General features: G+C 71.8%; 39 protein-coding genes and 2 pseudogenes (1 of these 41 running past the window's edge). 19 read left to right on the top strand and 22 right to left on the bottom strand.

Features of this window, described 5'->3' with window-relative positions; all coding sequences use genetic code 11:
* Positions 1-236, bottom strand: partial view of an SAM-dependent methyltransferase gene (locus tag ACFY4A_RS12790; protein ID WP_390829441.1) — the beginning only. It extends 580 nt beyond the left edge of the window; 236 of the gene's 816 nt are visible here — the first part of the coding sequence; it begins with the start codon at positions 234-236; its stop codon lies beyond the left edge, outside the window.
* Between the two features lie 131 nt (positions 237-367).
* The gene (locus tag ACFY4A_RS12785; protein ID WP_390829440.1) at positions 368-1,831 is read right to left on the bottom strand and encodes a PucR family transcriptional regulator; all 1,464 of its coding nucleotides are present in this window, start codon (positions 1,829-1,831) and stop codon (positions 368-370) included.
* Between the two features lie 139 nt (positions 1,832-1,970).
* Here ACFY4A_RS12785 and ACFY4A_RS12780 point away from each other — a divergent pair, with 139 nt between their 5' ends.
* The 4 genes and pseudogenes from ACFY4A_RS12780 to ACFY4A_RS12765 all read left to right on the top strand — a co-directional run bounded on the left by ACFY4A_RS12780 (position 1,971) and on the right by ACFY4A_RS12765 (position 6,320).
* A complete protein-coding gene (locus ACFY4A_RS12780) occupies positions 1,971-3,131 on the top strand; it encodes a CaiB/BaiF CoA transferase family protein (protein ID WP_390829439.1) in 1,161 nt (386 codons plus the stop codon).
* 21 nt (positions 3,132-3,152) lie between these two features.
* Positions 3,153-4,343, top strand: a complete 1,191-nt coding sequence (locus ACFY4A_RS12775; RefSeq protein WP_390829438.1) for an acyl-CoA dehydrogenase family protein — start codon at positions 3,153-3,155, stop codon at positions 4,341-4,343.
* 231 nt (positions 4,344-4,574) lie between these two features.
* Positions 4,575-4,810, top strand: a pseudogene (locus ACFY4A_RS12770) (urease accessory protein UreD); the annotation flags it as partial.
* Positions 4,811-5,057: 247 nt separating this feature from the next.
* Complete coding sequence (locus ACFY4A_RS12765; RefSeq protein ID WP_390829437.1) at positions 5,058-6,320, top strand: MalY/PatB family protein; 1,263 nt, start codon at positions 5,058-5,060, stop codon at positions 6,318-6,320.
* 70 nt (positions 6,321-6,390) lie between these two features.
* Here ACFY4A_RS12765 and ACFY4A_RS12760 read toward each other — a convergent pair whose 3' ends face one another.
* From ACFY4A_RS12760 to ACFY4A_RS12740, 5 genes are all read right to left on the bottom strand, one after another.
* The gene (locus tag ACFY4A_RS12760; protein ID WP_390829436.1) at positions 6,391-6,585 is read right to left on the bottom strand and encodes a hypothetical protein; all 195 of its coding nucleotides are present in this window, start codon (positions 6,583-6,585) and stop codon (positions 6,391-6,393) included.
* Between the two features lie 270 nt (positions 6,586-6,855).
* The gene (locus tag ACFY4A_RS12755; RefSeq protein WP_390829435.1) at positions 6,856-9,129 is read right to left on the bottom strand and encodes a heavy metal translocating P-type ATPase; all 2,274 of its coding nucleotides are present in this window, start codon (positions 9,127-9,129) and stop codon (positions 6,856-6,858) included.
* A gap of 91 nt (positions 9,130-9,220) precedes the next feature.
* Complete coding sequence (locus tag ACFY4A_RS12750; RefSeq protein ID WP_390829434.1) at positions 9,221-9,493, bottom strand: heavy-metal-associated domain-containing protein; 273 nt, start codon at positions 9,491-9,493, stop codon at positions 9,221-9,223.
* Positions 9,494-9,741: 248 nt separating this feature from the next.
* Complete coding sequence (locus ACFY4A_RS12745) at positions 9,742-10,107, bottom strand: hypothetical protein (protein ID WP_390829433.1); 366 nt, start codon at positions 10,105-10,107, stop codon at positions 9,742-9,744.
* Positions 10,108-10,175: 68 nt separating this feature from the next.
* A complete protein-coding gene (locus tag ACFY4A_RS12740; protein ID WP_390829432.1) occupies positions 10,176-11,249 on the bottom strand; it encodes a PP2C family protein-serine/threonine phosphatase in 1,074 nt (357 codons plus the stop codon).
* 374 nt (positions 11,250-11,623) lie between these two features.
* On the opposite strand from ACFY4A_RS12740, the gene ACFY4A_RS12735 reads away from it, so the two are divergent.
* The 5 genes from ACFY4A_RS12735 to ACFY4A_RS12715 are packed head-to-tail and all read left to right on the top strand — an operon-like array spanning position 11,624 to position 16,738.
* Positions 11,624-13,207 carry an ABC transporter substrate-binding protein gene (locus ACFY4A_RS12735; RefSeq protein WP_390829431.1) on the top strand — a complete coding sequence of 528 codons (1,584 nt, stop codon included), beginning with the start codon at positions 11,624-11,626 and terminating at the stop codon, positions 13,205-13,207.
* A 20-nt stretch (positions 13,208-13,227) separates the two neighbouring features.
* Positions 13,228-14,196 carry an ABC transporter permease gene (locus ACFY4A_RS12730; RefSeq protein WP_390829575.1) on the top strand — a complete coding sequence of 323 codons (969 nt, stop codon included), beginning with the start codon at positions 13,228-13,230 and terminating at the stop codon, positions 14,194-14,196.
* Positions 14,186-15,073, top strand: coding sequence for an ABC transporter permease (locus ACFY4A_RS12725; RefSeq protein ID WP_390829430.1), 888 nt, complete (start codon positions 14,186-14,188; stop codon positions 15,071-15,073). The genes ACFY4A_RS12730 and ACFY4A_RS12725 overlap by 11 nt, the downstream gene beginning before the upstream one ends.
* Complete coding sequence (locus ACFY4A_RS12720; protein ID WP_390829429.1) at positions 15,070-16,089, top strand: ABC transporter ATP-binding protein; 1,020 nt, start codon at positions 15,070-15,072, stop codon at positions 16,087-16,089. The genes ACFY4A_RS12725 and ACFY4A_RS12720 overlap by 4 nt, the downstream gene beginning before the upstream one ends.
* Entirely contained in the window at positions 16,082-16,738 is a 657-nt protein-coding gene (locus ACFY4A_RS12715) for an ABC transporter ATP-binding protein (protein ID WP_390829428.1), read from the top strand. Before ACFY4A_RS12720 ends, ACFY4A_RS12715 begins: the two co-directional genes overlap by 8 nt.
* Positions 16,739-17,002: 264 nt before the next feature.
* On the opposite strand, the gene ACFY4A_RS12710 is transcribed toward ACFY4A_RS12715, so the two are convergent.
* Positions 17,003-18,910: a hypothetical protein gene (locus ACFY4A_RS12710; RefSeq protein ID WP_390829427.1), complete on the bottom strand. Its 1,908-nt coding sequence runs from the start codon at positions 18,908-18,910 to the stop codon at positions 17,003-17,005.
* A gap of 152 nt (positions 18,911-19,062) precedes the next feature.
* Entirely contained in the window at positions 19,063-19,509 is a 447-nt protein-coding gene (locus ACFY4A_RS12705; protein WP_390829425.1) for a hypothetical protein, read from the bottom strand.
* 545 nt (positions 19,510-20,054) lie between these two features.
* On the opposite strand from ACFY4A_RS12705, the gene ACFY4A_RS12700 reads away from it, so the two are divergent.
* Positions 20,055-20,645 (top strand): hypothetical protein, encoded by a 591-nt coding sequence (locus tag ACFY4A_RS12700; RefSeq protein WP_390829424.1) that lies wholly within the window; start codon positions 20,055-20,057, stop codon positions 20,643-20,645.
* Positions 20,646-21,289: 644 nt separating this feature from the next.
* Complete coding sequence (locus ACFY4A_RS12695; RefSeq protein WP_390829423.1) at positions 21,290-21,415, top strand: hypothetical protein; 126 nt, start codon at positions 21,290-21,292, stop codon at positions 21,413-21,415.
* A 267-nt stretch (positions 21,416-21,682) separates the two neighbouring features.
* Here the strand turns inward: ACFY4A_RS12695 and ACFY4A_RS12690 are convergent, their stop codons facing one another.
* On the bottom strand, positions 21,683-22,693 hold the full coding sequence (locus ACFY4A_RS12690) for a helix-turn-helix domain-containing protein (RefSeq protein ID WP_390829422.1): 1,011 nt from the start codon (positions 22,691-22,693) through the stop codon (positions 21,683-21,685).
* Positions 22,694-23,019: 326 nt separating this feature from the next.
* On the opposite strand from ACFY4A_RS12690, the gene ACFY4A_RS12685 reads away from it, so the two are divergent.
* On the top strand, positions 23,020-27,432 hold the full coding sequence (locus ACFY4A_RS12685) for a S8 family serine peptidase (RefSeq protein ID WP_390829421.1): 4,413 nt from the start codon (positions 23,020-23,022) through the stop codon (positions 27,430-27,432).
* A gap of 170 nt (positions 27,433-27,602) precedes the next feature.
* Here ACFY4A_RS12685 and ACFY4A_RS12680 read toward each other — a convergent pair whose 3' ends face one another.
* Positions 27,603-27,968, bottom strand: coding sequence for a hypothetical protein (locus ACFY4A_RS12680; protein WP_390829420.1), 366 nt, complete (start codon positions 27,966-27,968; stop codon positions 27,603-27,605).
* Complete coding sequence (locus ACFY4A_RS12675; protein WP_390829419.1) at positions 27,965-28,969, bottom strand: DUF1259 domain-containing protein; 1,005 nt, start codon at positions 28,967-28,969, stop codon at positions 27,965-27,967. The genes ACFY4A_RS12680 and ACFY4A_RS12675 overlap by 4 nt, the downstream gene beginning before the upstream one ends.
* A 171-nt stretch (positions 28,970-29,140) precedes the next feature.
* Here ACFY4A_RS12675 and ACFY4A_RS12670 point away from each other — a divergent pair, with 171 nt between their 5' ends.
* The 4 genes and pseudogenes from ACFY4A_RS12670 to ACFY4A_RS12655 all read left to right on the top strand — a co-directional run.
* A complete protein-coding gene (locus ACFY4A_RS12670; protein WP_390829418.1) occupies positions 29,141-29,839 on the top strand; it encodes a response regulator transcription factor in 699 nt (232 codons plus the stop codon).
* Positions 29,836-30,906, top strand: a complete 1,071-nt coding sequence (locus ACFY4A_RS12665; protein ID WP_390829417.1) for a sensor histidine kinase — start codon at positions 29,836-29,838, stop codon at positions 30,904-30,906. The genes ACFY4A_RS12670 and ACFY4A_RS12665 overlap by 4 nt, the downstream gene beginning before the upstream one ends.
* Positions 30,907-31,438: 532 nt before the next feature.
* On the top strand, positions 31,439-33,487 hold the full coding sequence (locus ACFY4A_RS12660) for a spermidine synthase (protein WP_390829416.1): 2,049 nt from the start codon (positions 31,439-31,441) through the stop codon (positions 33,485-33,487).
* Between the two features lie 315 nt (positions 33,488-33,802).
* A pseudogene (locus ACFY4A_RS12655) lies at positions 33,803-34,132 on the top strand (ABC transporter ATP-binding protein); the annotation flags it as partial.
* Between the two features lie 26 nt (positions 34,133-34,158).
* On the opposite strand, the gene dpgD reads toward ACFY4A_RS12655, so the two are convergent.
* The 9 genes from dpgD to ACFY4A_RS12610 all read right to left on the bottom strand — a co-directional run bounded on the left by dpgD (position 34,159) and on the right by ACFY4A_RS12610 (position 44,672).
* Positions 34,159-34,968, bottom strand: coding sequence for an enoyl-CoA-hydratase DpgD (dpgD, locus tag ACFY4A_RS12650; protein ID WP_390829415.1), 810 nt, complete (start codon positions 34,966-34,968; stop codon positions 34,159-34,161).
* On the bottom strand, positions 34,965-36,227 hold the full coding sequence (dpgC, locus tag ACFY4A_RS12645; protein ID WP_390829574.1) for a (3,5-dihydroxyphenyl)acetyl-CoA 1,2-dioxygenase DpgC: 1,263 nt from the start codon (positions 36,225-36,227) through the stop codon (positions 34,965-34,967). The genes dpgD and dpgC overlap by 4 nt, the downstream gene beginning before the upstream one ends.
* 61 nt (positions 36,228-36,288) lie before the next feature.
* Entirely contained in the window at positions 36,289-36,936 is a 648-nt protein-coding gene (gene dpgB, locus ACFY4A_RS12640) for an enoyl-CoA-hydratase DpgB (RefSeq protein ID WP_390829414.1), read from the bottom strand.
* A gap of 17 nt (positions 36,937-36,953) precedes the next feature.
* Complete coding sequence (dpgA, locus tag ACFY4A_RS12635; protein WP_390829413.1) at positions 36,954-38,069, bottom strand: 3,5-dihydroxyphenylacetyl-CoA synthase DpgA; 1,116 nt, start codon at positions 38,067-38,069, stop codon at positions 36,954-36,956.
* A gap of 123 nt (positions 38,070-38,192) precedes the next feature.
* Positions 38,193-40,415: an aminotransferase class I/II-fold pyridoxal phosphate-dependent enzyme gene (locus ACFY4A_RS12630; RefSeq protein WP_390829412.1), complete on the bottom strand. Its 2,223-nt coding sequence runs from the start codon at positions 40,413-40,415 to the stop codon at positions 38,193-38,195.
* Positions 40,416-40,664: 249 nt separating this feature from the next.
* Positions 40,665-41,609, bottom strand: a complete 945-nt coding sequence (locus ACFY4A_RS12625) for an alpha-hydroxy-acid oxidizing protein (protein WP_390829411.1) — start codon at positions 41,607-41,609, stop codon at positions 40,665-40,667.
* The gene (locus ACFY4A_RS12620) at positions 41,606-42,349 is read right to left on the bottom strand and encodes a hypothetical protein (RefSeq protein ID WP_390829410.1); all 744 of its coding nucleotides are present in this window, start codon (positions 42,347-42,349) and stop codon (positions 41,606-41,608) included. Before ACFY4A_RS12620 ends, ACFY4A_RS12625 begins: the two co-directional genes overlap by 4 nt.
* A gap of 38 nt (positions 42,350-42,387) precedes the next feature.
* Positions 42,388-43,971 (bottom strand): MBL fold metallo-hydrolase, encoded by a 1,584-nt coding sequence (locus ACFY4A_RS12615; RefSeq protein ID WP_390829409.1) that lies wholly within the window; start codon positions 43,969-43,971, stop codon positions 42,388-42,390.
* Between the two features lie 248 nt (positions 43,972-44,219).
* Complete coding sequence (locus ACFY4A_RS12610) at positions 44,220-44,672, bottom strand: cold-shock protein (RefSeq protein WP_390829408.1); 453 nt, start codon at positions 44,670-44,672, stop codon at positions 44,220-44,222.
* Between the two features lie 185 nt (positions 44,673-44,857).
* Here ACFY4A_RS12610 and ACFY4A_RS12605 point away from each other — a divergent pair, with 185 nt between their 5' ends.
* The 3 genes from ACFY4A_RS12605 (at position 44,858) to ACFY4A_RS12595 (ending at position 49,019) form a co-directional block, all read left to right on the top strand.
* Positions 44,858-45,565, top strand: coding sequence for an ABC transporter ATP-binding protein (locus tag ACFY4A_RS12605; RefSeq protein ID WP_390829407.1), 708 nt, complete (start codon positions 44,858-44,860; stop codon positions 45,563-45,565).
* Entirely contained in the window at positions 45,562-47,907 is a 2,346-nt protein-coding gene (locus tag ACFY4A_RS12600; RefSeq protein ID WP_390829406.1) for an FtsX-like permease family protein, read from the top strand. The genes ACFY4A_RS12605 and ACFY4A_RS12600 overlap by 4 nt, the downstream gene beginning before the upstream one ends.
* A gap of 155 nt (positions 47,908-48,062) precedes the next feature.
* Positions 48,063-49,019 (top strand): threonine/serine dehydratase, encoded by a 957-nt coding sequence (locus ACFY4A_RS12595; RefSeq protein WP_390829405.1) that lies wholly within the window; start codon positions 48,063-48,065, stop codon positions 49,017-49,019.
* A gap of 33 nt (positions 49,020-49,052) precedes the next feature.
* On the opposite strand, the gene ACFY4A_RS12590 is transcribed toward ACFY4A_RS12595, so the two are convergent.
* Positions 49,053-57,641, bottom strand: coding sequence for an amino acid adenylation domain-containing protein (locus tag ACFY4A_RS12590; RefSeq protein WP_390829573.1), 8,589 nt, complete (start codon positions 57,639-57,641; stop codon positions 49,053-49,055).
* Positions 57,642-57,671: the final 30 nt, after the last annotated feature.

Below are 57,671 nucleotides of genomic sequence, written 5' to 3'. Positions count from 1 at the left end.
CGGATGCCCGCCTCGGCGACCAGGTAGGTGATGTTGCGGCGCAGGAAGGCGCGGCTGCTGCGGGCGATGGTGACGATGCCGGGGAAGACGGCGGTGTAGGCGTCGCCGGCCTCCTGGTCGACGGCGTAGTTGTCCTTGCCACCCAGCCAGTAGTTCCAGATCCGAGCCGAGTGCGGCACCGTCGTGTCGAACTTCGGGTGCGCCGCTGGGTCGGGGCTCGTCGCGGGGTGGGTCATGAATACCGTCCGTTCTCCGTCGCGCGGATTGTCCGACGACAAACTACGTCCCGAAAGCCCTTCTGTGCACACCAGTTCGCGTTTCCGTCGGGGGTTTTCACGAAAGAGGGCGGCCTCGGCCCCGCCCTCGCCTACGCCATCCCCCGGCGACGCAGCAGCAGCCACAGTTCCGCGGTGACGTCCGGGTCGGAGAGATCCACGCCGAGCAGCGCCCGGCAACGCGAGACGCGGTGCCGGAGCGTGTTGCGGTGGACGCCGAGCGCGCGGGAGGCCCCCTCCCACTGGCCGTGATGGCGCAGGTATTCGACGAGGGCCTGGCGCAGGACATCGGTCAGCCGGTCGCAGGCGGCGGCCATACGCGCGGCCGGATCGCCGCCGTAGGGTCCCGCGGTCGGGCGGGCGAGCAGCCGGGTGCCCGGGGCGAGGTCCGCCAGCGTCGCGGCGGCGACCGCGCGGACCGCCGGTGCCTGCCCGACCGGGACCACCTCCGTCAGGACGGCCGCGGCGTCGGCGTCCGTCCGCCGTACCGCGTCCTCCAGGTCCCCGGTCGGGGGGTGGTCCGCGGGGACCAGGAACCAGGCCGTTCGCTCATCGCTCCGGACGGCGATCGCCTCCGGACACCAGCGCCGGACCACTCCGGTGAGGATGTCGCTCGCCCAGCCCCTCACCGCCAGGAGACGTACGTGGTCCGGCGGGCTCGGCGCCCGCACGGCGCCCGCGAGCCTCCGCGCGGCGTCCACGTGCCCGATGTCGACCAGCAGTCCGACGCAGCGCTGCCCTTCGTCGGCCACGGATTCGGCGCGCGCACCGCGGACCGCGTCCAGGCTCAGCAACGCCGACGCCGTCAGCACGGCTCTGCGCCGCGTGGGATCCAGCGGCGTCGAGGTGCCGACCGCGAGGAACCCGGCGGCTCGCTCGTGCCCGGCCAGCGGGAACACGATCACCGCTCCCGACGCGGTGGCGAACGAGGCGGCGGAGTGCGCTCCGGCGCCCTCCAGTCGGACGATCTCCCCTCGTACCCGCTCGGCCTGCTCGGCGGCTCCGGCGGGGAACACCTGGTCGACCTCGCCCGCCGGTGTGTAGGCCGCCGCCCAGGCGTCGAGCGACCGGCCGAGGGTGCGCAGGACGGTGGCGACCGGGTCGGCGGACGCGGCCGCGTCGACGAGCGCCCGTTGGGTCGCCAGGACGTCCTTGAGGTGCTGCTCGGCCGTGCGGGAGACGGCGGCCCAGTAGGCCTTCGTGATGCGCAGGAACGGCGTGGGCGGCGGGACGGTGAGAAGGCACAGCCCCAGCTTCCGGCAGGCCGCCAGGAGCGGCGCCGGAACCTCGGCGTGCACCGGACCGAGGCCCAGTGCCAGCGCGGTCAGCTCCGCCTCCACCAGGCGGCCGACGTACCGTTCGCAGCCGAGCTTGTTCCCGGGAAGGGACAGGCCCGTCGTCAGCAGCAGCTCTCCCCCGTTCAGATAGCCGGTCGGGTCGGGCAGTTCGCTGATGTGCACGGCGGACACCTCACGCGCCGAGGCGGCGAATCCCTCGGCCGGCGCGAGATCCGTACCGAGGACACCGCACAGAGAGGCCACCGTCGGAACCGTCACGCGTGCTCCTGCGCGAGAACCATCACGAGTGCTCCTGTGCGATCTGTCCAGTCCGGGCCCTGCGCGGTGCATTTTATCCAATGAGAGATCCGCGCCTTCTCCGTACGGTCGTCCCGTCCCGAGTGAACGGAGAAAGGTCATGCCCGTCGATCCGCCCGCGGCCCTGCCGCTGGACGGCCTGGTCGTCGCCGACTTCAGCCGCGTCCTGGCCGGCCCGCTGGCCTCGGTGGTGCTGGCGGACCTGGGGGCCACCGTCATCAAGGTGGAGCGCCCGGGCTCCGGCGACGACACCCGTGCCTGGGGTCCCCCGTGGGCCGGCAGTTCCAGCAGCTACTTCGAGTGCGCCAACCGCTCGAAACGGTCGGTGACCCTCGACCTGTCCGACTCCGAGGACCTCCGGCTGGCCAGGACACTGGCCGAGCGGGCCGACGTCCTGGTGGAGAACTTCAAGGACGGCACCCTCGCCGCACGAGGACTCGACTACGACTCCGTCCGCCGTACCAACCCGGGCGTCGTGTACTGCTCGGTGACCGGCTTCGGCCGCCACGGCGGCGCGGCGCTGGCGGGCTACGACTTCCTCGTCCAGGCGCTGGGCGGTCTGATGAGCATCACCGGCGACCCCGACGGCGACCCGCAGAAGGTCGGCGTGGCCCTGGTCGACGTACTGACCGCCAAGGACGCGACCATCGGCATCCTGGCGGCGCTGCGGGCCCGCGAGCACAGCGGGCAGGGCCAGCGGGTGGAGGTCAACCTCCTGTCCAGCCTGCTGGGTTCGCTGGCGAACCAGGCCTCGGCGTATCTGGCCACCGGTCGCGCCCCGGAGCGGATGGGCAACGCGCACCCGTCCATCGCGCCGTACGAGACGCTGCGCTGCGCGGACGGTCTGCTGGCCATGGCGTGCGGGAACGACGGGCAGTTCCGCCGGCTGGCCGAGGTGCTGGACGCGCCGGACCTGGCCGACGACGAACGCTTCGCGACCAATCCGGCCCGTGTGCGCAACCGCCACGCACTCGTCCGGGCACTCGAGGAACACCTCGCGCGCGACACGGTCGAGACCTGGATCGGGCGGTTCACCGCGGTCGGTGTTCCGGCCGGAAGGGTCGGCACCATCGCCGACGGCATCGCCCTGGCCGAGTCGCTCGGCCTCGAACCGACCGTCCGGGTCGGCCCCTCGTCGCCACCCCAGATCCGGCACCCCGTCACGTATTCGGCCACCCCGGTCACCGGGTACCGGCCGCCACCCCGTCTCGGCGAGCACAACGACGACGTACGCCGCTGGCTCACCGACCCGACCCACTGATCCGGCACAGGAGAAGACCGCATGAACGCACCGGCCAAGCTGCCCCCGCTCGACCCCCGCGACCCCGCCGGCCTGCACGACCTGCTCACCCCGGAGGAGAAGGCGGTGGCCGCCTCGGTGCGCCAGCTCTGCGGCCAGCGCATCGACCCCTTCGTGGCGGACTGGTTCGAGCAGGGCACCATTCCCGACATCCGCGGCCTGGCCAAGGAACTCGGCGCGCTGGGCGTGCTCGGCATGCACCTGGAGGGCTACGGCTGCGCCGGCATGTCGGCCACCGAGTACGGCGTGGCCTGCCTCGAACTTGAGGCCTCCGACTCGGGCGTCCGCTCGCTGGTCTCCGTGCAGGGCTCGCTGGCGATGTTCGCGATCTGGAAGTGGGGCACCGAGGAGCAGAAGCGGCACTGGCTGCCGTCCATGGCCGCCGGTGAGGCGATCGGCTGCTTCGGCCTCACCGAGCCCGACATCGGCTCCGACCCCGGCAGCATGCGCACCCGGGCGCGGCGCGACGGTGACGACTGGATCCTCGACGGCCGCAAGATGTGGATCACCAACGGCAGCGTGGCCGACGTGGCCGTGGTCTGGGCCCGGACCGACGAGGGGCTGCGCGGCTTCGTGGTGCCCACCGACACCCCGGGCTTCTCGGCCCCGGAGATCAAGCACAAGCTGTCCCTGCGTGCCTCGATCACCAGCGAGTTGGTCCTGGACGGGGTACGACTTCCCGCGGACGCCGTGTTCCCCGAGGTCCGCGGTCTGAAGGGCCCGCTCAGCTGCCTCAACGAGGCCCGCTACGGCATCGTCTGGGGAGCGATGGGCGCGGCCCGGTCGTCGCTGTACGCCGCCCAGTCCTACGCGATGGAGCGCACCCAGTTCGGCAAGCCGATCGGGGCGTTCCAGCTGACCCAGCAGAAGCTGGCCGACATGTACCTCGAGTACACCAAGGGCATGCTCCTGGCGCTGCACCTGGGACGGCGCAAGGACGCCGGCACGCTGCGGCCCGAGCAGGTGAGTCTGGGCAAGCTCAACAACGTCCGCGAGGCACTGGACATCTGCCGCACCGCCCGCACGGTCCTCGGGGCGAACGGCATCTCCCTGGAGTATCCCGTCATCCGGCACATGAACAACCTGGAGTCCGTGCTGACCTACGAGGGCACCGTCGAGATGCACACGCTCGTCGTCGGCCAGGCGGTCACGGGACAGGCGGCCTTCCGGTGAGCGCGGGCGCGGCGCGCCCGCACAGGAACGGGCGGCAGAAGAACGGGCGGTAGGAGAACCGCGGTGGGGCCGCCACCGCCAGGCGGCCCGCCGCGTCCAGCGGCGGGCTTTCCGCTGCTCCCCCCATGACCAAAATTCACCCGCTCTGCCCGAGGGACGGAACGTCCTCACCCGCGCTGACGTGCCCGAAGGCGTCCCCGAGATGGAACCGGCCGTCGCGGCCGGCCTCACCTGCTGATCGAGGACCTGGACCTGACGGAGCCGGACCTGCGCGAACTCCGGGCGTCCTGGGCCGCAACCGCGTCATCGGCTCGGTCACCTGCCTCGGCTCCAGTCCCCGGGGACCGCACCACCCGTACCGCATGGAGCCGGCGGGGCCGGGGGCGCAGGTACGGCCGCTGGACAGCGTGGCACCGGCGGTCGAGGCGGAGCCGGCGGCCGTCCGGGACAGCTGGCGGAGCCGCTGACACCGGCCGGCCCGCAGGGGCCGGCCCCACCGGCGGCCGGTCCGGCAGCCCGCGCCCGGCCGTACGGCCCGCCCGGTCGGCGGCCGGTCCGGCAGCCACCCGCGCGGTTCCGTGGTGACGGCGGTGGCAGGCGGTGGCCGGCACCCTCGGTGGCCTCCTGACCGGCCCGCGGGGACCGGGGTACCGTCCAGCGAGACGACCACACCGCACCGCCGAGGCCCGGTCCTCCGGGCGAGGGGAGCACCGCATGAGCGAATCCACCCACCAGGCATCCGCCGGCCACGGGGACGGCGGCCGCAGCGATCCGCTCGTCCAGCTGTCCCTGGAGCAGTTGCGGCGGCGCACCAGTTTGAAGTGGCGTGCGCACCCGGAGGACGTCCTGCCGCTGTGGGTGGCGGAGATGGACGTCCCCCTGGCACCCGCCGTCGCCGACGCCCTGCACCGGGCCGTCGCGCTGGGAGACACCGGATACCCCCACGGCACCGCCTATGCCGAGGCCCTCGCCGCCTTCGCCGCCACGCGATGGGGGTGGGACGGCCTGCGCGTGGAGAACACTGCGCTCGTGCCCGACGTGATGATGGGCATCGTCGAGATCCTCCGCCTCATCACCGGCCCCGGTGACGCGGTCGTCGTCTGCTCGCCCGTCTACCCCCCGTTCTACGCGTTCGTCACGCATGACGGCCGGGAGGTCGTCGAGGCCCGTCTGGGCCCCGACCTGCGAATCGACCTCGCCGCCCTCGAGGACGCCTTCATACGCGCGCGGCGCCACGGCCGCCGTGCGGCGTTCCTGATGAGCAACCCGCACAACCCGACCGGTGTCGTCCACACCCACGCGGAACTCGAGGCGGTCGCCGCGCTCGCCCGTAGACACGGTGTCCGGGTGGTCTCCGACGAGATCCACGCCCCGCTGGTGCTGCCCGGCGCCGTCTTCACGCCCTTTCTCAGCGTTCCCGGCTCGGAGAACGGTTTCGCCCTCTCCTCCGCGTCCAAGGCTTGGAACCTGGCCGGTCTCAAGGCCGCCGTGGCCATCGCCGGCACCGAAGCCGCGGACGACCTCCGACGGATGCCCGAAGAGGTCGGCCACGGCCCCAGCCATCTCGGCATCCTCGCCCACACGGCGGCGTTCCGGGACTCGGCCGACTGGCTCGACGAGCTGCTGCTCGGGCTCGACGCCAACCGGAGCCTGCTGGGCGAACTGGTGAAGGAACACCTCCCGGACGTGGGATACGTCCCGCCCCAGGGCACCTACCTCGCCTGGCTGGACTGCACCGGGCTGGGGCTGCACCACGACGGTCCCACCGACGGACCGGGCATCGTGAGCGACCTCGCCGGACCGGCGAAGCTGTTCCTGGACGAGGCTCGCGTCGCCCTCAGCTCGGGACACGTCTTCGGCAGCGGCGGCGCGGGATGCGTACGCCTCAACTTCGCGACCTCACCGACGATCCTGCGTCAAGCGCTCACGCGCATGGGCAGGGCGCTCGCCGACCTCGGGCGAGCACCCCGCCCCTGACCCGGTCCGGGGCGGGCGCCCACGGACGCGTCGAGCCGGCCGGCCGTGCGGGCCTCGACGCGTCCGGACGTCACGCCCCCGGACGCGTACCGGCCGGCTTCGCGTCCTCCTCTGGTCGCCGCTCCGGGGCGCGGCGCCCGTCCGGGCGGTCCATCTCGCGCCATTCCGGCCTCAGTCCGGTCAGGTTCGTGGTGAGGAAGTACGCGGCCCCGCCGACGAACAGCACCGGCACGAGTCCGGAATCGCGGACGCCCGGCAGCCGCATTGACGCGGCGGCGCCCCCGAAGGCTCCGTCCGGCCGATGTGCGTGGCCAGGGCCTGGAGCAGCGCCACGGCAGCCATGCGCGTCAGAGGATGCGCAACTCCCTTGCGGAGCAGGGCCCAAGAGGCCGATGAGGCAGACGGAACGGGCGGATGCGTCATCACCGGATCCTTTCGATCGAGGAGGAGTGAGCCGAGGGCGCCCGCCGCCCCCGGAGGAACGGCGGACGCCCTGCAGCGATGCCTGCGCACCGCTCACGGCTCCCTGCGGAGGTCAGTGGTCGATGGCCCGGAAGCGGCGCAGGCGCAGGCTGTTGCCAACCACGAAGACCGAGGAGAAGGCCATCGCGGCGCCCGCGATCATCGGGTTGAGCAGTCCGGCCGCGGCCAGCGGAAGCGCGGCGACGTTGTAGGCGAAGGCCCAGAAGAGGTTGGAGCGGATGGTGCCCAGCGTCCTGCGGGCGAGCCGGATGGCGTCGGCCGCGACACGGAGGTCCCCGCGGACCAGGGTCAGGTCGCCGGCCTCGATCGCGGCGTCCGTGCCGGTCCCCATCGCCAGCCCCAGATCGGCCTGGGCGAGCGCCGCCGCGTCGTTGACGCCGTCGCCGACCATGGCGACCGAACGCCCCTCGCTCTGAAGGCGCTTGATGACGTCGACCTTGTCCTGTGGCAGGACCTCGGCGATGACGTGCTCGGGTGCGATGCCCGTCTCGGCCGCGACGGCCTCGGCGACGGCCCGGTTGTCGCCGGTCAGCAGCACGGGGGTCAGGCCGAGGGCACGCAGCCGGCGGATGGCCTCGGGGCTGGTCTCCTTGACGGCGTCGGCGACTTCGAGCATGGCACGGGCCTCGCCGTCCCAGGCGACCGCGATGGCAGTACGACCGGCCGCCTCGGCGGCCTCCTTGGTGCGCCGCAGGTCGTCGGGCAGGGACATCGCCCACTCGGCCAGCAGCTGCTCGCGCCCGACGAGGACGGCGCGCCCCTCGACGACTCCCTGGACACCGAGTCCGGGGACGTTGGCGAAGTCCTCCGGGACCGGCAGGGTGCCCACGCGGTCCGTGGCTCCGGTGGCGACGGCCTGGGCGATGGGGTGCTCGGAGGCGTGCTCCAGGGCACCGGCGAGCCGCAGGACGTCAGTCTCGTCGGTGCCGTCGGCCGGGTACACGGCCAGCAGGGTCATCCGACCGGTGGTGACGGTGCCGGTCTTGTCCAGGACGACGGTGTCGACCTTGCGTGTGCTCTCCAGAACCTCGGGACCCTTGATGAGGATGCCGAGCTGGGCGCCGCGCCCGGTGCCGACCATCAGGGCGGTCGGTGTGGCGAGTCCCAGGGCGCACGGGCAGGCGATGATCAGGACGGCGACCGCGGCGGTGAAGGCGGCGGTCAGTCCCGCGCCGTCGACGAGCCAGAAGCCGAGCGTGGCCAGGGCCAGCGCGATGACGACGGGGACGAAGACTCCGGAGATCCTGTCGGCGAGCCGCTGGGCGGCGGCCTTGCCGTTCTGGGCGTCCTCCACCAGCTTGGCCATCCGGGCGAGTTGGGTGTCGGAGCCGACCCGGGTGGCCTCGACGACCAGCCGTCCGCCCGCGTTCAGGGTGGCGCCCGTGACGGCGTCCCCGACGGTGACCTCGACCGGGACGGACTCGCCGGTGAGCATCGAGGCGTCCACGGCGGAGGTGCCCTCGACGACGGTGCCGTCGGTGGCGATCTTCTCGCCGGGGCGGACCAGGAAGCGGTCGCCGACCTTCAACTCCGCTACGGGTACGCGTTCTTCGCGCTCGCCGCGCAGAACGGTGACCTCCTTCGCCCCCATCTCCAGCAGGGCCCTGAGCGCCGCGCCGGCCTTGCGCTTGGACCGGGCCTCGAAGTAGCGGCCGGCGAGGATGAACGCGGTCACGCCGGCCGCGGCCTCCAGGTAGATGTTCCCGGCGCCGTCACTGCGGGCGATCGTCAGCTCGAAGGGGTGGGTCATGCCGGGCATGCCGGCGGTGCCGAAGAACAGCGCCCACACCGACCACAGGAACGCGGCCGAGGTGCCGACGGAGATCAGTGTGTCCATGGTGGCCGCGCCATGCCGGGCGTTGGTCCAGGCGGCCTTGTGGAACGGCCAGGCGGCGTACGTCACCACGGGGGCCGCCAGGGTCAGGGACAGCCACTGCCAGTACTCGAACTGGAGGGGCGGGATCATCGCCATCGCGATGACCGGCACGGCGAGCACGACCGCGGTGGTCAACCGCTGCCGAAGCGGCTGAAGTTCGTCCGGGCCCTCCCCTGCCGAGCCTGTCGGACGGTCGGCCTGCTCCGGCTCGGCACGGACGGGCTCGGGTTCGCGCGCGGTGTAACCGGTGGCCTCGACCGTGGCGATCAGGTCGGCCACGGCGACGTCGTCGCGGAAGGTGACTTTCGCCTTCTCGGTGGCGTAGTTGACGGTCGCCTCGACACCGTCCATGCGGTTGAGCTTCTTCTCGATGCGGGCGGCGCACGAGGCGCAGGTCATGCCGCCGATGGCGAGTTCTACCTCGGCGGCACCGGACGTGGTGGTGGTCATGTCTGTTCCTCGCAGCTCACGATCACGGCGGGTGTGGATGGCGGGAAGGGCGGGGGTCGGGGCCGGGACACCCCCGCCCGGTGACGTACGGTCAGGTGTCGAGGCGGCCGGCGTAGTCGTAGCCGGCCTCGTCCACGGTCTCGGCGAGCAGCGACTCGAACGCCGCGCCGGGAGCGGCGGCGGTCGTCACCGTGACGAGCCCCGTGCCGATCTCGACGTCCACGGCGATGACGTCGTCGAGCGCGCCCACGGCCTTGGCGACGACGCCCTGGCAGTGGGCGCTGCCGACACCGTCCACCTTGTAGACGGTCTTGATCCGGGCGTCGGTGTGGCAGCTTCCCTCGGGCGTGCAGCAGCCGGACATCGATTCCTCCTCATCTCATTAATACCCCTGGGGGGTACCGGACAACGGGTACATGTATACCCCCCACCCGTATTCGACGCAAGGGCTCGTCCCGCCAGGCACATACCCCTAGTGGGTATCTGACGTGCATGGAGCCGTCCGCGAACTGCAAAGCCGCAAGCCCGGCGACAGGGCAGGGTGAGGGAGGATGAGACAAAGCACATGGCGCGGACCCTCGGACGACCAGGGCCAGGCGCCGCGCCACCTACTCAGTGCGCGGCACGACCGCCCAGAAGGTCGGCGATCTGTGAGCGGACGACTTCCCACGCGGCGGCGGGCAGATCGCCGAGAGCCGTCCCGCGCAACCCGCTCAGGACCTCTTCCACGTCGGTGGCGCGCAGGGCACTTCCGCTGAGCACGTCGTAGCCGTCGCGGACGGCGACCCGCAGACGATCGCCGTCGTCGTCGGCATGCACCGCCGAGGCGACCACGAGGGGCGGCGGTCCGCCCGCCTCGCCGTCCAGTTTGCGGTAGGCGCAGGCGATCGGCTCGCGCCAACGGAGGCCGAGCAGGACGGGCCGCTTGGCCACCACTTCGGACAGACCTGCCTCACGGACGCCTTCGGGCTCCAGCACCGCCGCCCGGGCGTCCAGCTCCAGTTCCTGCGCGACGCCCTCGGAGCGGCTGAGGCCCCCGGGACCGCCTAGGTCCGGCCGGCGCGGGTGAGGAGCAGGGCCACGTCGTCGGGTTCGTCGGGGCTGCGCAGGGCGTCCAGCAGATGGTCGCAGGTCTCTTCCAGCGGGCCCGGCGGCCTCGCGAGAAGCCCCAGCAGCGTGGCCAGTTGCGCGTCGAGTGAGTGGCTGCGGGTCTCGACCAGGCCGTCGGTGTAGAGCAGCAGCCCGTCCCCGGGTTCGATCCGCAGCCGGGTGGTCTCGAAGGGGACGCTTCCCACGCCGAGGGGTGCTCCGGTCGGGAGATCGAGCAACCGCGGGGCACCTCCGGCGGGGATCAGCACCGGCGGCAGATGGCCGGCCACGGCGACGTGGCAACAGGCGCGCCGCGGGTCGTACACGGCATACGTGCAGGTGGCGAACCGTTGCTCCAGCTCGCCGGTGATGCGGTCGAGGTGCCACAGGACCGCGGCGGGGTCGAGGTCCAGCGCGGCGAGGGTACGGGTCGCCGTACGCAGCTGCCCCATGGCGGCGGCGGCGCCGCTGCCGCTGCCCATGACGTCGCCGATGACGAGGGCGGTCCTGTCGTCGGACAGCGCGATCGCGTCGTACCAGTCGCCGCCGATCCCGCAGATGGTCGAAGCGGGCTGGTAGCGGCAGGCGATGTCCAGGCCCGGTCGCTGCGACGGTTTCCGGGGCAGGAGGCTGCGCTGGAAGTTCTCGGCGGCCCGGCGCTGGTTCTGGTACCAGCGGGCGTGGTCGATGCTGACGGCCGCGCGGGAGGCCAGGTCGAGGGCCAGGGTGGCGTCGTCTTCGCCGAACGGCAGTGGATTGCGGCCCCTGGCGAGGCCCAGGTCTGCTGGGCCTGCGGGCTCCAGAAGACCACGCGCCCCCGCGCGTCCAGCACCACCGCCGACACGCTCAGCGAGTCCAGCAGGCCACCGGACGGGGCCACGGTCTCGTGCCCGGCGCTTCCCATGAAGGCTTCGGCAGGCTCCACCGTCGACGCCTCCTCTCGCCTCGCCCCCACGCTCCCGGCCGAGACCGCTGTCCACCACCATGGTCTCGCGCCGCGGCCCGGTCGGCAGGTCCGCCGCGGTGCCCACTGCGGCGGACGGCGACCGGGCGCGGGGCCGGGGCCACAGTGGCCCACGGCTGAGACGGGCGTCTCACGGGCCACTGCCCACACGTGGCCGCCCCGCCGGCGACTCACCGCCCGCCGAGCCCGATGCCGGTGGCGGACGTCCGGGGGCCGATCGCCGCCGGAATGTCCTGCACGCCGGACGCTCGCCGGACGCGCCCGTGATCATGACAGCCGCCACACCTCGCGCCCACGCGCTTCCGCGCCCACGATGCCCACGAAACTCCTGATCAGCCGGACAGTCCGGACGAACTCACGCATCCGACCGCCGGATGACCGGAGGGTCTATTGCGACTACTATGCAAAAGCATTTGACCAGCATTAAGGATGTGAGGGTTCATGACCGTCCGACGGATACGGGCAGCCGCAGCGGTGGCGACACTCGTGGGAGCCGCCGCCTGCTCGGCCCCGGGTGGCGGTGCGGGCAGCGGGAGTGCCGCCGACTCCGTCGTGATCGGCGTGGCCTCGGAGCCGGACACTCTCAGTCCGCTTCTCGGCTACGGCAAGGACGGGAATTCCAAGATCTTCGACGGTCTGCTCGCCCGGGACGCCGACATGAAGCTGAGGCCGGCGCTGGCCAGTTCACTGCCCGAGGTCGGCAACGGCGGGCTTACCTACACCTACGCCCTGCGCGACGGCGTGAAGTTCAGCGACGGCGAGCCGCTGACCTCCGCCGATGTGGTCTTCACCTACCGGACGATTCTCGACGGGAAGACCAACAACACCGCCCGCAGCGAACTGGACGCCATCAAGGAGGTTCGGGTCGACGGCGACGACAAGGTCGTCTTCACACTCAAGTACCCCTACGCGCCGTTCGCCGGGCGCACGGTCCTGCCCATCGTCCCCCAGCACATCGCCGGGCAGCAGAACCCCAACACCGGCTCCTTCAACACCAAGCCGGTCGGCACCGGACCGTACGTCCTCACCGGCTGGAGCAAGGGCGAGAAGCTCACCTTCGAGGCCAACCCCGGTTACTGGGGCGGCGAGCCGAAGGTGAAGAAGGTGACGATGGCGATCGTCAAGGACGACGACGTGCGCGCCACCCGGCTGCGCTCGGGCGACCTCGACGGCGCGGTCCTGCCGCCCAACCTGGCGGCCACGTTCAACGGCGACAGGGCGAGGACGACGTACGAGGCGAAGTCCTACGACTTCCGGGCCGTCACCCTCCCCCAGCAGAACAAGGTCACCGGTGACCGTGCGATCCGCCGGGCGCTGGACGCCGCCGTGGACCGCGAGGCCATGGTCGACAAGATCCTCGACGGGGCAGGGCGTCCGGCCTACGGACCGCTGCCGAGCGACGACCCCTGGTTCGCCAAGGGCATCGAGCGGCCGCAGGACCTGGCGAAGGCCGAGCGGACGCTGGACCAGGCGGGTTGGAAGGCCGGCGACGGCGGCATCCGCGCCAGGCACGGGCTGCGGGCCTCCTTCACGCTCCTCTACCCCTCCGGCGACAAGGTCCGCCAGGACCACGCCCTCGCCTACGCCTCCGACGCCAAGAAGGCGGGCATCGAGGTGAAGGTGGAGAGCGCCACCTGGGAGGTGATCGAGCCACGGATGAAGAACGACGCCGTCCTCGCCGGACTCGACAGCAGCGGCGACCCCGACTTCGGCCTGTTCACCCTGCTGCACTCCTCCCTGGCCGGCGACGGCTTCAACAACATGGGCCGCTTCGCCGACCCGGCCGTGGACAAGGCCCTCGACACCGGCCGACGCAGCCAGGACACCGACACCCGCAGGACCGCGTACGACACGGTGCAGCGCGAGCTCGTGAAGGACCCCGGCTACACCTTCCTCACCCACATCGACCACCTCTACGTGCTGGCCGACCGCTGGGACGGCCTGACCACGCAGGTCGAGCCGCACGAGCACGGCTTCGCCAGCGGCCCGTGGTGGAACCTCCAGGACTGGCAGCCGAAGAAGTGACCTCACCGCTCTGGGCGGCGATGGCGCGTCTGGTGGGACGTCGGCTGCTGTTCGCCGCGCCCGTCCTCCTCGTGGTCACCTTCGGGGTGTTCGCGATCGCCGCCGCCTCACCCTTCGACCCGGTCAAGGCGTACGCGGGTACGGCAGCCCTCCGTGCCGACGAGCAGACCCTCGACCGGCTGCGCGCCAATCTGGGAGTGGACCAGCCGTTCACCTCGCGCTGGTGGCACTGGCTGACCTCCGCCCTCTCCGGCGACCTCGGCGAGTCGAGCGTGATGCGGCAGCCGGTCACCCAGGTCATCGGCGAGCGTCTTGTGTGGTCCGCCCTGCTGTGCGCGGTCGCCTTCGCGGCGGCCGTGCTGGCAGGCACCGTGCTCGGAGTCCTCGCCGCCCGCCGGCCGGGATCCCTGCTCGACCGGGTCGTCACGTCACTCGCCTACTCGTTGGAGGCGGCGCCGGTCTTCTGGCTCGCCCTGCTGGCGATCTGGCTGTTCGCCCTCCAACTGGGGCTGCTCCCGGCCGGCGGTCTCACCGACACCGCAAGCGAACAGGTCACGGCAGGGCAGGTCGTGAGCCATCTCGTGCTGCCGGCCGGGGTGCTCGCCGTCTCCCAACTGCCGTGGTTCACCCTCTACGTGCGCCAAGGCGTCGGCGACGCGCTGGCGGAGGACCCCGTACGCGGCGCCCGGGCCCGCGGGTTGAACGAACGCACCGTTCTGCTCGGCCACGCGCTTCGCTCCGGCCTGCTGCCGGTGCTCACCCTGGTCGGCTCCCGCGTGCCCGAACTCATCACCGGCGCCCTGCTGGTGGAGAGCGTCTTCAGCTGGCCGGGCATCGCCGCGGCCACCGTGGAGGCGGCCACCGCCGTCGACTTCCCGCTGCTCGCCGCGCTGACCACGCTGGCCACGGCCGCCGTCCTGGTCGGCAACGCGCTCGCGGACCTGCTCTACGGACTCTTCGACCCGAGGGTGAAGTTCAGTGACATGTGACGCCCCCGCCTCCCGGGAGACCGTCTGGCGGTCGTACGGCACGAAGCGCCGCTCCACCCGGACGCTGCGGGTGCGCGGCTCCGCCGTGCTGGTCGCGGCGACCGTCCTCGCCGTCCTCGTCGTGCCACCGCTGGTCCGACTCGACCAGCAGGCCGTCGACCTGGCCGCCAAGCTGCTGCCGCCGAGCCGGGCCCACCCCTTCGGCACCGACGACCTCGGCCGGGACCTGCTGCTGCGCTGCGTCTACGGGCTGCGCGTCTCCCTGCTCGTGGGAGTGGCGGCGGCGGTGACGGCCACCGTCGTCGGTACCGCCGTCGGGGCCACCGCCGGTGCGCTGGGCGGCTGGGTCGACCGCGGGATCATGCGGGTCGTGGACACGGTCTCCTCCGTACCCCACCTGCTGCTCGGCATCTTCATCGTCGCCATGTTCCGGCCGGGTGTCGGGCCGGTCATCGTCTCGGTCGCGCTCACCCACTGGCTGTCGACCGCCCGGATCGTCCGCGCCGAAGTCCTCTCCCTGCGCTCGCGCCCGTTCGTCGACGCCGCCGTCTCCGGCGGTGCGTCCAGGTGGCGGGTGGCCGTACGGCATCTGCTGCCCGCCGTCCTGCCCCAGGCCGCGCTCGCCGCGGTGCTGATGGTGCCGCACGCCATGTGGCACGAATCGGCGCTGTCCTTCCTCGGGCTCGGGCTGCCCACGCACACGGCGAGCCTGGGCACCCTCATCCAGGGTGCGCGGGGCTCACTGCTGGCCGGACAGTGGTGGCCGACCCTCTTCCCCGGCCTGTTCGTCATCGTCCCGACCCTCGCCATCGCCGGACTCGCCGGAGCCTGGCGGGAGCGGATCAACCCCCGCCGCCGATCGGAGCTGATGCTGTGACCGAGCGATCGCCCGTGCTGTCGGTACGCGGACTGTCGGTGCGCTTCCTCATGCCCGGCGGGCGCCGCGTCGCCGCCGTCACCGACGCGCACTTCGACGTCGCGGCCGGCGAGTGCCTGGCCCTGATCGGCGAGAGCGGCTGCGGCAAGTCCGTCCTCGCCTCCGCCCTGCTGGGTCTGCTTCCCGGCAACGCCGAGGCAGCCGGGAGGGCGATACTCGGCGGCCTCGACCTGCTCTCGGCCGGTGAACGGTCCCTCGCCCGGACGGTACGGGGCCGGCTGGTCGGGCTCATACCGCAGAGCCCGGCCGCCCATCTCACCCCGGTGCGCACCATCCGCTCCCAGTTGGAGGAGACGGTCGGCGCGCTGACCGGCGTCCGCGGCCGCTCGGGCGTGCGCTCTGCCGCGCGGGCGGCCGCCGAACGCGCCGCGTTCCCCCCGGATCACCTGGACCGCCACCCGCACGAGCTGTCCGGCGGCCTGGCCCAGCGCGCCGCCACCGCCCTGGCCCTCGTCGGTGACGCGCCTCTGCTGCTCGCCGACGAACCGACCACCGGCCTCGACCGTGATCTGGTGGACCACACGGTCGACGAACTGCGACGCCACATCGACCACCCGGGCGAGTCGGACACGGCGGGGCGTGGCCTGCTGATGATCACGCACGATCTGGCGGCAGCCGAACGGATCGCCGACCGGATCGCCATCATGTACGCGGGCCGGATCGTCGAACTGGCCGACGCGGCGGTGTTCTTCGGCTCGCGCGGCCCCCGCCACCCCTACAGCCGGGGCCTGCTCCAGGCCCTCCCCGACCGGGACTTCACCCCCATCCCCGGCCTGCCACCCGAACTCGGCGGCCTCCCCGACGGCTGTGCCTTCGCCGCCCGCTGCGACCGGGCCGACGACGCCTGCGGCGTACTGCCCCCGACGGCCGGCGGGGTCGCCTGCCACCACCCCCACCCCGCCTCGCTGACCCGCGGGGAAGCATCCCAGAGAGCGTCGGAGGACGTCCGTGCTTGAACTGCGCGCCATCACCGCGGGCTACGACCGGCGGAATCCGGTGGTACGGGACGTCTCACTGACCGTCGCACCCGGTGAGGCGGTCGGCCTGCTCGGCCCCAGTGGCTGCGGCAAGTCCACGCTGGCCCGAGTCGCGGCCCTGCTGCACCGCCCCGACTCCGGCACCGTGCTGCTGGACGGCGAGCCCGTACGACGGTGGCGCCACCGTGCCCCGCGCCCGCTGCGCACCGCCTTCGGCGTGGTCTTCCAGCAACCCCGCCTCTCCGCGGACCCCCGCCTGACACTCACCGACCTGATCGCCGAACCCCTGCGGGCCACCGGTCGGCGCGACGAGGTACAGGAGCGGGTCACCGAGCTCGCCGGGAGGGTCGGCCTGACCCCCGACCTGCTCGGCAGACGCCCGCACGAGGTCAGCGACGGCCAACTCCAACGCGCCTGCCTGGCCCGTGCCCTCGTCCTACGACCTCGCCGGCTGATCTGCGACGAGATGACCGCGATGCTCGACGCCTCCACGACGGCCGCCCTGGTCGCGGTCGTCGAGGACTACCGCGCCACCACGGGCGCGGCCCTCCTCGCCGTCGGCCACGACCGCACCCTGCTGCACCGCTGGTGCGACCGCACCGTCCACTGGGACACGCTCGCTCTGTGATCGGGACACTGATCGGAGCAGTCAGGGGGTGCCGTTCCGGTCGATCAACTCGCTGAAGCGTGTAGGCCAGTTCCCCGACCGACTGCTCCCGCAGCAGGTGGTGGGCCGGAACGGGCCTCCTGCCCCAGGGTGAGGTCCTTCGGTTTGGGGTGAGCCAGTCCACCGTCCACGGACCCCGATCGTCGCGGACGCCCAACACACCGGCAAAAGCCGCTCCTTCTCCTCCCACCCGCTCCCCAAGAGACACCGCGACCCCGTCGAAGTTCATCCGGGCTGCGCCCTGGTCCGAGTGGGGCAGGCGGTTGAGCTGGTCGCTGCTGGACGTGCTGGTACCGGAGTCAGGGGTGTGCAAACGGGTGTGGCGACTCCGATGAGTTCGACCAGGCCGTTGCCGCCGGTGGGTGGGACGAGTTCGGACCAGTTGTTGGCCAGCCAGACGTTGCCGGACTGGTCGAGTTGGACGGCGGTGAGGTGCTGGATGGAGTTGCTGCGGTACCCGCTGGGCGGCGACAGCACGGAGCCGGTGGAGGAGCCGGGCGGGCAAGCGCTGGTGTTCACGCCGCACAGGACGGAGACGGAGGGGGCGCCGAAGCCGGCGACCCAAACACGGTCGGATCCGTCGATGGCTATGGACCAGGGAGCGATGGCCGTGGGCAGTTTGTGCACGCCTGTGACCTTTCCGCTCGGCCCGATCTCGGTGACCGAGTCACTGACGAAGCTGGGCACCCAGACGTTGTTCTTGGAGTCGACGGCCAGTGCGAGGGGCCAGTCGAGCGAGCTGTCCTTGATGGGGGAGAACGAGGTCGGCCTGAAGTCGGGGCCGATGACGGTGACGCTCCCGCCCGCGTGGCCCTTGGGCACACGTGTGTCCATGAGTTTCGCCCCGTTGAGGCGGGCGTTGGAGACCCAGGCCCGGCCGTGACCGTCGATCTGGATGGAGAACGGGTGGTCGAGGCCGCCGCCCTTGATGGTGATCGCCTTCGAGGGATCACCATGGGGGTAGACGATCACGCTTCCCTGGCCGGGGTTGCCCTTCAGGCCGTAGAAGTTGGCGATCCAGATGTTGCCCTTCTGGTCGACTGCGGTGCCCTGGGGGTGGTTCAGGTCGCCGTTCCTGAATCCTGTGCTGGGCGACAGCGGCTTTCCGGTCGACGAGTACTTCGACATGGCGTCGCCGCCGTAGCTGGGCACCCACACGGAGCCCTCGTGGTCGATGGCGATGCCCCATGCACCCGCCTTCATGCCACCGCCGCTGATGGGGCTGTTGAGGGTCGGGTTGCCCACCGGGTCCTGCACGGTGACGTAAGGGCTGGGGTTTCGCGTTCCGGGCAGCCAGTTGTTGGCGGCCCAGACGTTGCCCTTGGCGTCGACGGCGATACGGCCGGGGGCATAGACCTCGGGGGCGGTGTAGTGCAGGGCCAGCACCCAGGCCGTAGGCGCCTCGGTGAGCACGGGGCTGTAGGTATGTGCCCGTCCGGCCAGGGCGTACAGCGTGCCGGTGGCCAGTCTCGGGTTGCGGGCCAGGTTGAGCACCGCTTGTGCCGTGTCTCCTGGAGCGTTCCCGCGCTGCGGTGTCGCCAGGCGCAGCATGTCCCGGCATCGCCCGGTGTCCGCTCCCGGCGCGCAGAGGGAGACGAGGTTGGCCAGGGTGCCGAGGGTGGCCAGGGTGTCGTTCTTGCTGCCGTTGTTCTGGTCGGTGACGACCTTGCCGGGCTTCCCCGAGGCCGGGTCGGCGAGGTTGTAGGACGTGGCTGCGGCGTTCTCCAGGCCGGGGCTCGGCCCGGTGACGCCGCGCTGGTCGGTGAACTGGGCCAGCGCGTAGGTGGCGGCGACGGTGGTGAATTCGTTGACCGTGACAGCGGATTCGGAGCGCTGCGGCACGCCGCCGCCGGGGCCGAACCCCACGACGGAGCGCAGGCGCAACGACCGGGCGCCAGTGGGGGCGGCTTCGACGTACAGCACGGAGCCAGTGCGCTGATCGGACCGGATCCGGAAGGCTCCGTTGGCGTCGGTCGTGGCGCGCCCCAGTTCCCGGACGCCTTGCCTGTCTCCGGCGAAGAGTGTGACGTTGGCGTTGGACAGCGGCTTTCCCGCGCTGGTGACTGTTCCGTGCAACGGGGCCGGCGTGGTGGGAGGCGTGGGCGCGAAGAGTCCCGTCAGGGTCAGTGCCATGGCGGCCGATGCGGCCAGGGCGGCGCCGGAGAGGTGCCGAGAGGGCTCGGCCTTTCCAATGCCACGCGGGATTTGGGGCGTTGAACTGCGGGGGCGAATGGTGGTGGGAAACAAGATCGGGGCCTTTCGTCACGGTTTCGGCGCGCTCGGCCCTATCCGTTGCCGCTGTTCGGTTCGCGCAGCGTGAACCATCCGACCTTGCGTCCGAACAGCCAGATCAGACCCAAGTACAGGTGCGGGCCGACCCGGCGGATCTCATCGCGCACGCCCCCGAACACCAGGGACGTGTGGGAGTAGTCGATGACGATGCACTCCTGGTCGTCCAGAAGGCTCGGGCCGGGCCCGACCATGGCAACGATGGACAGGATGTCCAGCGGGGTGAGCCGGTTGCTGAGGTAGCCGTCCGGGCTGAACACCTTGCCCCGCCACGAGGTCAGATGCACCAGGCCGGCGATCAGCCGCGCCCCGGCAGGGCCTGCATCAGGGAAGATCGCCATACCCTCCATCGGGCCTTTCGGGATCTCACCGGCCGGGCTCTTGCGAAACAGCTCCTCAAGCCCCTCGTCGTCGGTCTTGAGGAGCTCGATGTCGGTAGGCATCACGCTCTTCCTTCTGGCCGTCGCCCGGCCTCCGCTTCCACTCTCCGGACACAGTCCGGTACGGGAGGTGACGGGAGGTACGGATATCGGGGGCAGGGACTACGCCCGAAGGCGACCAGCCCAGGGTCGTGATCGTCTCTGGGCCGTCAATCCGCCGCTCCTCCATCGTGGACCCCCTCGGCGCGGCTCACCACCGCTGGCGAGCGACCACCGACGGACAGGGTGTTCTCAGGATCCGACAGGGTGGAAAAGCGTCCCGGACCGGTCATGGTCCGGGACGTTTGGCGTCTTCCTCGACGAGCGCGGGCAACAGTGCGACGGCGGAGCGGTTCCCGACCCGCACTCAGCCGCCCCGGACGACTTGACGCTGTGCACCTTGCGAGACGCAGACACTTCATCGGTATGCGGTGAGTGCCGCGTTTTCCCCCGACTGGCCCCAGGGTGTCACGCCTTGAACATGTCCGAAATGACAGTTACCAGAGCTGTCATTACGTTCGTCACAGGTCGGTCGCCCGACCGACATCCGTCAGACAGAGAGAAGTGACATGCCCACGCGTACCTTTGCTGTGGCCGCTGCCGGCGTAGGCGCGGCGTTACTTGCGGCCACCGGTATCACCTACGCCGCGACCTCCGGATCCGCCCCGGCGTCCCCGTCCGCCCACCGGCCGGCCGTATCTGTCCAACGGGCGGCCCAGCCTGAGCAACGAGCCGCCCAACCTGAGCAACGAGCCGCCCAACCGGAGCAACGAGCCGCCCCTGCCGCGGCTCCCGAGAGCGGCGGCAGCGCAAGCCGAGAGAAGGACGAGGGCCGCGACCGCGAGGACGGCGGACGCGACCACGGCCACAAGGACGAGGGAAGGATCTACTTCAACGACCGTGCGTACTCCGCCTCCACCGAGGGTTGCATCACTGCGGCCAGCGGACTGGGCTCCAGCAGCTTCAACGTTTTCAATGACAGCCGGAAGACCATCGAGGTCTTCCGTGGCTTCACCTGTGACAACGGTGCTCCGGTCGCCACCGTGGGCCCGCACGGCGCCACCAATGGCGTTGTGACCCGCACCGTCCACGGGGGCGTGTTCTCTGACGATGGCGTCGTGGGCAGCTTCCTGGTGGTCGGCGACGACGACGAATGGTGACAGCGCCGCCTGGAGCACTGGAAGGATCCCGGCCCGCCGTAATCGGGCCGACGTTCCCTGAACCGCTCCGGGTCTGACAGGAGGCTCCGGGCCGTCCCGGACCGTCGACACACATTGCGGGCACTGCCCGCCGGCCAGCGCGAGCGCGAAGTGCTGAACGAGCTCCCCGGCCGGCTGCGGTTCTGTCGTACCCACCCCGCTGCGCACACCACCGGTGCCGGCCCGCCTCTCTCAGCGGCCGGTACTGGCCGGTCAGTTCGGGCTGGGCCTCCAAGGAGGCCTCGATGCGCTTGAGCGAGTGGCGGGCGAGGGGCCAGGTTGCCGCGGCACCGGTCGAGTGCGAGGTGGAGGAACAGGCTTCCGCCGCTGCTGGTGAGCGGGCGTATGACAGACCTTCGACCACAAGGTCGTCGAGGACTTCATCCAGACCTTGGAACGCAACGGCATCGGCCTGGCCGCCCAGTCCGACGCCTTCGACAAGCTGCAAGCGATCCTGCTGGACGCCCACCGCCTGGGCGTGTTCGGCGACAACCCCGTCGCCGGGATCAAGCCGCCCCAGTACGACCCCAAGCGGGTCGTGATCCCCTCACCCGGGCAGCTGCGCCACATACGCTCCGCCGGCGACGACAGCTTCCTGTTGCGGCATGCGCAACGGCGAGACATTCGCGGTCAACCTCAACAACCTTGTCGCCGACGACGTCCACCGCACCGCCGAACAGGTCAACCGCACCACCTGCCGCTCCGAACGGCTCAAGACCGCAAGGCAGTAGGCGCACGCCAGGCAGACGGCGGTCCAGACGGCGCCGACCGCCGGGCCGAACGTGAGCGGGCCGTATAAAACCGGTGCTCGGTGAGCAGTCCGTGCCACGACTCCAGCGGTGTGGTCAGCAGGGCCCGGCGGGTTGGATCGATGCCGCCGAGGGTGCCGATCAGCTGCATGACCCGTCGCCCTGCAGACCGCCCTTGGAGTTGCCCCCGGTCCTGCACCGCTTCACGGACGGCTCGTTCCTCTCCCGCACCGGGCAGCTGGCCTTGGACTACAGCCAGCCCCGGCGGGCCGCCTGGATTCCCGCCTGGAAGCGGTTGCTCGCGGACAGTTCGTCGAACAGCCGGCGGGTGCGGCGGCGCATGGTGCGGGTGGAAAGACCCAGGCGGCGGGCGATCGCGGCGTCGGTCATTCCGCTGGCCAATAGTGCGACCAGGGCGCGGCCCGCCTCGTCCGGGCCGTCAGGGTCCGGGCCGCCTGCCGGGTGCGGCCCACCGGCCGTAGGCCGCCCACCGTGCACGAGGGGCAGCGCCCGTACCCAGTAGCACTCGAAGAGGTCGATCAGCGCGTCCAGCAGGGTCGACTCCCGAACGAGCAGGGCACGGGAGGTGTCCAGGTCCAGGCTGAGCGGCAGCAGCGCCACCTGGCGGTCGGCGATCGCCAGCTTCATCGGGAGGTCCGGCAGCACCCGGCTCTCCTCGCCGAACGCCGCCAGCCTCTCGATCTCTTCCAACGCGCCCGGGACCTCCAGTGCTTCCGGGGTGTAGACCGCCCGCCACCGCACCCCGCCGCCCAGGCTGCCCGGCTCGATCGGGTTGCTCGGCGCCAGCGCGTACGGCGGCCGGTCCAGTACCAGCATCTCCTCGCGGACCTGGTGCTGGAGTCGGACGAACCAGCGGCCCAGCGACTGGGGTCCCTCCAGCAGTTCCACTGCGCCGCCCCGGCCGTCCCCCCGTTGTACCGAGTGGAACAGCGACGACAGTTCCATCGCGGTGGTGCGCACCGCCTCCAACTGCGTGGTGCGGTGGCGTACCAGGGCCTCCACCGCCGCGTCCGGGTCGATGGCGGTGTAGCGCCGTCGCCGTCCGGACAGCCGGCTCACCAGCCCCTGAAGCCGCAGCCGGGTGAGCGCGCGGTCCACTCGGTCGGTGGGGAAGCCCAGCTCCCTGCCCAACTCAGCGGGGGTCGCGTCGCGATGCCCGAGCAGCGTCCGGTAGACACCCTCGTCGAACCGGGGCACTCCGACAGCCCTCAGGCTGCCGCTGTCACCGGATTCTTCCACGCCACCCTCCCGGACACCGCCACGACCGTGCTCGAAGCCCGCCTCGGCGATGCCGGTTACGGCAACGACCCGCGCGCGGCCCGTCTACGGTCACGCCCCGTCCACGTCGTCCCGGCGACAGGTGTATCCCCCGTCAGGGCCGGGCCATCGGCGCTCCGTCGGGGCCACTGGCCGCTTTCACCGCAGTTTCCTTGAGTTGTTGAACGTGATCGTGGCCTATGAGTGCCAATGGCCGCAAGGGGACTTCCCCAGCGTTGCCGCTCACACCGGTGGCTCGCTACGACTGGACGATGCGCCTCTCACGAAGACGAACTGTCGTGCTGACCATGGCCTTTGCTGTCGCCCTGAGCGGGCTCGCCACCGAAGGCATCCCACGAGCAGCCGCCGCCGACGGCGCGGACGCCACCGCCGAAAGCGCCACGGAGCGGGTCCTGGTACGACTCGACGGCGGCCCTGCCCTCCAGTCGGTGGCCCAGGCGCGGATCGACACCCGCGGTGAGGTCTCCACCTCCGCGGTGCGAGAGGTACGGGAACGGCGTGCCGAACTGCGCGCCGCCCAGAGCCGGTTCCTCGCCGCCGTGCGGGATGCGGGGATCGAGGCCACCCCCCGGGCCCGGCTCACCGGGCTTGCCAACGGCGTGGCCCTCACCGTGTCACCGGCCGACCGGAGTCGGCTGGCCGACCTGCCCGGGGTCTCTGCGGTACTCGACGACACCCGGATGCGGGCCAGCACCGACACCAGCGTCGACCTGATCGGTGCCTCGGAGGTCTGGCAGCGCGAGGACCCCAGCGGCACTGGAGTCCGTGGCGCGGGCACCACCATCGCCCTGATCGACACCGGCGTCGACTACAGCCACCCCGGCCTGGGCGGCGGCTTCGGCCCGGACCACAAGGTGGTCGGAGGGCACGACTTCGTCAACGACGACGACGATCCGATGGACGACAACGGCCACGGCACGCACGTCGCCGGCATCATCGCGGCCGACGGACAGCGACCGGACGGGGTGCTCGGCGTCGCCCCCGAGGCGCAGCTCACCGCGTACAAAGTGCTGGGCGCCGACGGCTCCGGCTACACCTCGGACATCATCGCCGGCCTGGAGGCGGCGGTGGACCCCGGCAACCCGCACCGCGCCGACGTGGTCAATCTGAGCCTGGGCGGGCCGGGCGACGGCACCGACCCCCTGGGCCGGGCCGCGACCGCCGCCAGCGAACTGGGCGTGGTGGTCGTCGCCGCGGCCGGGAACAGCGGCCCCGGCGCCGGCACCGTGAGCACCCCGGCCGTCGCTGACGGCGTACTCTCGGTCGGCGCCTCCACCAGCGGGCTCACCCTGCCCACCGCCCACATGGTCACCCCGCGCCGGGAGCTGCTCCAGACCTACCGCGCGCCGTACTCGGCCAACCCGCCCCAGGAGCCGGTGACCGGCGAGCTGGTCAACGTCGGCGACGGCACCGCGCAGGACTACGACCGGGTCGGCGACGTGACCGGCAAGGTGGTCGCCTACCGCGCACGTCTGCCGCAGAGCCTCCGGGACGTCCAACCACGACTGCTGGAGCAGGCGCGGCTCGCCGAGGAGCGCGGCGCGATCGCCCTGCTCGGGTACACCAGCTCCAGCGGCGGCCCGGTGCTGGCCCCAGAGCGCGCCCAAGCGGGCACCGGGGATCTGGACACCCACGGCACCGTACGGGTCGACCTGGGCGCCCGGCAGTCCGGGGACAGCTTCCGGATGGACAAGATCGTGGTCCTGGGCCTGGCCGAGACGCAGTGGCCCGAGCTGAGCGCCGCCCTGTCCAAGGGGCCGGTGGAGATATCCGTTGCCGGCCAAGATGTCACCGACCGGATCGCCTCGTTCAGCTCCCGCGGCCCGGGCGCCGACTTCCACCTGGAGCCCGACCTGGTGGCGCCCGGAGTGGAGATCCGCTCCACCTGGCCGAAGCGGCAGTGGACGCCGGGAAGTTACCGGCTCTCCGGCACCAGCATGGCGGCCCCGCACGCCGCCGCCTCCGCCGCCCTGCTGCGCCAACTGGACCCCAGCGCCCCCGCGGAGGAGATCCGTGCCCGGCTGATCGGCTCGGCCACCCCGGTCGAGGACGCCCCGACGACCGCGCAGGGCGCCGGCCGGCTGAACGTTGCGGACGCCGCCGACGCCACCGTCACCGCCTCCCCGACGTCACTCTCGCTGGGTCTGGCGGACCTCTCCCGGGACCGGGTCAGCCGCAGTGGCGAGGTCACCCTGCGCAACACCTCCGCCCGGTCGACGACGCTGCGGCTGAGCACCCGGGTGGCCGGGGATGACGCGGGCGAGGCCGACGTCAGCCCGGCCCGGGTGACCATCCCGGCCGGCGGCACCCGGTCCGTCACCGTGCGGGTGTCCGGCGACGTCGGCGTCAGCGCCGACCGTGACCTCGCCGGCTGGCTGGTCGCCGACCCGGAGCGGACCGGCGAGCCCAGGCTGCGGGTGCCCTACCTGCTGGCGGTCCGGCCGCTGGTGGTGCAGACCTCACCGGATCCCAGTGATGGTGACTCCACCGCGTTCATCTGGAGCCCCGTCCCGCTCGCCGACCCCCCGACCGTGACCGTTGCACCCCCGCATGGCCGCCCGGTTCAGAGCGTGGCCGAGCACGACCATGGCTACTGGTACCGGGCACGGCTCGACGGCGACCGCGCGGGCACGTACACCGTCTCGGTTCGCGCCGAGACCGAAAGCGGCGAGCGGCTGCGCGGCGGTTCCGCCTTCGAGGCACTGCCGGAGGACAACCGGCCCGGCGGCCGGCGGTGGGAGCCCATCGGGCCCAACGGCGCCGCCGGCACCATCGCCACCACGGAGGCCGACCCGTCCACCGCGGTCCTGACGCAGTACGTCAACCGGGGCCCCTGGAAGACCGACGACGCCGGAGCGACCTGGCGGCAGCTCTCCCGGCTGCCGGTGGCGAACGGCACCGGCTCCGCACTGGTCGACGCCCGGGACCCGGAGACCGTCTGGTACGCCGTCAACGCGCAGACCGGCGGCGCGGTGAACAGCGTGCTCGACCACACCTACCAGGGGCAGCTCCTCCGCAGCCGCGACGGCGGACGGAACTGGCAGCGCCTGGACGTTCCCGACACCCACCTCCACGCCCTGGTCAGCGATCCCGAGTCCCGAGTGCTCGCGCTGGTCACAGCGGACGCGGTGCTGCTCAGCCACGACGGCGGCGACACCTGGACCGAGCGGCCGAACCCGCTCGGCACGGAGGTCCTGGACGCCGCGATCGGCGGTGACTCGCTCTACCTGGGCGGTTACACCTCGGTGTGGAAGCTGCCTGGCGTGCTGGACGCCCGCGAGGCACCGGCGGCGGAACGGGTGTACGACGCGCCCGCAGGGGAACGCCTGCGTGACCTGACCGCCGACGCGGACCTGGTCGCCGTGATCACCTTCGACAACCGGGTCGTGGGCTCCCGGGACGGCGGCGGTCGATGGAAGGAGCTGCACCGGGTGGAGGGCGGGGGATTTCAGTCGATCACCCTGAGCGGGGGCACCCTCGCCGTCTTCGCCATCGGGACCCAGCAGCACCTCAGCCGGGACCACGGCGCGTCCTGGACGGTGGTGAACAAGCCCATCAGCGGCTCGGTGATGTCCGACCTCTCGCCCTGGACCGGCGGCTCCCTGCTGTGGTCCGCACCGGGAGCCGGGATGTTCACCACCGGCAAGGACGGCAGCGACCCGCGGCGCGTGGGGATCCAGGGGGTCAACGCCTACGACCTGGCGGTCCTGAACGGAACCGACCAGCCCGAACTGCTGGCCGGCACCGACTCCGAGATCTACCGCACCGCCCTGCCGACCGGGCCGGCCACCTCACGGACCGCCGAGTGGGGACTGAGCGGGTCGGAGGCCTACCTCGGACGGAAGGTCGGCCAGATCACCGTCTCGCCGAAGGACCCGGACACGGTCTGGAAGATCCGCAAAGACGCCCTCTCCAGCTTCTACGTCTACCGCAGCGGCGACGCAGGGAAGACCTGGAAGGAGCGCGGCCGGACCAACGAGACACCGCTGAACCTGGCGGTGGGCCCGGTCGACGACGACCGGGTGGCCGTCACCTTCTGGAGCCTCGCCGGCCCCGGGGTCTACCGGACCCTGGACGACGGTGAGACCTGGAAGAAGCTCTACCACGACCGGATGTTCCGGGCGGTCGCCACCGACCCCCGCGACCCCAACCGGCTGTGGCTGGGCGCGGCGGACGGGCTGTACCGTTCGGACGACTTCGGCGCCACCGTCACCAAGGTCGCCGACGGCTCGGTCAGCGCCATCACCCTCTCCGAGGACGGGAAACACCTGGTGATCGGCGGCTCCACGCTCCGGGTCAGCGACGACGGCGGCGCGCACTTCCGCACCGCGGACACCGGGCCACTGCCACTCCAGGTCTCGGAGATCGTCCTCTCCCCGAAGGATCCGGACACGATCTACGCCGGCACCTCGTCGTTCACCGCGAACGGCCTGGTCAAGGGCGGCCGTGGAGTGCTGCGCAGCACCAACGGCGGGCGCAGTTGGACCAACGTCTCCGGTGGCCTCCAGAACCTGGACGTGATCTCGATGACCACCAGCCCGGACGGTGACTGGCTCTACGCCGGCACCAGGATGGGAGGGGTGCACCGACTGCGTGAGGTCGAGCAGCGCGGTGGGCGGCACCTGCCACCCGGCAGGGCGACCTCCTTGACCGGCCAGAAGGGCAGCGCCACCTTGGCGGCTGGCCACGGCCGCGGGTGAGCAGGACGCCGGACACGGCAGCGGCGATGGCGACGACCAGGTCGGCGGCGAGGGCCGGCAGGGTGCGGAGGCTGAGGCGCCGGATCAAGTGCGGGCTTTCCCGGGATGGCCGGTTGAAGCGGCAAGGGCCGCCCGCCGATGGGTGACCGGCGGCGGGGCAACCGAGCCGTTCAGTACAGGTAGACGTCGACGAGCAGGGCCGCGACGGCGGCCAGGAGCGCGTAGCGGATGCTGGTGCGGGTCGGCTGCGCGGCGAGCGGGCCGAGCCCGTAGCCGAGGGAGGCGGCGGCCAGGGTGAAGACGCCGGAGCCGGTGTCCTGCCAGCTGACGGGGAAGAAGATCACGGGCGCATCGGTGAAGAACTGGTCTCCGTGGGCCGCACGCAGGATCGCGTTCCAGGCCAGGGGCCCGACGGCCGCAGCCAGCGCACCGGTCGCGACGACAGCACGGCTGCGGCCACGGGTGATGGCGATCAGGACGGCGGCGACGACGGCTGACAGCACGGCGCCGTAGACGATCTGGCCCCAGCCGATCACGGCGCGGGAGCCAGCGCGGTGGCGTTGAGGGCCGGGCGGAGTGCCTTGGCCAGGGTGACGCCGTCGCCGGTGGCCCAGACGTGCATGTAGAACAGGCGCGGCTGGTCGTTCAAGGTGTGGTTGTGGAGTTCGACGATGTCGATGCCTCCCTTGCGCAGCGCGCGGATGACCTTCTGCACCTCGGGGGCGGTCATCACGAAGTCGCCGTTGATGGCCGCCTTGTTGCCCCCCAGCGGCTGGAAGTTGATGGCGGTGGTGATGCCGAGGGCGGGCGGCAGCGCGTGCGTGCCGTCGGTGATGGTGTCCTTACGGGGGATGGAGAACTTGTAGATGCCGCCGTCGGCGGTGCCCTTGCCGCCGATCGCCTTGTCGATGCCGGCGGTGTCCAGGCCGATGGGCGGCTGGGTGGCCGGAGGCGGCGAGGCGGGCGGGGTGGCGGTGGCGGCCAGCGCGGACTTCAGGCCCTTGGCCAGGGTGACCGGGTTGCCCATGGCGTGGACGTGTGCCCACCAGATCGCCGGGGACTGCTGGAGCAGGTGCTTGTGCAGGGCGGTCTGCTCGATCCCGGCGGCCTGCAGCGCGTCGGTGACCTTGGGCAGTTCGTCCTCGGTGACGACCATGTCACCCATGAGCATGGTCCCGTCGTGGTACTTGGCGAAGGTCGCGTAGCCGCCGAGCGACAGGCCCGGCTTGATGGCGACGCCCTGGGTGGTGACCTTGAGATCCTTGCGGGGCAGCGGGACGCGGTAGACGGTGCCTTTCATCAGGGTGCCGGTGCGACCGAGGGCGTCGGCGACCGGCTTCCAGTCGGCCTCCGTGGTCTGCACGGGCTGCTGCGCCTGGCCATGGGTGGCCGTCGGGGCCGCGACCGTCTGCGTACCGCCCCCAGCAGCGCCCTCTGTCCTCGCGGTGCCGCAGCCCGCCAGCAGGCCGGAACCCGCTATCAGCAGGCACGTGGCCGCTGCCCCTGCGACCGGCTTCATGTGCGAACGGGGTGACATGGCCACTCCTCGTCGGGTTCGTCGTCGATGGTGCCTGTGTGGCCAGACAAACCGCTGCCGATGAAGCTGGCATGAAGAGCACCCCCATCCGGGTTACTTCATGCCAGCTTCACCCGCGGCCGGGATCGTGGGGGCAAACGGCACGCAGCAGCAGAAGCAGAAGGAAGAAGCATGCGGATCCTGGTGGTCGAGGACGAGCCGAAGATGCGGGACCTGCTGCGCCGGGCCCTGACCGAGGAGGGCTACGCCGTCGACACCGCCGCCGACGGGCCGCAGGCGCTCGCCCTGACCGATGTGGCCGCCTTCGACGCGATGGTGCTGGACGTGATGCTGCCCGGCCTGGACGGCTTCGAGGTCTGCGCCACCCTGCGCCGACGCGGCACCTGGCTTCCGGTGCTGATGCTGACCGCCAAGGACGCCGTCGCCGACCGCGTCCAGGGCCTGGACGGCGGTGCCGACGACTACCTGACCAAGCCCTTCAGCCTGGAGGAGCTGATGGCCCGGCTGCGCGCCCTGATCCGCCGCGGTCCCGTCGAGCGCCCCACCGTCCTGGCCGCCGGCGACCTCGTCCTCGACCCCGCCACGCGGGCCGTACGGCGCGGCGAGGAGGAGATCACCCTGACCGCCAAGGAGTACGCCCTCCTCGAAGCCCTCATGCGCCGCCCGGGCACCGTCCTGACCCGGACCATGCTCGTCGAGCACTGCTGGGACCTGGGCACCAGCCCCGGCTCCAACGTGGTCGACGCCCACATCAAGGCCCTGCGCGACAAGATCGACCGCCCCTACGGCACCCAGGCAGTCGAGACCGTCCGCGGCGCCGGATACCGCATCCGCCCCGACGGCGGCCGAACCACCGCCCACACGTCATGAACCGCATCCCGCTGCGCATCCGCCTCACCGCGATCTTCGCCGCGGTGATGGCCCTGGTCCTGGCCGGGGCCGGCTACCTCACCCTCAGCCGCTTCCGCGAGTCCCAGAGCGAGTACGGCACCGCCACCGGCGTCGCCCGCGCGGCGCAGCAGCAGGCCCTCGACGACCTGGTCCGCGAGCTGGTCACCGCCCTGCCCATCGTCTTCGTCCTCGCCACCATCGGCGCCTACCTGCTGGCCGCCGCGGCCCTGCGCCCGGTGGAACGCATGCGCACCCAGGCCGCCGCCGTCACCGAGGACACCCCCGGCCGCCGCCTCGACGTGCCGCCGAGCCGCGACGAGATCGCCCGCCTCGCCACCACCCTCAACGACATGCTCACCCGGCTCCAGGCCGCCCTCGACCGCGAGCGGCAGTTCGTCGCCGACGCCGGCCACGAACTGCGCACCCCGCTCAGCCTGCTGCGCACCGAGATAGAACTCGCCCTGCGCCACCCCCGCGACGCCACCGAACTGCACGCCGCACTCGCCTCCGCACTGGAAGAGACGGTACGACTGGTCCAGTTGACGGAGGACCTGCTGCTTCTCGCGCGCACCGACCGCCGTCAGGGCACTGCCCCAGGGGCAGCGGCCGTACCCGGCCTCCAGCCGGTGCTGCGGCGCGTGGCCGCCCGGCTCGGCAACGGGGCACCGGACAAGACGGTCACCGTCGACTGCCCCGCCGGCGTGGCCGCCGCAATCCCCGAGGACCGGCTGGAACGTGCCGTCACGAACCTGATCCGCAACGCCCAGGAGCACGGCCACGGCCCCATCGCAGTGACCGCCCGCCACGAGGACGGACAGATCCGCATCGAGGTACGCGACCACGGCCCCGGCTTCCCGCCCGACTTCCTCCTCCGGGCCTTCGACCGCTTCACCCAGGCCGACCATGCCCGCACCACCACCGGCACCGGCCTCGGCCTGGCCATCACCGCCGCCATCGCCCGCACCGCCGGGGGCAACTACGGCGCGGCCAACCACCCCGACGGGGGCGCCGTCGTCTGGATCATCCTCCCGGCGATGTGGACGTAACCAGCGTTTACGTGTAGCCCCATTCGGCCGGCTCAACGCGGGCGAGACGGTCCGCGGCCCCGCCCTCGCCGAGACCGCCCCGAGGCCGTCCTCACCCTCCAGGGCATCCCGCGATCAATACGGGCGAACGTGACTCTCCCCGGGCCTTGCATTCCTCAGCCTCTACGCTGACGCCCGCACCCTGACAGAACCGCACCGCTACGCCCGGCCCCGGGCCCTGGCCACCCTCGCGTCACTGGCGGTCGACATCAACACCTAATGGGGCTTATCGGGTCGTGAGTGAGACTCGATGAGTGGCTGGGGCGGCCGCGTGCGGCCGACCGAAGGTCGCGATGGCTCCGTCCAGGCGCAGTGGGCCTGCCACGGGACGGCGTGTCCGCATCGAGGACGGCGGTTCGTGGGGTGGTGTCCCAGGCCGACGGAGTGCTGCTGGTGGAGACGGTCCGCAAGATCGGTCCAGGCCAGGCCATATCGCCATAGAATCGGCAAGTCGCCTCGACCTACCGTGCCGAAGGTGGCACCGTGATTGCGCGTGAAACTGATCGAAACCAGAGAAACCGACCGCTCGGTGCGCTGGAGGCTCCTGCTGGCCAGCGCCACCATGCTCTTCGTCGAGCTGGCACTGATCAGATGGGCGGGCGCCAACGTCGTCCACCTCAGCTACTTTTCGAACTTCATCCTGCTCGGGTCGTTCCTGGGCATCGGCATCGGGTTCCTGATCCCCGCCGCGCGCGGGCAATGGCTCAAACGCTGGGCACCGGTCCCCCTCGCGCTTCTCGTCATCCTGGTACGCGAGTTTCCGGTGCAGGTGCGTCAGAGCAGCGACCAGGTCATCTACTTCACCACCGTGAAGACCACCGGCCTGCCCGAGTGGGTGACACTGCCGGCCATCTTCCTCCTCACCGCGGTGATCATGGCCGCGATCGGCAAGATCACCGCCGATCTCTTCCGCCGGCTTCGCTCGCTCGATGCCTACCGTTACGACCTGCTCGGCAGCCTCTCCGGCTCGGTGTCCTTCGCCCTGCTGTCCTGGCTCCGCGCCCCGTCGGTCGTGTGGGGCGTACTCGCCGCCGCGGCCCTGCTGATCCTCGGCGGACGGCGCAACACCCTGCGGTACGGCATCCCGCTCACGGCGATGGTCGCTGCGCTGCTCGTGGAGACGACGACGGCCGGCATCTCCTGGTCGCCCTACTACAAGGTCCAGCTCACGCCCTTGACGTCCACCACCCAGGGATACCGCATCTCCGCCAACGGCGTCCCGCACCAGAGCATCGCGCCGCTCCCGGTGCTGATGCAAAAGAACTCGCCCTATCGGCAGGCGTACGACCAGACGCCCGGCAACCCGCACAAGCGCGTGCTGGTCATCGGGGCCGGCAACGGCAATGACATCGCGGTCGCGCTGGCGCACGGAGCGGAGCACGTGGACGCGGTCGAGATCGATCCCCGGCTGCAGCAGATCGGCGCACAGCTGCACCCCGCGAGGCCGTACGACGACCCCAGGGTGCACGTCCACATCAACGACGGACGGGCCTTCCTGGAACGGACGAGCACCAAGTACGACCTCGTCGTCCTGGCGCTGCCGGACTCGCTGACGCTGGTGGCCGGGGCGAGCAATCTGCGCCTGGAGAGCTACCTGTTCACCCAGCAGGCGCTCGAGGCAGCGCGGGATCACCTGGCGCCGCACGGCGCGTTCGCCATGTACAACTATTACCGGAAGAGCTGGCTGGTCGACCGCTTCGCCGGCTCCCTCGATGACATCTACGGCCACGCCCCCTGCATGACGACGTTCAGCAAGAACGCGGCCGTGCTGGTGGCCGGGATGACGGCCACCGACCAGTCGTGCGATCAGATCTGGCAGCCCAGCGGCGCGGTCCCGGCGGCCGCGAGCGATGACCACCCTTTCCCGTATCTGCTCCACCGGGACATTCCCACGCTGTACCTGGGCGCGCTGGGCGCGATCCTGCTGGTGACGCTCCTGGCGGTGCGCCTGACCGGGGTTCGCATCCGAAGCACGGTCCGTTACACCGACATGTTCCTGATGGGCGCGGCCTTCATGTTGCTCGAAACGAAGAACGTGATCGGCTTCGCGCTCTACTTCGGTACGACCTGGCTGGTCAACGCCCTGGTCTTCATCGGCGTCCTGCTCGCCGTCCTGGCGGCGGTCGAGGTCCGGCGCCGGCTACAGCGGGTCAACCAGCTGCTGCTGCAGCTCCTGCTCTTCGGCACCCTCGCGGTAGCCTGGCTCGTCCCAGCGCACGCCGTGCTCTCGTTGCCCTTCGCCGGACGGCTCGCCGCCGCCATCGCCCTGGCCTTCGCCCCCATCTTCTGCGCCAACCTCATCTTCTCGGACCGCCTCGCGCTCGCCCCGAACCCGACATCCGCGTTCGGCGCGAATCTGCTGGGCGCGCTGACCGGGGGCGCGCTCGAGTATCTGGCGCTGGTGACGGGCTATCAGGCGCTGCTGCTGGTCGTCGCCCTGCTGTACCTGGGGGCGTGCGTCGCCATGCGGTTCGCCGGGCGCGGGCCGGGCGTGCCGTCACCGCTGGTGCCGGACGAGACGGTAGCCCTCAACAGCCGATAGAGCTTGGTCAGGTTGGTGCCGGCCGGGAGGCATACCTGACGGGGCGTCGGCGAAGTCGGCGTTAGGTCAGCACTGCCACAACTGCTCGCAGACCGGCCACACCATGGAATCGCCCGCCACCCCCACTCAGGTTCGCAACCCGCTCAGCCGTCCTCCCGCGAGCGATCGAACAGTGGGAGGCAGTGCCCAACCGCCTCCCACCCGCCGGCCGCCGGACGCGCCCCGGTCGAACGCGGCTTCGCGCATCTGAAGAACTGGCGGATCCTCACCAAGCCCCGCACTGACCACACTCGCGCCACCCACCTGGGACCGATCATCGGGAAGCTCCCCGACGGCCTGCAGAGTCTGCTGGCCCGAATGTTCCGCGGCGCCGGCGAACCGTCCGGCGGCGAGTGGCAGAAGATCGGCCTGGCCCGCACCCACTGGCGCAGCTCCACCTCCTCGGCGGACAGCATCCTCATCGTGGACGAGCCCACTTCCGCCCTGGACCCGGAAGCCGAGATCGCCGCGTTCGACCGCATCCGCCGACTCGCCGCACCGAACCGGGCCGCCGTCCTGGTCACCCATCGCATGTCCGGAGTCCGTCACGCCGACCGCATCTACGTCCTGCACCAGGGCCGGCTGGCTGAACAGGGCAGCCACGAGGAGGGCCTCGGCGGCGGGCGGTGCGATCAGCGGCCGGACCAGACCGGGTCGCGTTTCTCCGCGAAGGCGCGTGGGCCCTCGACCGCGTCGTCGCTGTCCCTGCGCTTCTCCTCCCAGGTGTACCGGGCGGTGAACGCCTCCTCGAGCGGCATGTCGAGGGAGGCGAGGGTGGCTTCCTTGATGGCGCGTACCGCGAGCGGGGCGCTGCGGACCAGGTCGTTCGTCCACTCCTCGACACAGCGGTCGAGCTGGTCGGCCATCACGACCTCGTTGACCAGCCCGAAGTGCTGGGCCATCGCCGCGGTCATCCGGCGCCCGGTGAGCAGGTACCCCATCGCGGCCTTGAGCGGCAGTTGGCGCGCGAGCCGGAACGCACCGCCGGCACCCGGAACCAGTCCGAGCTGCGCTTCGGGCAGCGCGAACACGGCGTGGGCCGCCGCGATGACGATGTCGCAGGCCAGGACGAGTTCGAAGCCGCCCCCGAGGGCATATCCGTTGACCCGGGCCACCACGGGTTTGGAGAGGGTGAACCTTTCGGTCAGCCGGGGCCAGCCGGGCCGGCCCCGGCTGCCGAAGGTCGTCGGCGGGGCCCCCTCCGCATTGAGCCGGGCGCGTTCCTTGAGGTCCTGTCCGACGGAGAAGGAGCGGTCGCCGGCCCCGGTGAGCACCGCGACCCGGACGTCGTCGTCGGCCTCGACGTCGTCCCAGATCACCGCGAGTTCCTCGTGCATCCGGGTGTCCATGGCGTTCAGGACGTGGGGACGGTCGAGGGTGACGTGGGCGACGTGGTCCTTCTTCTCGTAGCGGACGCGGGGACCGCCGGGAGTCTCCGTCACGAGGCACCACCGCCGAAGCGGCCCACCTTCTGTATGACGTCCTCGCCGTACAGGCGCAGAGCCTGCTGCAGCGCGAACTCGGCCATGTAGCGCCGGAATTCCTCCGGCGGCTCCTCGGCCAGGTTGAGCATGGTGCGGTTGGCGGGCACCGCGGGCGCGGAGAGCCGCTCGACCGCCCTTTCGACGGCGCTGTCCATGTCCCCGGGTTCCACGACCTCGTCGACGAGGAGACGCGCGTCGGGTTCCGTCGCCCAGATCCGGCGTCCCTGGAGGATCACCTGGCGGGAGATCCGGGGCCCGGTGTGCCGCCCGAGCCGGAAGTTCCCGGCTCCCGGCACAATGCCCTCGCGGGCGGCGGGAAGGCTGAAGTACGCGTCGGACGCGGCCAGTACGTGGTCGAAGACCAGCAGCAGCTGCATGCCGCCGCCGATGGCGAACGTGTCGACCGCGGCGACCCACGGTTTCTCGGTCCCGCGGGTATGCCAGGTGCCGGTGCCGTCGTCCTCGCTCAGCACTCCCCTGACGAGTTTGTGGATGTAGCCGAGTTCACGGCGCAGCAGGAAGCCGACCAGGGAGATGCCTCCGGCGTGCAGGCTCTTGAGGTTGATGCCGGCGCTGAAGACGCGCTTCCCGCGGTAGCGGGGGTGGGTCATCTCCCCACCGCGCAGCACCCCCACCCGGACCTGAGGGTCGAGCAGGGCGAGGTCGACGGCCGTCTCCATGTCGTCGACCTGGCGGTCGTCCTCGGCGTTGAGGCAGTCGTCGCGGCACATCGTCAGGTGCGCAGCGCCGTCGCGCCGCTCCAGCCGGACCGAGCCGGTGTCCACGACGCCGGTCCGAGTGAACTCCGGGAGCAGCCGCAGCGCGCTGGGCGTGGGCCTGAGCATGGCGTCCATCAGATGCGGGCCGGCCGAGGGCGATCCGAGGACCGCCCTGAGGAAGATGCCCTGGTCGATCTCGTGGCCTTCCTTGTCGGCCTGCGGCCGGCTGCGCTCCGAGGCGAGCTGTGCGGCCGTCGGCACCAGACCCGGGAAGGCGGCCGCGGCGGCCTCGACGAGTTCGGCGATCTTCAGGCTGCGGGTGCGGCCGTCGGTGAGCCCGTCGTACACGGCGTCCGCGTGGGCGTCCAGGAACCGGGTGCGCAGCGCGCGGGCGGTGTCCTTGGCGGCCGCCGCCTCAGCGCGCTGCTCGGGTGACCGCGCACCGGGCGACGGCAGGGACAGGAGCACCTTCTCGACCTGCCGGGTGGTGTCGGCCAGGCCCGCCCAGACGTCGAGGGCCTCCTGCCGGCCGGAGGCGGTCGCGGTCACGACGCCTCCTTCACGGCTGCCCGCGCAGAGCGCGGTCGGCCGCGGCCAGATGGGCGCCGAGAGCCTGCTCGAAGCTGGTCGTCGTCGCGTCGAACAGCAGTTGACGCCGGATGGCGAGCTCCTTGCCGGCCGGTGCCGACGTGCTGGACGTGAGCCGTGCCGCGGCGGCGTGCGCGGCGGCGTGGTCGTCGGCCAGTTCGTCGACGAGGCCGAGCGCCAGCGCTTCGGCAGTGTCGATCGGGGCACCGAACAGCACCGCCCTCCGCACGCGTGCGGCTCCGGCCTGCTGGACCAGCCGGTACATGGCCATCCCGGGCCAGGTGGCCTCGCCGTCGAACGGGACGAGCAGCCGGGTGCCGGGTATGGCGACGCGGACGTCCGTGGCCAGGAACGCCTCCAGGGCCGTGCCTCCGAGGTCGCCGGTGGCCACCGCGGCGGTGGCCACCGAGAGCCGCTCCAGCCGGCGCAGCGCGCGCTCCCACTTGGTGACCAGGGAGATGCCGAGGCCGCCGGTCCAGCCCGCCGCGGGGGCGCCGGAGACCTCCACGGTCACGATGCCCGGTCCGGGCCGGTCCTCGGCCTCGTCGCAGACGGTCGTCACGGCCTTGACTGCTGTGGCCGACACGGGCTCGGTTCCGTCGATTGTCAGGGTGAGCACCTTGCTCTCCGTTCCCGTCACCACTGGATCAGCGCGGTTTCGATGGTGGACCCGGGCCCCATGGTCATGAGTACGCCGTACTCACCGGGCCGGGTGACTGCTTCGTCGAGGAGCCGTTCGTAGGAGAAGAGGAACGATCCGCTCGACACGTTGCCGTAGTCGCGCAGGACGCCGACCGTGTGCCGCAGGTCGTGCCGGGTCAGGCCGAGGTTGACGGTGACGGCGTCGATCACCTTCTTGCCTCCGGAGTGCACCAGCCAGTGCTCGATGTCGCTCCTGCGCAGTCCGGTCCCGGACAGCAGCCGGTCGACGACGAGTTCGGCGTGCGCGCCCACTACGTACGGGATCTGCGGGTCGAGGAAGAAGCTGAACCTGTCCTGCGCCCGGTCCCAGTCGTAGCGCATGGCGTCGATGGCGTCGGGGATGAGGCAGCTCGCGAACTTGAGGATGCGGGGCCCCTCGGGGGCGATCGCCGCCTCGTCGCCGGGGCCGGTGTCCGCCATGAGCGCGACGGCTCCGGAACCGTCGCCGAAGAGGCTGTTGACGACGGCGGTGCGCATCGTGTCGTCCATGGCGTAGGCCGCGGAACACGCCTCGGAGCAGAGCACGACGGCGAGTTCGCCGGGGTGTGCGGCGGCCCAGCCGGTCACCACGTTGAGGGCGTTGAGCCCGGCGTTGCAGCCCATGCCGACGATGTCCGAGCGGCTGCAGTGACGGTCGATGCCCAGTTCCCGGATGAGCTGGGCGCTGAGTCCGGGGGTGAGGAAGCCGGTGGACGTCACGCAGCACAGGTGACGCAGGTCGGAGAGTTCGGCACCGGCCCGCTTCAGGCAGGCCTCCAGCGCCTCGGCCCCCATCCGGACGGCCGTCGCCTTGTGCTTGTCGAGGAGGTCTCCCTGCGGCTCGGAGACGCGGTTGCCTTCGCCGTCCTGAGGAGGCAGCGCGAGGAACCGCCTGTCGATCGCGCTGTTGAGGAAGACGGAGCGGATCCGCGGATCGGTGATCCGGAAGGCGTCGAGCACTTCCTGCTGGGAGTAGGAGTCGTCGGTGGTGGCGGTGCCGACCCCGATGATCCGGGCGAGCGGCGGCAGGACGCCGGTCCTGGGCGGTTCGGTCGTGGTACTCGGGCTCATCGGAAGGTCCATCCCCACATGCGCGGCTTGCTGCGCGGCTTGTTCGCGGACGTGCCACTGGTCACATGCCTCACCTTTCCGTCAAAACGGTGCTGAACGGGTGCTGTGCGAGGGGTGTTTCTGTCATGACGCCGCGCTCGCGCTCTGCGCCTCGATGAAGCGCGCGAGCCGCGCGGTGCCCTCCTGAATCTCCGCCAGGGTCAGATAGCTGGTGGACAGCCGGATGGCATGGTGGCCACCGCCCGACGGATGGAAGTACGCCATCGGCGTCCAGATGACGCCGAAGTCCTGGGCGGACCGGGTCAGGGCCGTGTTGTCCGCGCGGAAGGGGACCTGGAGCTTGAGGAAGAAGCCGCCGGTGGGTTCGTTCCAGCGCACACCGAGGGCCGCCCTGCGGTCGGCGGGCAGGCACGCGTCCAGATACTTGAGCGTGGTCCGCATCGCGTCGCCGTAGTACGCGGCGGGCTCGGCGTTCAGTTCCGAGATCCGCCCCTCGGCGGCCAGGAGTGTGCCGGCGACGACGGCCTGGCTGAGCGAGGACGTGTTCACCGTCACCATGCTCTTGATCTTGACGAGTTCGTCGGCGAGCAGGCCCTCGTGGCCGGAGTCGTGCAGCACACGCTGGTCGGCCACGGCGAAGCCGACGCGGGCCCCGGGGAAGACGGTCTTGGAGAACGAGCCGAGGTGGACGACGGTGCGCGCGCGGTCCAGCGACTTCAGGGTCGGCAGCGGCGAACCGGGGCTCACCCTGCGGTAGGGGCTGTCCTCGAGGACGAGGAAGCCGTGGCGCGCGGCGAGTTCCAGCAGTGCGGTGCGGGCCTGTGCGCCCAGCGACGCCCCGGACGGGTTGGAGTGGTCGGGGACCACGTAGAAGGCGCGGGGGCGGCGTCCGCGCGCCAGTTCCGCCAGGACGGCGGCCTCGACGTCCTCGACGTGCAGACCGTCCTCCCGCTCGTCGACCGCCGTGACGGGGACGTCGAGCAGCCGGGCCGCGCCGGTGATGCCGACGTAGCACGGGCTGGCGGCCAGGAGCACGTCCTCGGGGCCGGTCATCAGCGCGCGGAGGACCAGCAGCATGGCCTCCTGTGCCCCGACGGTCACGACGACCGACTCGGGGGGCACGTCGATGTTCTCGTCGGCGCGCAGCGAGTCGGCGATGATCTCCCGGATCCGGCCAGCGGTCGGACCATACTGGTACATGGCCGTGCGGATGTCCTGGGACGAACTGCCCTGCGCCGCGAGGTGATCCAGGTAGCGGCGCATGTGGGTGAAGATCTGCTCGGTCTCGAAGAAGCCGTCATACGGACGGCCGGGCGCGAAGGAGATGGCGTCGGGATGGCGGAACGTGATCTCGTTGAGGAAGTTCATGGTGTCCAGCACCGGGTCGGACACACTGGCGTGCAGGTCGCTCTTGCGTACGTCCGCCGTCCGCAGGTCCGCCGTCGTCCGTGCGGACCGGCCGGCCGCCCGGCGGGGAGCCGCCGGCGGCGCGGGCGCGGTGCGGATCGACTCGGGTCCGATGTCAGCGGTCGAACCGGCTCCGGTGAACGCCATCGCCTCCGTCAGTTCGCGGACCAGTTCGGCGGTCTCCTCCCGCGTGCCGGCGTGGTCGGTCACCACGGCGTCGGCGCCCAGGGCCAGCGCGACGAGGATGTCGGCTCCCCTGCGGACGCCGCCACGGAGCAGGACGGGGCAGCGCCCCGCCACGGCCGCCGCGATCGCCGGAAGCGCCGGTAGGGAGTCGAAGACGATTCCGTCCGCGCCGGCCGCCACCGCGTGCTCGGCGTCCTCGGCCGTTCCGCCGATTCCGTCGACGAGCAGGAGGAGGCCGGTGGCCGAGCGCAGCCACTCGAGGTCGGCCCAGCCGGCGGGGCCGGCGGGAACGGGGGTGAGCAGCGCATCGACCCCGGCCTCGGCCGCCCGTCCGACGAGCCGCCGTGCGGTCTCCCGGTCCCGGAGGGGGAGGGACCGGAGCCACAGCGGCCCGCCGGAGCCGGTGGAGGGGCGAGTGAACGCATGCCCGTCGGCCGTGTCCAACTCTGCCGGGAGAACGGCCGAATTCACTACCGCCGGCAGGCCAGTCGCGTCCACCACCGCCGGGAGGCCGGCGGCGGCTGCCGCCCGGACCAGGGCGGCCTGGTCGTCGGGGCGGGCCGGCCCGGCGGGCGGGCCGAGCACGAGCGGTGCCTGCCAGGTCCGGCCGAAGAGCTTGCTCGCCGGGTCGGGCGGTCCGGGCTGCCTGGTGCCGCCCGGCCTCAGTCCGACACGGTCGAACGCCTCACGATTCAAGGCGGAGAGGAGTTCCGGGTCCGGCCGCGCACCGTGGTCGCCATCGCGTCCGGCCATCGTTTTCCCCTTTGCGGTGTCGACTGGCGAGAATAGGTGGTTTTTTTTCGAGGCTCGGATTTCACCGGACGGCGCACGAGGGCAGCCATGCGGAAAACGGTGGTGAAGAACGGCGCGTTCGCTCGTCCCGGTGAGTTGCTTTTTCGGCGATACTCACCGTCGCCGGAAGCCTGCCCGGCTCACTTTCGACGACAGGCTCCTCCATTCGCCTTCTGTATGTCCAGGGTGTTCAGGGTGAACGGGAATTCGTCAGGTGATGCGCCGGACGAGTTCGGGGCCGGCGTCCGCGACCGATGTGGTTCCGGTGAGGGTCATCATGTCGGCCAGTTCGTTGATGACGAGGTCCAGCACCCGTGCCGCGCCGTCCCGCCCCGCCACGGCCAGGCCGTGCAGCACCGGAGGTCCGAGCAGTACGGCGTCGGCGCCCAGCGCGAGGGCGGCCAGCACGTCGCCTCCGCCGCGGACGCCCCCGTCGAGGAGGACGGGACAGGCTCCGCCCACCGCCGACGCGACCGGGGGAAGTGCGTCGACGGTGGCCGGGGCCGGACCCGGCCGCCGGTCCCCGCGGTGGGAGACGACAATGCCGTCCACACCTGCTTCGACGGCCCTTCGGGCGTCGGAGGCGGTGAGTACGCCTTCCAGGAGGAGCGGCAACGGGCTTACGGCGCGCACCCGTTCGACGAGGGATCCGGTACGGCCGGGGGCGTCCGCTCCGAGGACCAGCGCCTGGACGCCGGCCCGTTTCGCCTCACGGATCAGTTCGCGGTTCGGGGCATGCCCGCGGTCATGGGAGACCCGTAGCCAGAGCGGCCCGGAGGCGGCCGCGACGATGTCCCGCAGCCTCCGCCCGGCGACGTCACTCACCACGAGCGGCAGGCCGGCCGCCCCGGCGACCGAGGCCATGACGACCTCGCCGTCGACCATGGCGACCTCGCCGTCAAGCTGGGCCCGGTCCTGGTCGTCCGGGGACACCACGACGACCGGGGCCGCCCAGGTGCGGCCGAGGATCCGGGTCTCGGTCTCGGCGAACAGGTGGCGGTCGAAGCCCGTGACGGGCCGGGGCCGCAGTCGCAGGCGCGCGAACGCCTCCCGGTCCGCCCGTGAGCCCCACTCCTTGGCCGGTGCCGCGCCCTGCAGGGCGTCGTCCGGGGCGGGCCGGGCGGCCGGGCCGGTGGCGGAGCCGCGGTACGTCATCGGTACGCCACTCGGTCGTGGTTCACGGCCTCGTGGCTCTCCACCACTCCCCCGCCGGGAAACGTGCAGACGGCGGGGACGGAGCCGTCGGTGCGGAACGCCAGGTACGGGTCCCCGTCGGCCACGGCCAGGATCACCCGCCCGCAAGGACCGCGGACGACGGCCGTGTCCGTCCGCTCCTCCCACCGGCCCGCCGCAGGACCGGAGGGGAGGCAGGAGAAACCGAGGGCGTCCCGGTAGAAGTCGGCACAGGTGCCGGGCGTGCCCGCTCCGGGTCGCAGACCGACGTGGTCCAGTCCCCGGATCGGACCTTCCGGCCGGAGGGGCGCGCCCGGTTCCGGCACCCAGGTGCGGCCCGAGGGCAGGCCGCTCGCGGTGACTCCTCCGGGCGGGAGCAGGGTGTGGACGACACCGCCCGCCCCCGACAGGGCGGGGTTTCCCCCCAGGGAGTCGGCCGTCACCGCGTCCGCCGCCAGCGCCGCTTCGAGGGTTTCACCGACGTCGTCGCACACCAGGGCGACATCGGCGATGCCGTCCCCGTAGGTGTCCAGAAATCTCCAGGTCACCGGGCCGGTGGTGATGAGGAGACTCACCTCCCCCTGCCGCAGCAGTACGGAACTCCTGTCGACGCCCACCCAGTCCGCGGTGCGCGCGAATCCCATCGCCGAGATGAAGTGATCGGCGACGGACTGCCTGTTGCTCGTGTACAGCTCGACATACGCGATGTCTCGCACAGCCATGGAGTGCCTCCTGACGGCGGACGGTCACTGAACTCCGGTCACCAGCGCCATTCCTGCTGGCCGAACAGGTGGCCAGCCTTGATTCCGCGGTCCGCGCACCAGGTCATGAACTCCTCGATCTGCTTGATCTGGTACGTGTCCTCGTTGTAGGTGGTGGCCATGACGTGGCCCAGCCAGGGCTCCTCGCCCATGGCGTACACATACGCCTCGGTGGCGCCCAGCTCGGTCATGATCGCCGCGGCCTGCTCGGCGTTCGAGCCGGACAGCTTGCGCGAGTTGCTCATCTTCTTGGTGACCGGCTTGGTCAGCAGCGCCTGGTACAGCCAGGTCAGCGGGGCGCCGTCGCACTCCATGCCCAGGAAGGCGATGTCGGCCGTGCCCAGGTGCTCGCGGATGTAGCGGTAGAGCGTCGGGTCGATCCCGGAGGAGTCGGCCCCGACGAACGCCGACCGGCCGGCCAGGTCCACCCAGTACGTCGACTTGCTGCGGATGTCGAGGTCGCAGTGCTCGCCCAGGAACGGGGTCGCCACCACCTTGCCGCCGGGGAAGGGGAACTCGTCGTAGTCGTCGGCCTCGACGACCGGGAAGCCCAGCTGCTTCAGGTACAGCCCGATCGACGGGTCCTCCAGGTTGCCCCGGGAGGAGCGCGGCACGACGATCGTCCCGATCCGGCCGCGCAACTGCAGCAGGGTCTCGAGGACGATGTGGTCCTGGTGCCCGTGCGTGATCAGCACCAGGTCGATGAAGTCCGGCAGGTCGTCCAGGGTGTAGCGGTCCTGCGCCGAGCTGTCGGCGCTGATGAACGGGTCGGTGACGACCGCACCCTCGGCCGTCTGCAGGACGAGGCACGCGTGGCCGAAGTAGCGGATGCGGCCGCCGCCGTCGATGTGGCGGTCCTTCGACACGCTCGGCGTCGGGCTCAGCAGGCCGGTGAGCTGCGCCGCCTGAGCGTCGTTCAGCTCCAGTTCCTCACGCAGCCGGCTCAGGGTCGTCGGGTTCACCCGGGCCTTGAACAGGGCCTCGAGTCCGGGGTGGCGGAAGGGGATCTGCAGTTCCAGGACGTCCGGCGAGGGAAGGCGCGGGGTGCTCAGGATGAACGGCCGCTCCACGCCCGGCTCCAGCGACAGCTGCACCGACTGCCTGGCCTCGGTGTACACCGGGCTCTGGTAGACGAGCGGCTCGATGAACCGTACCGCCGCCTGGTTGTCGGTGTCGTACGCCAGCTCGACCAGTCCGCCCAGCTCGGCGGGCAGCTTCGGGTACAGCGGGGTGAGGTCGAAGCCGGTGGCGTTCGCCCGCAGCAGCTCCTGGCCCTGGGCGATCGCGTCGGCGAACCGCAGCATGTCGGCCCGGTCCCGCTTGATGTCGTCGAGGAGCTGCCGCACCTGGTCGCTCTGCTCCTCGCCGATGTTGACGAAGAAGCCGCCGCGCAGTTCCGGATTGTGGCTGGCCGCGATATGCACCTGCGGCGACTGCAGATAGGACTCGAGCATCGGCACCTGCAGAAATGACAGATTCATCGACGCCTGTACCGGAGCAACGGTGTGGAACCACGCGTAAAAGCGGTCCACCAGCGGCTCGACTATCGCCTTCGACCGAAGAAACAACGGCTCATCAGCCATATGTACCCCACCTTCCTGGATGGCCGAGCGAAATCTGGAGACAAGGGCACCGTCGCGATCACGCGCCTCGGCAAAGGCCGTGCTTGCCCGCAGCACTATGACGTGCGGCCGGTGTGCAGAACAACCCGAACAACCCCGTGGGAATGGCGACGGCGCCGTTCAACTGACGCACCACCGCAGTTGAACGGCGCCGTCGGGCACCGCGGGCTATTCCGTTGTCACTTCTTGCCGCGCAGTGCGGCGCGCCGTCAGTCCTCGGTCCAGCCGTGGCTCTCGGCGAACTTCAGCAACTCGTGCCGGATCTCCAGGATCTGTTCCCCGGTCAGGCGCGGGCCGGCCTTCAGAAGCAGCTCGGTGACTTCCCGGGAGAACTCCTCCGCATCGAGCACGTCGCACGTCGGGTCCTCCGTGGCCGACTTCCTCACCGAGGGCGCGGACGACGCCGCGGGAGCGGCCGCGGGCCGGGCCGGCGCCGGGACGGCGGGCGGCGCCTCGGCCCGGTGCGCGAGCCGCACGGAGGAGGCCTTCGGCCCGCGGTCCCCCTCCTCCACCTCGAACTCGACCTCCAGCCCGGGGCGCAGGTACGACTCGGGTATGAGCAGGTCGTTCACGTGCAGGAAGACGTCCTCGCCGCCCGCCTCGGGAGCGATGAACCCGTAACCCCGGTTTCCGTCGAACCGCACAACACGTCCGGCAACCATGCCAACCAACCCCCAAACAGGACCGGGCCCCTTGCCCGGACAACACTCGCCGGATCGTGGCTCCGCCGGATCCACCCCGCGAGGTATGCTCCGTCGCCGAGCCTACATCCCCGGGGTGATGCGGCCGAGAGGTTACATCCCCTGATTGATGACCGGTTCGTCCTGCGGCCTCTAGCGTCTTTTCCATGACCATTGAAGGCAGCTCGGAGCAGGTCGTCGTACAGCTCGACAAAGTGCGCAAGGAATTCGGCGACTCCGTCGCGCTCGACGGTGTGTCGCTGGAGATTCGTGCCGGTGAAGCGGTGGCGGTGATGGGACCTTCGGGCAGCGGCAAGTCGACGCTGCTCAACATGGTCGCCGGGCTGGACCGCCCGACCTCCGGGCGGGTCGTCGTCCAGGGGGAGGACCTGGGGACGCTCAGTGAGAAGGGCCTGTCGCTGTTCCGGCGTCACCGCATCGGCATGGTCTTCCAGTTCTTCAACCTCCTGGACGACCTGCCGGCGCTGGACAACGTGGCGCTCGCCGAGCAGCTGACCGGGACCCCGGCCCGGCAGGCACGCAAGCGCGCGCTGGCCCTCCTCGAGGAGCTGGGCATCGCCGACCGCAAGGACATCTACCCGGCGGCGCTCAGCGGCGGCGAGCGCCAGCGCGTGGCCGTCGCCCGTGCCCTGATGAACCGGCCGGCCCTGCTGCTCGCCGACGAGCCGACGGGCGCTCTGGACAGCCGGTCCGGCGAGCATGTGATGGATCTGCTGCTCGACCTGAACCAGCTCGGGCAGACGCTGCTCATGGTGACGCACGACGAACGCCTGGCCACGCGGTGCGCCAGCCGGGTGATCGAGGTCGCCGACGGCCGGGTGGCCCGCGAGCGGACTCTGGAGCGGAGCGCATGAAGGCTGTATGGCGGGCCGCACGTGCGGCCGTGCGGCGCAGGCGGCTCCAGACCGTCGTCATCGGCGTCGTCATCCTGTTCTCCACCATGTCGATCGTGGTCGCACTGGGGCTGCTGGAGTCGGCCTCGGCGCCGTTCGACCGTGGATTCGCCCAGCAGCGCGGCCCGCACGCCGTCGCGGCCTTCGACCGTGACAAGGTGTCCGACGACCAGCTGAGGCGGGCGGCGCGCCGGCCCGAGGTGGAGGCCGTCGCGGGCCCCTTCGAGCAGGCCGTGCTGAACATCCCCGAGGGCGTGTCCCGCATGGTGCGGGGCCCTCAGAGGGTGGTGGGCCGCGCGGACCCGGGCGGAGACGTGGACCGTCTGGACCTGTGGCAGGGGCGTTGGGCGACCGCGCCGGGCGAGATCGTCCTGCGCCAGCTCCCGCCGTCGCAGAGCGCGCTGCCCTTCGGCCCGAAGGAGGAGCCGCTGCCGGTCGGCGAGAAGCTCGAGATCCCCGGCATGCCGACGCTCACCGTCGTCGGGTACGCCTACAGCCTGAGCAAGACGGCCGACGCCTGGGTGTCGCCGGAGCAGATCGCCGCCCTGGGACCGACCACGTCCCAGATGCTGTACCGCTTCTCCTCCGCCGGGAGCGACTCCGCGGTCGAGGCCGGCCTGGCCTCGGTCGTCGAGGGTCTGCCGCGGGACTCGTTCCTCGGCTCCAACTCGTATCTCGCCATCAAGCGTGAAGTGGCGTCCGGGCTGGGCGCGTACGTGCCCTTCCTGATGGTCTTCGGCTGCCTGGGGCTCCTGTCCGCGCTCCTGATCGTCGCCAACGTGATCAGCGGCGCGGTCGTGTCGGGGTTCCGGCACATCGGCACGCTCAAGGCCCTGGGCTTCACCCCGAACGAAGTCGTGGCGATCTATCTCGTGATGGTGTCCGTCCCGGCGATCGCCGGCTGCGTGCTGGGCACCGGGCTGGGCAATCTCATGGCGCGGCCCCTGCTCGTCAACGCGTTCAGGGGCATGGGTCTGGGGAACGTCGGCGTCAGCCCTCTGGTGAACACGGTCGCGCTGCTGGGGATGCCCGTCGTCGTCGTGCTCGCCGCGCTCGTCCCCGCCCTGCGGGCCCACCGGCTGTCGGCGGCCGAGGCGATCAGCGCCGGCAGCGCGCCGCGCATGGGTCGCGGGCTGAGGGTCCAGCGCCTGCTCGGCGGCACCCGGCTGCCGCGCCCCGTCAGCCTGGGGCTTGGCCTGCCGTTCGCCCGCCCGGGCCGCACGAGCCTGACCATGGCGGCGATCGTGCTCGGCGTGACCACCGTGACCTTCGCGACGGGACTGGTCAGGACGGTGGAGGAGTACGCGGACACCTCCGCCCACAAGGGCGCCGTCCAGGTCACGGTGGACCGGGGCAACCCCGTCGAGGGGGTCGAGTCGAAGCGGGGGGACGCCGCGACGGAGGCGCTGCTGCGCGCGCAGCCCGGCACGGCCGAGGTGACCGCCCGGCTGACCCTCGCGCTGTCGCTCGTGGGGTCCACGGAGAGCGTGGAGGGCCAGTTCTTCCGGGGCGAGTCGTCGGCGCTGGGCTTCGAGCGGGAGATCGTGAAGGGGCGCTGGCTGGACAGGCCCGGTGAAGTGGTCGTCACGTCGGGCTTCCTGAAGGAACGCGGCCTGAGCGTCGGCGACCACCTCACGCTGGAGAAGGACGGGCGGCGGACCCGCGTCACGATCGTCGGCGCGACCATGTCCGGCGAGACCTCGAACCTCTACTCCGTGTGGCAGACGCTCACCCCGCTCGCACCGGCGTACAAGCCCATCCAGGTCCAGTACCTGGTCAAGCTGGACCCGGGCACGGACGTCGACGGCTACCTCGGCTCGGTGAAGTCCGCCGACCCCGGCCTGTACCCGAAGGACTTCACCGATTCGGACAACTCCTTCGCCCTGGCCATGATCAGCCTGGCGACGACCCTCACCCTGGTGCTGGGGACGGTGGCGGCGCTCGGCGTCTTCAACACCGTCGTGCTCAACGCCCGGGAACGGCGCCGTGACCTGGGCATGCTGAAGTCGATCGGCATGACGCCCCGTCAGGTGATCGCCATGATGCTGACGTCCATGGCGGCGCTCGGAGTGGTCGGCGGGCTGATCGGTATTCCCCTGGGGGTCGCCGCCCACCGGCTGATCGTGCCGATGGCGGGCGAGGCGGCCAACATCGCCCTCCCCGCCTTCCTGATGGACGTGTGGCACGCGCGGGAGATCACCCTGCTGGCCTTCGCCGGGACCGTGCTGGCGCTGCTGGGCGCGTTCGCCCCGTCCCGGTCGGCGGCACGCCTGACGATCTCGGAGGCCCTGCGCAACGAGTGACCCGCGGCAGTGAGGCCCTGGAGGCAGGCGGCCTGCCGCCGGGTTGAACGCTCTACCGGACCGAAGCCCCCGTGCGAGGATGACGCGCTATTGCAACTCCCTGCCGTTTTCCGGCCGTTGTCGCCGGACCACTACAGTGAGGAGCCCCGGTGGGCATGCTCAGCCGCGACGATGTGGACCGGGCCCGGCGGCGACTGACCGGCCGGGTGTGGCGGACGCCGGTTGTCCGCTGCCAGGAGCTGGACGCGCTGGCCGGCGCGCGGCTGTGGCTGAAGGCCGAGAATCTGCAGCGCGGCGGTTCGTTCAAGGTCCGGGGAGCTCTCCTGGCCGTCGAGGAACTGGCCGCCGCGGGCAGCCGCGGAGTGATCGCGCAGAGCACCGGCAATCACGCCATCGCGGTGGCGCTGGCCGCCGCGGAGCACAAACTGCCCACGGTGGTGGTGCTGCCGTCCGACGCGCCGGCGGCCAAGGTACGGCGCGTCCGGGAGGCCGGCGCCGAGGCGGTGCTCGTGGGCACGACGCTCGCCGAGCGGGTGGCCGTGGTCGAGGAGCTCCGCGGGCGGTACGGGTACGACGTGGTCGACCCGTACCAGAACCCCCATGTGGTCGCCGGCCAGGGAACGGCCGTGGCCGAACTGATCCGTCAGGTGACCACGGCAGCCGGCCGGCTGGACGCGGTGGTGGTGCCGATAGGCGGCGGAAGCGCCGTCGCCGGTGCCTGCCTGGCGGCCACCGGCGAGGATCTGGCCGTGGTCGGCGCCGAGCCGGAGAACGTTCCGGCGTTCACCGCCGCGCTGCACGCCGGCGGGCCGGTGACGGTGCCCTCCCGGCACACGCTCGCCGACGGGCTGCGCCCCGACCGCATCGGCGATCTGCCCTTCTCCCTGGCCCACCGGGCCGTCACCGGCGTCGTCACGGTGCCAGAGGCGGCCATCGCCGAGGCGATGCGCGCCGCGCTCCTGCAGGCCCGGCTGCTCGTCGAGCCGGCGGCGGCCACCGCGCTCGCCGCCGCCCTGGACGGTGCCGCCGACGGCGCCACCGACGTCGGCGTACTGCTCAGCGGGGGGAACGTCGAGCCCGGCCTGGTCGCGTCCTTGCTGACGGACCGGTGAGGCCGGGCCCGACGGGCCCGCGGCGGGTGAGGCTCAGTCCTCCCGTTCCAGCCAGTCGGAGGCGGCGGACCACACCCGGGCCAGCATCTCCGGCAGCGACAGGTCGTAGTGGTTGCACGGAAGGCCGATCTCCGTGATCTCCCCCGTCACATGCGGCTGCCACGCCTCGGCGGTGGGCGCGCCCTCCGGCTTGCTGTCCTCGGCGACGACGAGCAGCGCGTCCCCGTCGAACAGTCCGAACCGATGGGCACGTCCGATCAGGCCGTTGTTCTGGAAGATGCGCGCCAGGGTCCGGAACTCCTCGTCCGAGGTGGCTCCGAAGACATGGCCGGCCTCCCGCCGCACCATCTCGGTCAGCCGGTCCAGTTCGGCGGCCGGGTCACGTTCGGGCTCCGGCCCCTGGTCCTCGGCCGCGCCCTCGGCGCCCTCGGCGGACTCGCCGTCCGGATTTGCGACCGGCGGGAACGCGTCCAGGATGACCAGCATCGCCACCTCTTCGCCCGCCGCCCGCAGCTGGACGGCGATCTCGTGCGCGGCCGTTCCTCCGAAGGACCAGCCCAGCAGGTGGTACGGGCCGCTCTCCTGCACGGAACGGATCTGCCGGATGTAGTCGGCCGCCATCTCCTCCACGGAACCGGCGAGTTCCGTCTCTCCGTCCAGGCCCCGGGCCTGCAGCCCGTACAGCGGGACGTCGTCCGGGACGCTGCGTGCCAGCGGCATGTAGCACCAGCTGAGCCCGCCCGCGGGGTGGACGCAGAAGACGGGCGGCTTGCTGCCCTCGGCCCGGATCGGGAGCAGGACGTCGAGGGAGTCCCGTACGGAGGTCATGCTCATCCGCTTCAGGAGTCCGGAGACGCTGGGGGCGGCGAACAGGTCGCGCACCGCGACGGACACGCCGCGCTGACGCAGCGCTTCCACCAGCTGCACGGCCCGCAGGGAGTGCCCGCCGAGTGCGAAGAAGTCGTCGTCGACTCCGACCGTCTCCATGCCGAGGACCTCGGCGAACGCCTCGCACAGGCTCGCCTCCAGGGCGGTGACGGACCTGCCGGCCCCTTCCGCGCCGGCCGTGAACTCGGGGGCCGGCAGCGCCTTGCGGTTCAGCTTGCCGTTCGGCATCAGCGGGAACGCGTCGAGCACCACCACCGCCGAGGGGACCATGTATCCGGGCAGCCGCTCCTGGGTGGCCGCACGCACCGCCGGGCCGAGCCCGCCGTGGTCGTCACCGCGGGCGTCGGGCTCGGGCACCACATAGCCCACGAGCTGCCTGTCGCCCGGGGTCTCCTCCCGCACCAGCACGACGGCCTGCGCCACCGAGGGGTGCCCTGCGAGGACGGCCTCGATCTCGCCCAGCTCTACGCGGAATCCCCGGATCTTGACCTGGTCGTCGGCGCGCCCCATGAATTCCAGGTCGCCGTCCCCGCTCCACCGCACCACGTCTCCCGTGCGGTACATGCGCTCACCAGGGCCGCCGAAGGGGCAGGCGACGAAGCGCCCGGCCGTCAGTCCCGGCCGGCCCAGGTACCCGCGGGCCAGTCCGTCACCGGCGATGTACAGCTCGCCGGCGACGCCCACGGGGACCGGGGCGAGCCGTTCGTCGAGGACGTAGAGCCGCGTGTTGGCGACGGGGCCGCCGATCGACGTCAGGTTGCGGCCCGCGTCCGCGTCGGCGCGCACGGTTTCCCTGGCGGTCGACCAGACCGTGGTCTCGGTCGGCCCGTAGAGGTTGGTCAGTGAGCCCGCCCGGCTCAGCAGGGTGCGGGCCAGTTCGTCGGGCAGTGCCTCCGCGCCGATCAGTACGCGCACCCGCGACCAGTCCAGCGGGTCGTCGGCGTCGGAGACCAGGCCCCGCCACAGGCTGGGCGTGGCGTGCACGATGTTCGCGCCACGGGAGCGGATCAGGTCGCGCAGCGCCCAGGGGTCGAGCACCTGTTCCTGTGAGGCCAGGATCATCCTGGAGCCGTTGACGAACGGCAGGTAGAACTCCAGGCCCGCCATGTCGCAGCCGACCGTGCTGACGGCCAGCAGGCGGTCCTTCGCCCCCAGGGCGAACTGGTCCTGCATCGCGGCCAGGAAGTTCACAATCGCGCGGTGCTCGACGAGGACGCCCTTGGGACGTCCGGTGGATCCGGAGGTGTAGATCACCCACATCGGGTGCCAGGGCAGCAGGTCGCCACCGCGTTCCTCCGCGGTCGGGGCGCTGTCGTCGAGACCGGCCAGCTCCCGCGCGACCGCGGGGTCGTCGAGCAGCACGACCGGCACCGCCCCGTCGTCCACCTCCACACCGAACTCGGCCAGGCGTCCCCGCAGGTCCGCGCTGCTCAGCAGGCACACCGCGCCGGAGTCCTCCAGGACGTACGCGGTCCGCTCGGACGGGTAGGCCGGGTCGATGGGCAGGTAGACGGCCCCGGCCTTGATGACGCCGAGCAGCGCCACGACCAGGTCGGGGGTGCGCTCGAAGACGGTCGCGACGACGTCCTCCGTGCCGATGCCCCGGCCGACGAGGTGGCGCGCCAGCCGGTTGGCCCGGGCGTCCAGCTCGGCGTACGTCATCTCGGTGCCGGCGTACTCCAGCGCGATGGCCTCGGGGGTGCGGGCCGCCTGCTCCTCGAAGAGCTCGACGACCGTGGAGCCCGCGACCTCGGCCGCGGTGTCGTTCCAGTCGGTGAGCAGACGCCGGCGTTCGGCCTCGTCGAGCACGTCTAGCTCGCTGAGCCTCAGGCCGGGGTCGGCGGAGAGGGTGTCCAGGACCCGCACCCAGCGCTCGGCGATCCGGACGACGGTCTCGGGTTCGAACAGGTCGGTCGAGCCGACCACTCCGCCGCGGAGCCCGGCGGGTGCCCCCTTGTCGTCGTAGATCTCGGCGATGCTCACGTCGAGGTCGAACTTGGCGACCGCCATCCCGGACGTGCCGCCGCCGGAGGTGACTCCGGGCAGTTCGAGCAGCGCGTCGGCGGTGTTCTCCAGCAGGAGCATCACCTGGAACAGCGGGTGACGGGCCAGCGACCGGGTGGGCGCCAGTTCCTCCACCAGCCGCTCGAAGGGCACGTCCGGGTGGGCGAACGCCCCGAGGCCGGCCTCCCGCACCCGCACCAGTGCCTCGCGGAAGGTGGGGTCCTCGGACAGGTCGGTGCGCAGCACGAAGGTGTTGACGAAGTACCCGACCAGGTCGTCGAGCGACTCGTCGGTGCGTCCCGCCAGCGCCGATCCGATCGGGATGTCGGTGCCCGCTCCCAGGCGCGACAGGAGCATCGCCAGGGAGGCGTGCAGCACCATGAACAGGGTGACGCCCTCGGCCCGTGCCACGTCGAGCAGCCGCTCGTGCACCTCGGGGGGTATCCGGAACGGCACGCCGTGCCCCTGGTAGCCGGCCACGGCGGGGCGTACCCGGTCGGCCGGCAGCACCAGTTCCTCCGGGGATCCGGCCAGCGCCTCTCGCCAGTAGGCGATCTGACGACCCATCAGGCTGCCGGGGTCGTCGCCGTCCCCGAGCAGCTCGCGCTGCCAGAGGGCGTAGTCCGCGTACTGCACGGGCAGCGGCTCCCACTGCGGGGCCCGGCCCGCGCACCTCGCCTCGTAGGCCACGGAGACGTCGCGGGCCAGCGGCGCCCATGACCAGCCGTCGCCGGCGATGTGGTGCACCACCACCATGAGTGTGTGATCGTCGGGCGCGCAGGTGAACAGCGAGGCGCGGACGGGAATCTCCGCCGACAGGTCGAAGGTGTACCGGGCCGCCTCGGCGACCGCTGCGTCGCGCTCGTCCGGGCTGACGTGGACGACCTGCAGGTCCCACTCCAGCTCGTCCAGGTCCAGCACCCGCTGGTACGGCTCGCCGCCGGCCATTTCGTAGACGGTGCGAAGGACCTCGTGCCGCCCGAGGACGTCCCGGAACGCGGCCTTGAGCGCATCGCTGTCCACGTCGCCGGTCAGCCGGGCCGGGAGCGGGATGTTGTAGGCGGGGCTCGGGCCCTCGAGCTGCCCGATGAGCCACAGCCGGCGTTGGCCGTACGACAGAGGGATCCGCTCGGGCCGTTCCCCGCACGTCAGGGGGGCGCGGGCCTCCTCGGCGTCGGCCAGCCGGGCCGCCAGCCCGGCCGGGGTCGGCGTCTCGAACAGCACCCGGATCTCGGTCTCGACGCCGAGCAGGGTGCGGATCCTGCTGACGAGCCGGACCGCCAGCAGGGAATGGCCGCCCAGGGCGAAGAAGTCGTCGTCCACGCCCACCGCGGGAAGGCCCAGCACATCGGCGAACGCCGCGCACAGGAGCTCCTCGCGTACGTTGGACGGCCTGCGGCCGGCCCGCTCGGTGGAGCCGTACTCGGGGGCGGGCAGGGCCTTGCGGTCGAGTTTCCCGCTCGGTGTGAGCGGCAGGGCGTCGAGGACGACCACCGCGGCCGGAACCATGTGCTGCGGCAGCCGCTGCGCGACGAACCGCTTCACGAGGTCGGCCAGGTTGTCGTCGTCGGGGTCGGTGGGCACGACGTAGGCGATGATCCGGACGTCTGCGGGGGTGTCCTCCCGTGCGACGGCCACACCCTGCGCGACCTGCGGGTGGGCGGTCAGGACGGCCTCGATCTCGCCGGGCTCGATCCTGAAGCCGCGGACCTTCACCTGGTCGTCGGCGCGCCCCGCGAACACGAGTTGACCGTCCGCGGTCCAGCGTGCGCGGTCGCCGGTCCGGTACATCCGCTCGCCGGACCCGCCGAACGGGCAGGCCACGAACCGCTCCGCGGTCAGCCCGGCGCGGCGGACGTAGCCACGGGCCAGTTGCCGGCCCGCGATGTACAGCTCACCGACCACGCCCTGCGGGGCCGGGGCGAGCGAGTCGTCCAGAACATACAGACGGGTGTTGGCGACCGGGGTGCCGACCGGAACCGCACCGGCGGCCACCAGCTCCGGAGTGAGCCGTGCGGTCGCCACACCGATGGTCGCCTCGGTCGGCCCGTAGTGGTTGAACACCTCGCGCTGCCCGGCCGTTTCCAGCAGCCCGCTCACCCATGCCGGGGAGGCCGCCTCGCCGCCGAGCACCAGGGACCTGGCGGGCAGCACGCCCGCAGGACCGCCCTCGGCGCCCAGCGCCGCCAGATGGGAGGGCACCGCCTTGAGGTGGTCGATGCCGTGCTCCGAGAAGTAGCCGGAGACGGCGACGGGATCGGTGACGGCTTCGGCGGGCAGGACGTGCAGTTCCCCGCCGGTGACCAGGCTGGCGAACAGCAGGGTGTTGCCCAGGTCGGTGGCCTGCGCCTGGAGCAGCGCGTAGCGCCGGCCGGGTTCGCCCAGGCCCACCCGCCCCGGAACCGAGGCCACGTAGTTGGCCAGCGACCTGTGGGTGACGGCCACACCCTTCGGACGGCCCGTCGACCCGGAGGTGTAGATGACGTACGCCAGTGCGTCCGGCGCCATGGACACCTCGGGTGCGCCGGCCGGGGCCGCCGCCAGCTGCATCTCGACGAGCCGGTCGTCCAGCGCGACCAGCCGTCCGCGTCCGGCGGGCAGTTCGTCGAGGATCTCCTCGGTCGTCAGGGTCAGGGCGGCCCGGCTGTCGCTCAGCATGAAGGCGACCCGGTCGGCAGGCTGCTCGGGGTCGATCGGCAGATAGCCCGCCCCGGCCTTCCACACGCCGAGGATCGCCGCGATCATCTCCTCGCCCCGCGGCAGGCACAGCCCGACCACGGACTCCGGCCCGACGCCCTGACCGGCCAGGTACCGTGCCACCCGGTTCGCCCGGGCGTCCAGTTCCGCGTACGACACCCCGGTCCCGCCGGCGACGACCGCCACCGCGTCCGGGGTCCGCGCCGCCTGTGCCTCGAACAGCGCCGGGACCGGCGTCTTCGGATCCGCCGCCGTGGTGTCGTTCCACTCGACCAGCAGCCGGTGACGTTCGTCCTCGTCCAGCAGGTCGACCGTGCCGATCCGCCCGCCGGGGGCGCCGCTGACGGCGTCCAGCACGCGGGCCCAGCGGTTCGCGATCCGCACGGCCGTGTCCGGCTCGAACAGGTCGGCCGCCGCGATCACCACGCCGTGGATGCCCGCGGGCACACCCTGCGCGTCGAACGACTCGCCGAGGATGACGTCCAGGTCGAACTTGGCGGACACGGCGGCCGACGACTGGTCCGCCGCCGCCCCCGCCCGTACCCCGGGCAGGTCGAGCACGGCGTCCGCGGTGTTCTGCAGCGTGAGCACCACCTGGAAGAGGGGGTGGCGGGCCATGGAGCGGACCGGGGCGAGCTCCTCGACGAGCCGCTCGAAGGGGACGTCCTGGTGCGCGAACGCCGCCAGGCCCTTCTCCCGCACCCGTGCCAGGACCTCACGGAACGTCGGGTCGCCGGACAGGTCGGTACGGATCACGAGCGTGTTGACGAAGCATCCGACAAGGTCGTCCATGGCTTCGTCGGTGCGGCCGGCGATCGCCGAGCCGATGGAGATGTCGGTACCGGCGCCGAGGCGCGACAGCAGCGTGGCGAGGGCGGCCTGCAGGACCATGAACACCGTCACGCCCTCGGCCCGGGCCAGCTCCGCGAGCCTGCGGTGGACCTCCGCCGGGATCTCGACGGGAATGCGGTGACCCCGGTGACTGGCCACCGCGGGGCGCGGCCGGTCGAACGGCAGCGCCAGTTCCTCGGGGGCGCCTTCCAGCGTCTCGCGCCAGAAGGCGACCTGCCGGGAAATCACACTGTCGGGGTCCTGCTCGTCGCCGAGGAGTTCGCGCTGCCACAGCGCGTAGTCCGCGTACTGCACGGGCAGATCCGCCCACTGCGGCGCCCGGCCCTCGCGACGGGCCGCGTACGCCACGGACAGGTCGCGGGCGAGCGGCTCCCTCGACCAGCCGTCGGTCGCGATGTGGTGCACGACGACGACCAGCACCTGCTCGTCGGGCCCGGCCGAGAACAGCCAGGCACGGAACGGGACTTCGACGGCCAGGTCGAAGGGCCGCCGCTGTGCCTCGGCGACCGCGTCGGCCAGCTCCCCGGGGGCCACGTCGGCCACGGTCAGCCGCCAGTCCAGCCCGTCGGCGTCGAGGACCTGCTGGTAGGGCTCGCCGTCCGCCACCGGGAACACCGTGCGCAGCACCTCGTGCCGCTCCAGCACGTCACGCAGCGCCGCGCCCAGGGCCTCGCGGTCCACGTCTCCGCCGAGCCGCAGGGCGACGGGGACGTTGTAGGTCGGGCTGGGGCCTTCGAGCTGGCCGATGAACCACAGGCGTTGCTGCGCGAAGGACAGCGGCACCCGTTCGGGGCGCGCGCCCGCGGTCAGCGCCGCCCGCGCCTCGCCCGCTCCGCCGAGACGAGCGGCGAGACCGGCGGGCGTGGGCGCCTCGAACAGGGTGCGCAGCGACATCTCGACGCCGAGCACGGCGCGGATACGGCTGAGCAGCCGCACCGCGAGCAGGGAGTGCCCGCCCAGTGCGAAGAAGTCGTCCTCGACGCCGACCCCGTCCAGGCTGAGGACCTGGGCGAACATCCCGCTGAGGATCTCCTCCCGGGGGCCGGCCGGTGCGCGGCCCGCACCGAGGGTGCCCGCGTAGTCGGGGGCCGGCAGCGCGCGGCGGTCCAGTTTGCCGTTGGAGGTGAGCGGCAGGCCGTCGAGGACGACGGCCGCGGCGGGCACCATGTGGGCGGGGAGGGTTGCGGCGAGGTGGGCGAGGAGCTCCGCCGGCCGGGGGGCGTCGTCGCCGTCGCCGTCGGCCGGTACCGCGTAGGCGACCAGGCGCCTGTCACCGGGGATGTCCTCGCGCACGATCACCACGGCGCGGGCCACCCGCTCGTGGGCGCTCAGGACGGCCTCGATCTCGCCGAGTTCGATACGGAAGCCACGGACCTTGACCTGCTCGTCGGCCCGCCCGAGGTACTCCAGGTGTCCGTCCGCGGTCCAGCGGACCAGGTCCCCGGTCCGGTAGAGGCGCTCACCGGACGCGCCGAAGGGGTCGGCGACGAAGCGTTCCGCGGTCAGCGCGGGGCGGTCGAGATAGCCACGGGCCAGGCCGGCGCCCGCCACGTACAGCTCGCCCGCCACACCGACCGGCACCGGGGACATGGCGCCGTCGAGGACATAGGTGCGCGCGTCGGCGATGGGCCGGCCGATCGGCGGGGCGCCGTTCGTATCTGGGTCGGTGCCGGGGTCCGTCTCGGAGGTGAACCACGCGGTGGAGTACACCGTGGCCTCGGTCGGGCCGTAGATGTTGGCGACCCGCACGCCGGGCAGCGCCTCGCGGATGTCCCGGACGAGGGAGGCCGGAAGTGCCTCACCGGCCAGCACCACGGTCCGGGCACCACTGCGGGTGTCGATCCCGGTCCCGGCCGCAAGCCCGTCCAGCACCTGTGCGAAGGCGGACGGCACGGCACTGATCAGGCTCAGCGGTCCGGGGCCGTCCCCGCGGTCCGCCAACGCCAGCACGTCACGGACGACTTCGATGCTGCCGCCCGACACCAGCGGCCCGAACATCTCGAACACCGACACGTCGAAGTTCAGCGACGTCGACGCCAGCACCCGCGAGAAGTCGCCACCGGAGAACGTACGGGCCGCCCAGGACAGCAGACTCGCCACCGACCGGTGTTCCACCACCACGCCCTTGGGCCGTCCGGTGGATCCCGAGGTGTAGATGACGTAGGCGGGGTGCCCGGGCAGCAGCGGCCGGGACCGCTCGGTGTCGGACAG

It is taken from the genome of Streptomyces sp. NPDC001292 (assembly GCF_042896465.1).
Classification (GTDB): Bacteria; Actinomycetota; Actinomycetes; order Streptomycetales; family Streptomycetaceae; genus Streptomyces.
This window is presented reverse-complemented; position numbering and strand designations above follow the sequence as displayed.

What these genes read in the sequence shown, in the direction of transcription:
- ACFY4A_RS12780 (WP_390829439.1), top strand. Translation starts at nt 1,971, where the DNA reads ATGCCCGTCGATCCGCCCGCGGCCCTGCCGCTGGACGGCCTGGTCGTC.
- ACFY4A_RS12775 (WP_390829438.1), top strand. Translation starts at nt 3,153, where the DNA reads ATGAACGCACCGGCCAAGCTGCCCCCGCTCGACCCCCGCGACCCCGCC.
- ACFY4A_RS12765 (WP_390829437.1), top strand. Translation starts at nt 5,058, where the DNA reads ATGAGCGAATCCACCCACCAGGCATCCGCCGGCCACGGGGACGGCGGC.
- ACFY4A_RS12760 (WP_390829436.1), bottom strand. Translation starts at nt 6,585, where the DNA reads ATGCGGCTGCCGGGCGTCCGCGATTCCGGACTCGTGCCGGTGCTGTTC.
- ACFY4A_RS12755 (WP_390829435.1), bottom strand. Translation starts at nt 9,129, where the DNA reads ATGACCACCACCACGTCCGGTGCCGCCGAGGTAGAACTCGCCATCGGC.
- ACFY4A_RS12750 (WP_390829434.1), bottom strand. Translation starts at nt 9,493, where the DNA reads ATGTCCGGCTGCTGCACGCCCGAGGGAAGCTGCCACACCGACGCCCGG.
- ACFY4A_RS12735 (WP_390829431.1), top strand. Translation starts at nt 11,624, where the DNA reads ATGACCGTCCGACGGATACGGGCAGCCGCAGCGGTGGCGACACTCGTG.
- ACFY4A_RS12730 (WP_390829575.1), top strand. Translation starts at nt 13,228, where the DNA reads ATGGCGCGTCTGGTGGGACGTCGGCTGCTGTTCGCCGCGCCCGTCCTC.
- ACFY4A_RS12710 (WP_390829427.1), bottom strand. Translation starts at nt 18,910, where the DNA reads ATGGCACTGACCCTGACGGGACTCTTCGCGCCCACGCCTCCCACCACG.
- ACFY4A_RS12705 (WP_390829425.1), bottom strand. Translation starts at nt 19,509, where the DNA reads ATGCCTACCGACATCGAGCTCCTCAAGACCGACGACGAGGGGCTTGAG.
- ACFY4A_RS12700 (WP_390829424.1), top strand. Translation starts at nt 20,055, where the DNA reads ATGCCCACGCGTACCTTTGCTGTGGCCGCTGCCGGCGTAGGCGCGGCG.
- ACFY4A_RS12695 (WP_390829423.1), top strand. Translation starts at nt 21,290, where the DNA reads ATGCGCAACGGCGAGACATTCGCGGTCAACCTCAACAACCTTGTCGCC.
- ACFY4A_RS12685 (WP_390829421.1), top strand. Translation starts at nt 23,020, where the DNA reads ATGGCCTTTGCTGTCGCCCTGAGCGGGCTCGCCACCGAAGGCATCCCA.
- ACFY4A_RS12675 (WP_390829419.1), bottom strand. Translation starts at nt 28,969, where the DNA reads ATGTCACCCCGTTCGCACATGAAGCCGGTCGCAGGGGCAGCGGCCACG.
- ACFY4A_RS12670 (WP_390829418.1), top strand. Translation starts at nt 29,141, where the DNA reads ATGCGGATCCTGGTGGTCGAGGACGAGCCGAAGATGCGGGACCTGCTG.
- ACFY4A_RS12665 (WP_390829417.1), top strand. Translation starts at nt 29,836, where the DNA reads ATGAACCGCATCCCGCTGCGCATCCGCCTCACCGCGATCTTCGCCGCG.
- dpgA (WP_390829413.1), bottom strand. Translation starts at nt 38,069, where the DNA reads ATGAGCCCGAGTACCACGACCGAACCGCCCAGGACCGGCGTCCTGCCG.
- ACFY4A_RS12630 (WP_390829412.1), bottom strand. Translation starts at nt 40,415, where the DNA reads ATGGCCGGACGCGATGGCGACCACGGTGCGCGGCCGGACCCGGAACTC.
- ACFY4A_RS12625 (WP_390829411.1), bottom strand. Translation starts at nt 41,609, where the DNA reads ATGACGTACCGCGGCTCCGCCACCGGCCCGGCCGCCCGGCCCGCCCCG.
- ACFY4A_RS12620 (WP_390829410.1), bottom strand. Translation starts at nt 42,349, where the DNA reads ATGGCTGTGCGAGACATCGCGTATGTCGAGCTGTACACGAGCAACAGG.
- ACFY4A_RS12615 (WP_390829409.1), bottom strand. Translation starts at nt 43,971, where the DNA reads ATGGCTGATGAGCCGTTGTTTCTTCGGTCGAAGGCGATAGTCGAGCCG.
- ACFY4A_RS12610 (WP_390829408.1), bottom strand. Translation starts at nt 44,672, where the DNA reads ATGGTTGCCGGACGTGTTGTGCGGTTCGACGGAAACCGGGGTTACGGG.
- ACFY4A_RS12605 (WP_390829407.1), top strand. Translation starts at nt 44,858, where the DNA reads ATGACCATTGAAGGCAGCTCGGAGCAGGTCGTCGTACAGCTCGACAAA.
- ACFY4A_RS12600 (WP_390829406.1), top strand. Translation starts at nt 45,562, where the DNA reads ATGAAGGCTGTATGGCGGGCCGCACGTGCGGCCGTGCGGCGCAGGCGG.
- ACFY4A_RS12595 (WP_390829405.1), top strand. Translation starts at nt 48,063, where the DNA reads ATGCTCAGCCGCGACGATGTGGACCGGGCCCGGCGGCGACTGACCGGC.